This is a genomic window from Amylibacter marinus (assembly GCF_030160015.1).
GTDB classification, from domain to species: Bacteria; Pseudomonadota; Alphaproteobacteria; order Rhodobacterales; family Rhodobacteraceae; genus Amylibacter; species Amylibacter marinus.
Genome location: NZ_BSNN01000004.1, coordinates 113,719 through 169,951, shown reverse-complemented (window position 1 = coordinate 169,951; position 56,233 = coordinate 113,719). Strand labels below are relative to the sequence as shown.

Below are 56,233 nucleotides of genomic sequence, written 5' to 3'. Positions count from 1 at the left end.
TTAGGAGACTACGATGTCCGATATAATTGAAGTAGAACGCCAAGGCGCGGTGGTTTTGCTGCGCTTGAATCGCCCAGAGCAACTAAATGCCTTAAGCCCAGAAACCGGCAGGCGCATCGTCGAAGAATTGACCCCCTTAGATCGCGATCCAGAGATCGGCTGTTTTGTTATTACCGGTAACGAACGCGCCTTTGCCGCTGGTGCGGATATCAAGGTGATGGCCGAAAAGAGCTATATGGATATGGCCGCTGAGGACTTTTTCTCGGAATGGGATGCCTTTGTGAATTTGCGTACCCCCAAGATCGCCGCCGTTAACGGATTTGCGTTGGGCGGCGGGTGTGAATTGGCCATGATGTGTGATTTCATTATCGCAGGCGAAGGCGCTAAGTTTGGCCAACCAGAGATAAAGTTGGGTGTGATCGCAGGCATGGGTGGATCACAGCGCATGACCAAACTAATCGGTCGTGCAAAATCAATGGATATGCATCTAACGGGACGCATGATGGATGCGGCAGAGGCCGAGCGTAGCGGCTTGGTCGCCCGTGTCGTAAGTGATGATAGCGTGGTATCAACGGCCCTAGAGGCTGCGCAAACAATAGCAGGATATTCAAAGCCCGTGGCGGCACTTGCGCGCGACGCGGTAAATCGCGCCGACGAGGTCAGCCTTGGCGAGGGACTATTGTTTGAGCGTCGCGTTTTCCATTCGTTGTTTGCAACAGAAGATCAGAAAGAAGGCATGCAAGCCTTTATTGAAAAACGCAAAGCGAACTTTAAGGGCCGCTAGTTCGAATCATTCCTTGGCTGGATCCCCTAGGGGCCAGCCAAGGACTTATGCTACAAGGGCATTTGCTTATGTGATGGCAAATTATTTGCGACGGCTTTGGGCCTTTTTAATCGCTTCCTGTAGCTCGGCATCGACTTTCACAGGCTTTAGCACATCAGGATTGCTGAGAATCAGAATGTTCACGCCCTTTACTTCAATCTCGCGAATGGAATCGCAGAAACATTGATAGCCACCCCAGCAAATCAGTTGGGTAGGAGGCTCGCAATTTATTTGTGCAGATGCAACGTTGGGGATGATCATACATGTCGAAATAAGTGTTGTTTTTAAAAGGTTCATTTTTTTTCCTAAAATATGCCCATAAATTTATTTTCATAGGCACTCTAATTGAACATTTAGGAGGAGAACATGCCACTTTGTAATCCAGAAAAGGTGAGTGAAATCACCAAGAATCTTTTGAAGATTCCCTAAGGGGATTGCAGAAAAGTGGAAAAGGAGCGGATGTGGGTTTACCAAATGAACACCACTGCCCTAACTAATTGAATTTTGATATTCGCTATAAGGAAAGTGGTGAGCCGGTCGGGGCTCGAACCCGAGACCTACTGATTAAAAGTCAGTTGCTCTACCAACTGAGCTACCGGCCCACACTGTGTGGCGCGGTTTAGGCCTGACAGCGGTTGGGGTCAAGCCTAAATCGGATATTTTTTTACGTTACTGGAATGATTGTTCCCACTGGTCTATATCAGGCCCATGCAACAGAGTTTTACATACCCAAATGGCTTGCCATTTTTAAAAATGCACGGTCTTGGCAATGATTTCGTGATCATTGACGCACGCGCAGAAGAATCGCCCCTAACGCCCGAACTGGCCCGCGCCATCGGCGAGCGTCATTTTGGCGTGGGATATGATCAACTGGTGGTTCTGACCTCCGCAGGGGATGCGGATGCGGCGATGGTATTCTGGAATTCTGATGGCTCACTGTCCAATGCCTGTGGCAATGCCACCCGCTGTATCGCACAGCTGTTGATGGACGAGGCCGGTCAGGAGGAAATCACCCTGCGCTCTGGCAATGGGTTGTTGCAGGCACTGCGGGGGGCTGATGGCCGGATTAGCGTAAATATGGGACACCCACAGTTATCGTGGCAAGATGTGCCACTGGCACAAGACGAGGATTTGATCAGCCTGCCCATTGATGGCTCGCCCGGGGCTGCGGGCATGGGCAATCCACATTGTGTTTTTGTGGTGGATGATTTGGCATCGGTGGATTTAGAGGCGCAGGGCGCGGCCATAGAATCCCACCCCCTGTTCCCAGAGAAAACCAACGTAGAATTTATTCAAGTCTTGGATCGCAGTACCATTCGTCAGCGCACGTTTGAACGTGGTGCAGGTGTTACCTTGGCCTGTGGATCTGGGGCATGTGCCGTTGCGGTGGTTGCACATCGCAAAGGATTAACCGAGCGCAAAGTACGCATAGAGCTAGACGGCGGCGTTCTGGATATCGATTGGCGCGCAGATGGCGTGTGGATGACGGGTGCGACTCAGCTGGTCTTTAGCGGCGTGCTTGCGCCCGAATTCCTAGAGGCATCGCTATGAAACCACCGATTTTTTCGACACAGGGATGCCGATTAAACGCCTATGAGACCGAGGCAATGAAGGACCTGGCGGCACAGGCGGGCCTGAATAACATGATCGTGGTCAATACCTGCGCTGTTACCGCCGAGGCGGTGCGCAAATCTAAACAAGAGATAAGAAAGCTGCACCGCGATAATCCAGAGGCACAGGTGGTGGTGACAGGTTGTGCCGCGCAGATAGAGCCTGAAACCTTTGCACAGATGGACGAGGTTGATCGTGTGGTCGGCAATACCGAGAAGATGCAATTGGATACATGGCAGGGCTTGAACCAAAACGGCATGTTTCTGGGGGATCAAGAAAAGGTTCAGGTGGACGACATTATGTCCGTGCAAGAAACAGCGGGGCATCTGATAGATGGCTTTGGCACACGTAGTCGCGCCTATGTTCAGGTGCAAAACGGGTGTGATCATCGCTGTACCTTTTGTATTATTCCCTATGGCCGTGGTAATTCGCGATCCGTTGCGGCGGGGGTGGTCGTAGATCAGATTAAACGTTTGGTGAATTCTGGGTTTAACGAGGTTGTACTTACGGGCGTCGACATCACCAGCTGGGGTGCAGACCTGCCACGTCAACCAAAGCTGGGCGATTTGGTTCAACGTATTTTAAAGCTGGTGCCAGATCTGCCTAGATTGCGGATCAGCTCTATCGACAGTATCGAGGCCGATCCCGCGTTGATTGATGCGATCGCATCTGAACACCGCCTGATGCCGCATCTTCATCTGTCACTGCAGGCGGGTGATAACATGATCCTAAAGCGTATGAAGCGGCGCCATTCGCGCGAGGATGCCATTAAATTTTGCACCGATATGCGAAAGGCCCGCCCTGATATCGTATATGGCGCAGATATAATTGCGGGATTTCCAACCGAAACTGACGAGATGTTTGAAAATTCCTTGAAGTTGATCGATGATTGTGGATTGACGTGGTTACATGTTTTCCCATTTTCACCACGCACAGGTACACCTGCCGCGCGTATGCCCCAATTGGACCGGGGCGAGATAAAGGCCCGCGCTGCGCGCCTGCGCAGTGCTGGGGCCGATGCGGTTTCGCGTCACCTACAGGGGCAGATTGGGCTCAAGCATCAGGTTTTGATGGAAAATGCGCGCATGGGCCGCACCGAAGGCTTTACCGAGGTGATTTTCGATGTGGATCAACCTAAGGGGGCGATTGTACCGGCACTGATTAAATCACATAGTGAAAAGCAGCTGATCGCATGACACAGACCTTACCTGTTTTATATAGTTTTCGCCGCTGCCCCTATGCTATGCGCGCGCGTATTGCGCTTTCACAGATGGGGCACCGCGTAGCGCTGCGCGAGGTGATTTTTCGCGATAAACCAGCAGAGCTGTTGGAAACATCGCCCAAGGGCACTGTGCCGGTCATGGTTTTACCTGATGGGCAGGTGATCGACGAGAGCTTTGATATCATGTGCTGGGCTTATCGTGATCGGCCCGTAACGGAGGCCGAGCGTACATTGGTACAGCGCTGTGATCTTGAATTCAAACCGTGGCTGGATCGTTATAAATACCCAGACCGGTTCAAAGATACTTCCAGAGACCAAGCCTTGGACAAGGCCTGTATCTTTATCGCAGAACTGGATCAGTTATTAGGCGCAACCCCCTATCTATCTGGCGATCAGCGCGGCTTTGCAGATATTGGCATTGCACCCTTTATCCGCCAGTTTGCACATGTGGATCGCCCGTGGTTTATGGCGCAACCTTTTGGCCGTGTTATTGCGTGGTACCAGGATTTCGTGGAATGGTATGGGTACAATGTAATCATGGACAAATATCCCAAATGGCAGAAGGGTGACGGGGTAACTGAAATGCCGATTGCAGAGGATATCCCCCATGTATCAAGCCCCCAGCTTTCACAAACAGACCAAGGCTAAGAACATTGAACTGGCCCGCAAGCGTGGGTTTGGGGTGTTGGGGGTGAATGGCGGCGGGAACCATCCGCCTTGTCTCGTGCATATTCCATTTGTGCTGAATGAAGCGGGAACGGAGCTGCGCGCCCATCTGATGCGCTCTAATCCAATTGCACGCTTGCTAACCCAGCCCCTACAGGCGGTGATGGCGGTGTCGGGGCCAGATGGCTATATCAGCCCAGATTGGTACGAGATCCCAGATCAAGTGCCCACGTGGAACTATGTCTCGGTGCATCTACTTGGGCTCCTATCGTTGTTGCCCGCCGAGGATCTTCAGCAAGTTATCGATGATACATCGCAGGTAATGGAAGAGCGCCTTGCCCCCAAGCCAGTATGGCATAGCCGCAAGATGCAACCAGATACCCTAGAGCGGATGACGCGGATGATTGTGCCAGTGAAGATGGAGATTACAGAGGTCACCAGCACTTGGAAATTAGGCCAGAACAAAGACGAGGGGGTGCGCCTAAGGGCGGCGCAGGCTGTTAAAACCAGCGGAATTGGTGTAGAATTGGATGAACTAAGCGCATTTATGCAAGATCCGCCAACCTAGGAGGTACCTATGGCATTCCCAATTATCCCGCTGGCGCTGGCGGTTAGCGCCGTATCGTTGGCCAAGAATATCAAGATATCGGCGCGCGACCAGCGTAGCGAGGATTGTCTTGATCGCGTGGCCGAGGGTACCAGTCTGCACCGCGACGCAGCTGGTGATCAGGTTAATCTGGCATCGCGCTGGAGACGAGAGTTGCGCTGGCGCGGCACCAATGCTGGTATTGTCATTGATGCGGCGGCCTTGGGGCGCATCCGCGTCAAGCGGCTTTAGCCCAGCCCCAGTTCTGCGCGCAATTTTTTGGTGAGCTTGGCGACCACCAAGTCGTAGGAATACTGGATGTGGTTTTTCAGCTCCTCATCGGTCAAGCCGCCCTCATCAAATTGCTGTAGCCATTTCATCCCGCGCGACGCTAGGTAGGGGGCGGGGCGGATGCCCGGCAATTCTTGTAAAACCTCAAAGGCGATATCGCTGACCTTGAAGGTAAAGGCGTCTGCGTCGCCATTCCAGCCGCACACCGCGAAGAGTTTGCCCCCCACTTTCCACACATCGGAATTGCCCCATTGCACCACATGTGTGGTCTGGGGCAGAGATTTGCAAAAGCTGTTGAATTCTGCGCGGTTCATCTGGTTTGCCGTAATCCTTCGCTAACCGCCATACCGGCGGTCATGGCCACGTTCAGGGAGCGAGCCGCCCCAAACATTGGCAGTTTTACATGCGCATCACAGGTGTTGTGCACATCCTCGGGCACGCCTGCACTTTCGCGCCCCATCAGTATAGTATCATCTGGGTGGAATTTGAAATCCCATAAAAGATCATCTGCCTTGGTTGTCAGCAAAACCAAGCGTCCCTTGGGGCGATTGATGAGGTATTTTTGCCACGAATTGTGGCGGGTCATATCGGCGATATCAGCATAATCCATGGCGGACCTACGCAGGGCCTTTAGCGACAACGGAAAACCGCAAGGTTCGATAATATCGAGGGGAATTCCGAAACAGGCTGATAGTCGAATCATCGCGCCAAGGTTCGGGGCAATGTCTGGTTGGTATACGGCTAGACGCATTTTTGGCTCTCTATTGCTAACTGCGGCCAAAAGGCCGCTAGACGAAAGGCACCTCTGCGTGTAAACCGCGCGAAGTAGTCAGATTCCGTCTGATTGATTTTGGTACTAAGCCCAACGTAGGGGCAAGGCAAGGGAGACGCATTCGTGTCCGAGAATGGAAACCGTCGCGATTTTTTATATGTCGCAACCGCATCAACAGGTGCTGTCGTAGGTGGCGCTGCCGTTTGGCCGCTGATTAATCAAATGAACCCAAGTGCCGATGTGCAGGCATTGTCCTCGATCGAGGTGGATATTTCGGGTGTCGCACCAGGCACACAGATCACCGTAAAGTGGTTGGGCAAGCCCGTGTTTATTCGCCGTCGTTCTGCTGATGAAATTGCAGCCGCGCGCGATGTAAGCATTGATGAGCTACCCGACACGAGTGACCGTAATGCCAACAAGCCTGACACGGACGCGTTGGATGAAAACCGCACCCTTGACGAAGCTGGCGAATGGCTGGTGATGATGGGTGTATGTACGCACCTTGGCTGTGTTCCCTTGGGAGATGCCGGTGATTTTGGCGGTTGGTTCTGCCCGTGTCACGGATCGCATTATGATACCGCTGGTCGTATTCGCAAAGGCCCCGCACCTGAAAACTTGCCGGTACCTATTGCAAGCTTTATCAACGCAACCACAATTAAACTGGGCTAGGGGGAAAGATCATGGCTGGAATTCCACACGATCACTACGAGCCAAAAACTGGCTTTGGAAAATGGCTACACACACGTCTGCCTGTTGTATCCCTTGTGTATGATACATTGATGATCCCAACACCCAAGAATCTGAATTGGATGTGGATCTGGGGTATCATTTTGACGTTCTGCTTGGTGTTGCAAATCATCACCGGCGTTGTTTTGGCGATGCATTATACGCCGCATGTTGATCTGGCCTTTGCCAGTGTCGAGCACATTATGCGGGATGTAAACGGTGGCTGGGCTATCCGGTATATGCATGCAAATGGGGCGTCTTTGTTCTTTATTGCGGTTTATGCACATATTTTCCGTGGCCTGTACTATGGTTCATACAAAGCACCACGTGAAATCACGTGGATTGTTGGTATGCTGATCTACCTGATGATGATGGCCACTGGTTTCTTGGGTTATGTATTGCCTTGGGGTCAGATGTCCTTCTGGGGTGCTACGGTTATCACGGGCCTATTTGGCGCGATCCCGGGTGTTGGGCCGATTTTGCAAGAATGGTTGCTGGGTGGGCCGGCGGTGGATAATGCCACGCTGAACCGCTTCTTCTCTTTGCACTACTTGTTGCCATTTGTGATTGTTGGCTTGGTTGCTGTGCATATCTGGGCATTCCACTCGACAGGTAACAACAACCCATCTGGTGTTGAGGTTAGACGCAAATCTAAGGCTGAGGCCGAGAAAGATACCGTACCGTTCTGGCCATATTTTGTGATCAAGGATTTGTTCGCGCTGGCTGTTATTATGACTATCTTCATGGCGATTGTTGGATATATGCCAAACTACCTTGGCCACCCTGACAACTATATCCCAGCGAATCCGCTATCGACGCCTGCGCACATTGTGCCTGAATGGTACTACCTACCGTTCTATGCGATCCTGCGTGCGATCACCTTTGATGTGTTGTTCTTGGATGCGAAATTCCTTGGCGTGTTGGCCATGTTTGGTTCGATTGCTGTAATGGCGCTGGCGCCTTGGACAGATACGTCACCTGTGCGTTCTGGCCGTTTCCGCCCAAAATTCAAAATTGCATTCTGGATTTTGGGACTGGATTTCATGGTGTTGATGTGGTGTGGCGCTCGCCCAGCCGAGGGCTTGGTTCCGCTGATTTCTTTGATCGGTGCGATCTACTGGTTCGCATACTTTCTGGTCATCTTGCCAGTATTGGGTTGGACAGAGAAAACCAAACCCGTGCCCGAAACTATCGAAGCTGACTTTGATGCGAAATATGCATCAAAATCTAAGCCAGCGAAATAAGGACTATAGCAATGAAAAAATTCATGAACACAGCCTTTAGTGCTTTGGTTGCTGTATCCGTCGCAACGGGTGCATTCGCGGCCGGTGGCGAGGGTCACATCGAAGATGTGGATTTCTCTTTTGAGACCCCATTTGGCAAATTTGACCAGCACCAGTTGCAACGTGGCCTGATCATCTACAAAGATGTTTGCGCCGCCTGCCATGGTTTGAAATTCGTGGCTTTTCGCACCCTTGGTGATGAAGGTGGGCCGCATCTTACAGCCGATCAGGTAAAGGCATTTGCCGCTGAGCATGATGTTTTCGATCCCGAGATCGATGATTTCCGCACGGCGAAGCCCTCGGATAAATTCCCCACATCAAGCGAGAGCCACATCCCAGATCTATCCTTGATGGCAAAGGCGCGCGCTGGGTTCCATGGCCCATATGGTTTGGGTATCAACCAAATCACCAAGGGTATGGGGGGCGCGGAATATATCGCCTCTATTCTGACCGGTTATACCGGCAAGGAAAAAGAGCAAGCAGGTCAGGTTTTTTATGAAAACACGGCCTTTCCTGGTGGTTGGATTGCCATGGCACCACCATTGGCGGACCAAGAGCTGGAATTTGCAGATGGCCATGATGGCACAGACCCCCATCACCTAGCAGAGGACGTTGCCGCGTTTTTGATGTGGACAGCCGAGCCTAAGATGATGGCGCGCCAAAAGCTGGGCTTTGTGTCTGTGGGGATGCTGTTGCTGCTGTCGGTTTTGCTGTACCTGACCAACAAGTCTCTTTGGAGAAAAGTTAAGTATAAGTGATCCTAAGTCATTTTTGAAATTGGGGGTGCCAGATTGGCGCCCCCTTTTTTGTATCAGTGATAATCTGCACTGTTTTTGGATTTTTTTATGAATTCATTGTGATTTTATAGTATTGGTTTCCTAAATGCTTCTGTGTGCAATGTAATTTCGATTCCAGAGGCAACGTTATTCTTAACCAGCGAGTAATGGTAAGTGAGGGCAATATGAAAAATCGGATTTTGAAAAACTACGTTAATGATACCAAAGGAATGGTTTCATTCGAGGCGATTTGGTTGATGCTGTTCCTGTCGTTCTTTTTTGCACCCACTGCGTATCTATACCGCACATCCGAAACATTTTTGCACGGGGTCTGGGCACAGCGCACCGCCGCGCGCAATAACTCGATTAACAGCTCTTGTTCCAGCAGTTGGTTTAACCCTCTGCCTGTTACAGGTGGGCTAGGAAGCCATGCGATCACAGCCACAGTCTGCGGCAGCCAAGATGGCCAAAACTACTTCTCCAGTCAAAATGATTATTTTTGGAAAAAGATGGATACCGCCGTTCAATCACCATTTTCTGACTTTAACCGGGATATGAAGGACGAAGCCGAGCACAAGACCTTTAAGGGTGATACATCTATCCTGACCACCAAGATGCTTGATCTGGGGGATGGCAATGGGGATATCATTAGTAATTTCCGTATTCCTGGAACATATACCGAATCTAATTTGTTGGTGCCGAACTCCAATTTCTGGACATTTGACAAGGTGCATTGGCGCGAAGGCCATGACAAAATCGTCTGGTCGAAGTTCACCAAGAACCAACGCTTGCTTTTCCCCGAGGTTTACCCATCGGCCGAAGGTACTGGTGGTGCAGGTGACGAACCCAGCGGATCACAGCCAACGTCAAGCCACGCGGGCGACGCTAGCAGTGTGGACGGGTTGAATACCTCTGGGAACTCTACCGAGCAAACAGATGCTGTTAACGCCAGCCAGGATGCGGCGGCAAATGCGGGTGGCGGGGATGCTGCTTCTGCAGCGGCGGATGCGGCCAACCAATCTGCGGCTGATTCGCAAGCGGCGGCAGATGCGGCGGCGGCAGAGGCCGCAGCGAACAACCCCTAATCTAACTCCTTGAATTGTAAAAGCGGCCCTCCTGCGACAGCAGGCTTGGGCCGTTTGTATTTTCAGGGGGGTGTTGCATCTAATTCATAAATAATCCGTCTATATTTTAAAAATTACATATAATTACTTGAAGAATAATTGTTGCGATCAAATGCACGCTAAGGGCGATATTATGGCTTGATTCAATATAGTTAAGATGATGTAAAGTTCCCATTATAAGGGGGACGATCCGATTAAATATTTTATTACGCAGGCGCAGAATTTTGCGCGAGATAACCGAGCAATGGTATCATATGAATCCGTGTGGTTGGTTTTATTCCTTTCATTTTTCTTTGCACCCACGGCCTATCTGTACCGGTATTCTGAATCTCATCTAGAGGCAGTTTGGGCTCAACGAACCAGTGCGCGGAATGAAGCGCTCAGCAATTCTTGCTCAAGCAGTTACTGGTCACCCGTGAACGTCACCGGAAGTGTCGGGGTGAATTCGCTCACACCGATCGTTTGCTCTAGCCAAGATGGCCAAGAAAGCCTTGATGCAGAGGAGCACTTTTGGACAAAAATGGATGCCGTTACGAATCCCGATTTTTCGGATTTCACACGCGATATGAAAGATGAGGCCGAACACAAGCTTTACTCGGGAAAAAGTAATGTCATTACCTTCAAAACACTCGAGTTAGGAGATGGCGGTGGTGGGATAGCAGGCTCTCTAGGCATTACCGCCACGCCTTCTCAGATTATGGTGCCCAATGCCGACTTCTGGACCTTTGATGAGGTTCATTGGAGCGAAGGTCACGATAAAAGGGTTTGTGAGGAGTTCACAGAAGATCAAAGGCTACTGTTTCCCAACGTTTATCCATCAGCTCCGGATTGTACAGACGATTCTCCTGCATCCACTGAGACACCGGTTGAGTCGAGCGCTACTGAGGTAGCTGCCAGCAGTACAGATTGTTCTGCAGGTGTATTTGGTAGCGGAGACACATTCTCTGGTGCGGCAACACAAACAGGATATGGCAGCCAATCTGGGAATCCAAGCACCCCCGATGCCACGAACAGCTCATCAGAATTTGGCGTGGACTGCAATTTTTTCTCTTCTGAATCAGAGGGCACTCAACTTGCTTCATACGAGGGTGAGAACACCGTTGCCTCTCTAGAGGGGGATCTGGGGTCTTGGGAAACCTCTGCCGATGGCTCTGCGATGGTGAATTTAGAAGAAGGCACAGCGACCTTGGAAGTTGGAGCAAATGGCGAAGCGAGCGTATATGAGCTGTCTGGCGAGGTAGAGCATAGTTCTCTTGATGGCGCATTGACTGGCAATGGCACCGGTGAAATCGACATCCTTGAGGTGGAAGCAGAGGTTTCTGCCGCGTTAGAGGCCAATTGGGCTGAAGGTTCGGTAACTGCTGAGGGTAGTGCAGGCATTGGCGCAAATATAATTGAGGCTGAGGGCGCAATTAGCGGTACCCTTGAGGCCGGTGGTTGGTCGATTACTGCAGAGGGCAACGCTTCTGCCGCGGTAGGGGCAAATGCATCTGCATCGGGAGAGTTTTCAATCTCTTCGAGTGGTATTACTATCGGCGGGAATGTAGCTGCTGCGCTGGGTCTGGGCGCGGGTATTGGCGGATCAATCACAATAAGTTGGCCACCTCTGTGGTAATTATGAAAGAGATTAGACGATGAAAATAAAAAAAATAGCTAGAACCGCCGTGTTGAGCGCTTCGATTGCATTAGGTTTCGGTGTACATGGTATACATGCGCAAACTGCTGGGGGTGTTGAAATGGTCCAATTTGCTGATACGCGAACCAATGTACAATTCAATCTACCGGCCGATGCCCAAGTAAGTGAAACGAGCCCAGTCAAACAGGTCGACAATGCCTTTTTGGTAGATGGTAAGCAGATCGCATTAATTCAATGGAAAAGCATGAAGGTGAAAATTACGGATTTCACTATTCCACGCGATATACACCATGTGGATTGGCTATCTGCCTATGCACGCTTTGCGAAGCTAAAGGTCACTGATCTAAAAACGCTCAATGGCAAGGATGGATTACGCTTTGGTTATGCCAAGTTTGCACGCGCCTCTAACCCTGACCAAAAAGTTCCAGCATTGCTCGCATTTGCTGGCGGTAAAGGGTATTTACTTCAAGGGGTTACGCTGAATGCAGAGCCATTGCTTAAAGGTATCGCATCTTCATTCAACGCCAAGGGTGCTGTTTGGGGCCAATATGAGCCAAAGAAATTGGTTCAATTGGATGGGAAATCTATGTATTTTAATGATGCCTTTGTGGCGCGCGATATCGCCAATGGTAAACGTACAGGTAAGTTGATTTCAAATAAGGCTAAGATTGAAGATTCCAGATTTATCTACACCATTAAATCTGGGCTGAATAGCTCGCACCAAGACAACACCCAGTCCTTTATCGATGAATTAGACAGTGCTGGGTTTAAGCGGAAACCCGCATCCAACTCTGAAACTGAGACCTCGTTTCATCTGTTGGCTTCGACTGGGGTGGAGTTTACCGGCACGATTAAATCCTTTGGTTCGTACTCTGTGTCTGCAATATTTCCCGCCCTTAATGAAGACCCATTGGGATGGCTCTCTGGCCGCTATTACTATGTAAACACCCAGCAATCCTTAAGATAGAATTGCGCAGCGTGAAGTTACCTATCGAGCACTTAGCGAAGGTGCTTGATAGGGTGCGAAATGAACAGGTTTCAAAATATTCGCCCATAGTAAAGATTACGTATGGGCGATAAGAACGTGAAATTATTTTCTACCTTCGCAGTGGCTCTGTCATTGGCAATCACAAGCTTTACAGGTGCAGCTATGGCCGAAAACGATCCGTATGACAGTGTGCTGTTCAAGCGTATCGAGAACAGCGAGCTAGGGGTTGAATTCTCTGTTCCAAAAGATGCAGAGGTAAAAACCGTATCTGGCGATGCCTCGGTTAAAAACCCGTTACTGGTGAACGGGAGGCGCCTGTTAAAAATTTCAGATGGCCCCGCTCAGGTTTCAGTTATCGCTTTTGATGTGAATTATGACTTTCATCCAATTGACTGGCTGGATCTATATGCTGAAATTTCGGGGTTGAATTCAGTCTCCGCAAAAATCTCTAAGAACTATGCTGGTGAGCGCCTTGGCGAGATGACCTATCTGCCCATTGACGGTAATTCAACCACGGCCTTGGCCTATGTAGCGATTGCTGGGAATACCGGCTACTTGATTATCGGGAGCACCCTAGAAAGCCAGGATTTGGTGGTAATCGCCGCTGGATCATTGGAACTAGACGCCCCGGGCTGGGGTGGGTTGGATGCCAAAAAAGAGATCACTATTGCTGGTCAAAGCTTCATGGTTCCAGAAACCTTTAGTGTGCATAATTCATCCAAAGACGGTAAAGAAGTTCGTGTGATCACCAATGGCCCAGAGGTTACGGGTAGCTCTATTGTGATGATTGTGAAGACATCCGATGATGCAGACCACGCCGATAACACAATGATATTTAAGAAAAAGCTAAAGAACCTGAAGTTACGTTCAGCCGTTCTTAGCCAAAACGATAGCCAAACAATCTTAAGCGCTGAGTCTGGCTCTGGGCAGCTCTTCACAGGCTATGTCTCGACGTTGGATAGTGGCTTTGTGATAGAATTGTTGGTGCCAAAATTGACATTTGGCCCAGATGCTTGGTTAACGGGACGTTCCTATTACATCGAGGCTATTCGGGCCCTGCGCTAATTAGCGGCCCAAATATTGGGCCAATACAGCGGGTGGATCAGCCATGAGATTCTGGGTGTTCATTGGCGCCATCGCGACCCCATCCGCAACCAGTACCGTTTGATCAGCAATGTAAATCGCATCCTCTGGTTGGTGTGTAACCATTAGCATAGATGCGTTGGTGGCATCGACGATTTCGCCAACCAAATCAAGCATTTCATGTTTAAGGGCAGGGCCAAGGGCGGCGAATGGTTCGTCTAGGCATAACAATGGTTTTTCCCGTAACAAACACCGCGCTAGTGCAATGCGTTGCTGTTGACCACCGGATAACTCTGCGGGGGTTTTGGCCCCCAGTCCGTCTAATCCGACGCGCGAAATTGCCTGTGCCACTGTTTCCCACTCCTGCGCATTGAGCCGCAGGTTGGGGCGAATACCAAGGGCGATATTTTGTTCAGCTGTAAGATGCGGGAACAGGTTGTGATCCTGAAACAATAGCGCGACGGGACGTGCGGCGGGGGCCATTTCTGTAATGTCTGCCCCCCCGAACAAGATCCGCCCGTGATCAATGGATTTGAAGCCTGCAATTGCCGATAGAAGCGTGGATTTCCCGCCACCAGAGGGGCCAAGCAAGGCGACCTTGTGCCCAGGGTCTATGGTGAAATTTGCCTCCAGCGTAAAGCTGCCCTGACTGATTTTGACGTTATCGAATGTTATGCTCAACACGGCCTCCTTGGTCGAAAATCCAAAATAGCGTAATGCTCAGCAGGATTAATAATAGCGCAACGCCAGCGGCGCTGGACAGTTGATAGTTTGACATCAAGCGGTACATCACCAAGGGCAGGGTTTCTAATTCAGGCGGAGCGAACAATGTAATTACGCCAAGATCTCCCATGGATAATGCGGCCGCCAGCCCCGCTGCGAATCCTGTTGGTCTGCGCAGCCGTGGCCAGATGGCCAATCGAAACCGCGCCCATGTTTGCATGCCAAGGCTATCTGCAAGCCGGCCATAATGATCCTCGGCGCGGATCATAGCAGGCAAAACAACGCGAAGACAAAATGGCAGGGCCATGGCCGCATTCACCAAGGCGGTTACAGGCAAGGCGATAGAGAAGGGCGAAATAAAGGGGAAAGTGATGACAAATAAACCAGTGCCAATGACAAAAGGCGACGTGGCAAGGGTGAGGAAACCGATTACCTCCATTATGCGACTGATACGTCGTTTTTTCTGGGCGATCCTGATGATTAGCATCGACATCGCCAGTGCCATCCCCACGGCTATCAACGCCGAAAAAACTGCCACCAGAACCGAATTCACAGCCGCACCCCATACCTGAAAGGGCAAAGAGAAGGCGGGGCCGATGCCACGCAAAAAAATCGTTAGCAACGGCAAAAACAGAAAACCGCAGACTAAGAACAGAACAGAAAAGTCAAAGATTCTATACCGCAGTGCCTTCGAGTCCCAGCGTTCCGGCGCTCTGTCCAACCCTTGAGAAAATTTCATGGGTTGGGAGATGAACATTGCGATTGTGCCGATAAAGGCGCAAATTCCGAACTGTATAAGGGCTAATTGAGATGCTTTTGAGAGATCAAATTCAAAGCGCAGTGCGTTATAAATGGCCAGCTCGATTGTCGTGGCCATGGGGCCACCCCCCAAGGCAAGGGCCACCGCAAAGCTGGAAATACACAGCAGAAATATCAACAAAAATGCCCCAGGAATAACGGCGCGCAGCATCGGACGTTCTAGGCGGGTGGAGATATCGGATGTGGACATGCCCAGTTGGGCGGCAACGCGAAAATGTTCTGCTGGGATAGACATCCACCCCTGTAAAATTAGGCGTGTTGCGAGTGGGATGTTGAAAAAAATATGTGCCAAAACAACTCCGCCAAACCCATAGATGTCAATGCGGTCTTGGCTAATTGCTTCTAGGAAGCTGTTGATATAGCCGGCGCGCCCCCACACTGCTATCAGGCCCAGAACAGCCACGATGGACGGTAGAATAAATGGGGCGCCAAGGAGTGTTAGAATAAAGGACCGCCCCATGAATTTACGTCGTGCTAGGGCGCGCGCGGTGGGGATTGCGACTGCGATGCTAATAATTGCTGATACAAAAGCCTGTGTGATCGAGAATTTTATTGCGGCCCAATCGGCGACTGTAAGGTTTGACGAAACATCGGCGCGCGCCCAAACAGCTAGGGTTGTGCCAAGTGTTAGAAAAAGGAGCAGCACAAATGCGCTGCCCCCGAAAACAAAGTGGATTGGCCTTATTGGCTGAGCGCGGTAAGCCATTCAGCGAGTGCCTCGTCTCGAATTGCGTCGGCCTGTTCTGCAGGAACAATCAGGCTGTTGCTTGGGGTTATCAATTGGTTAAAACCCTTGGGCAAACCAGTGCTGGGGAACACGGCAGGATACATCCAATTTGTGGTCGGGATGATATCTTGGAAGGCATCAGATGTCATGAATTTCAAGAATGCATCGGCCAACTCTGGTTGATCGGATGACTTCAATTTGCCCGCTACCTCGATCTGTAGGTAATGGCCTTCGTCAAATGCGGCCGCCGATTTGCTGGCATCATCTTCGGCGATCAGGTGGTAGGCGGGTGATGTGGTATAGGACAGAACCATATCGGCCTCGCCCTCTAGGAACATGCCATAGGCTTCTGACCAACCCTTAGTAACGGTTAGGATTTTAGGGGCGAGACCTTCCCAGATTTCTGGGGCGCGATTGCCATAGACCGCCTTAACCCACATCAGCAACCCCAGACCAGGTGATGAGGATCTTGGATCTTGGATCACTATTTTGAAATCATCTGGCTTGGCTATTAGATCATCAAAACTAGTTGGTGCATTTTCCAGTTTGGTATTGTCGTAAACAAAGGCAAAGTAGCCCCAATCATAGGGGAGAAATGTGTCGTCTTGCCATGTGATCGGCACATCCAGAACTGCGGGACGCTCAACGAGCGGGGCAAATAGATCCGTACTTTTGGCGCGGGCGGTTAAATTTGTATCTAGGCCAAGAACTAGATCGGCGTCTGTGCGGATCCCCTCTAGTTGAATGCGAGTCAAAAGCGATGCGCCATCGCCGGCCGCTACAAGTTTTAAATCACAGTCGCACTGCGCCTCGAATGCTTTTTCAACAGCGGGCCCAGGGCCCCAATCAGATACAAAACTATCATAAGTATAAACGATAAGTTCAGGTTTATCGTCCGCAATTGCGGTGCTGGCAAAGGTTAGTGAAATGCCTGCAGCAAGAAGTAATTTGGGTGTCATAATATTCTCCAATGGGCTACACGCGTAAGTCGGGTCGGTGCAACCGATACCTTCCCTACGCCGGTTCTATCCGGTTCAGGTTCAACGGGTTCTCAAAAGTCTCAGGCCGTGGCCTCCCCGAGGTATGGTTAACAATAATGTATATATAAAAATGCGCAAGCGATGGCTTTCGTTTGAGGGATGCATAGGATATGCAAGGCCAAGCTAAGGAGATGGTTTATGTCCACAAATTCTTTCGGTCGAATGTTCACGGTAACCACATGGGGCGAAAGCCATGGCCCCGCTTTAGGGGCCACGGTTGATGGTTGCCCGCCAAATGTAACCTTGGATGCAGATCTGATCCAGGTCTGGTTGAATCAGCGCAAACCGGGGCAAAATAAAAATACCACTCAGCGCCGCGAAGCGGATTTGGTCCGGATTATGTCTGGGGTTTTTGAGGGGAAAACCACAGGCATGCCAATTCAACTTATGATTGAAAACACCGATCAACGCTCAAAGGATTATTCAGACATAATGAATAAATTCCGCCCTGGTCATGCGGATATTACCTATTGGCAGAAATACGGCATCCGTGATTATCGTGGCGGCGGGCGATCCTCTGCCCGCGAAACTGCCGCGCGTGTAGCGGCCGGTGGAGTCGCGCGCGAGGCCATTAAACAGATCGCCCCAAATATCGAGATCAGCGGATATATGGTTCAAATGGGTGATCGGAAAATTGATCGCTCTCGATTCGATAGCGAAGCCATCCACCAAAATGATTTTTGGTGCCCAGATTCCGTGGCCGCACAAGAATGGGAAGAGTATCTAACATGGCTACGCAAAGAGGATCACAACAGTGTTGGTGCGATTATCGAAGTGGTTGCACGAAATGTCCCTGCAGGATTAGGCGCTCCTGTCTATGGAAAGATTGATACGGATATTGCCACCGCAATGATGTCGATCAATGCCGTAAAGGGCGTGGAAATTGGTGATGGTATGGCCGCGGCCAGTTTGACAGGGCGACAGAATGCCGATGAGATATCAATGGGGCCAGATGGGCCGGAGTTTTCATCAAATCACGCTGGTGGTATTCTAGGCGGAATTTCCACAGGGCAGGATCTGGTTTGCCGTTTTGCGGTTAAGCCAACTTCATCGATTCTCAGCACACGGAAAACAATCACCAAATCAGGTGAAAACACCGAAATCATCACAGTTGGGCGCCATGACCCCTGTGTGGGTATCCGAGCGGTACCGGTAGGTGAGGCAATGATGGCCTGCGTGATTTTAGATCATTTGTTGCTACACCGCGGACAGGTTGGTGAAAACCAAGGCCCGATTGGTTAGCAAAAGGCTCATAAAAAAGGCCGCCAATGGCGGCCTTGGTATTCAGATATTTATACCGATTAGGTATTGATTACGTCTTTCAACGCTTTTGCAATTGTTACTTTAGCAACGCGATCTGCTGGTTTTTGAATCTGCTCACCTGTTGCAGGGTTGCGAACCATACGCTCTGGGCGTGCGCGGCATTGGAATTTTCCAAGACCTGGTAGAGTTACTGCGCCACCGGCGGCTACCTCTTTGGATACAATACCAGCCAAAGCTTCTAGAGTTTGGTTTGCGGTTGCTTTGTCTGAACCACATGCATCTGCAAGGGCTGAAACAAGTTGAGTTTTTGTCATAGGTTTTTGTGTCATTGCTGCTCTTCCTTTTATGTTGAACTCTAAATCTATTACGGAAATAGGCGTTAATGAGCAGATATTGTAGATAAAACACAGGAAGGCCAAGCAAAAAATGCCGTAAACCCCTTGTTTTTAAGAGGGTTTAGGGGAAAACGAGGTGTAAACAGAAAAATGAGCGGAAAAGCGCGGATTACGGGGTGCATTTTAAGGTTGTCCATCCTTCAGACAGGCCGCCGGAAGAGGATCAGCCAGGCGTTCGCAGATTTCGGCTATTAATTCAGCGCGTATTTTCTGAGATTTCGGTACATCTACCGGTGCCTGAAAGCCATGCGATATTTCCGATAGAATCGGTTTTCTTCTGAACCCTGATTGCTGAAGCGAGCTTTGTATAGCACCAGTGTTGATCGCATCATTCAGGTAGGCATCTTCGGTGGGATTAATGTAGAAATTTGATACGAGCCCGGATGCCGTTTGAGGAATCTGGGTGCCATCTGAATTTACAATCACATCACGCCGGACAGCGCGCAAAACAACCTCGATGTCTGTGTTTTCGGTGCGCAGGTTGTCCAACAGCGCACCAGTGAAAAGGCTATGCCCCCCTGTCCCATCAAAGGCGGCTGCACCAGTTGTGGATGCAAATGAGATTATTGTGCCAATTGGTGGAATTCTGGGCGCCAAGGGATCAAATCGTATGCTGCGATTTGCGGATTCAATTGTAATCGGCTCTCTACAGGCATCGAAGAAGATCATATTGATTTTGCTATTTGTTGATTGGGCCGCTTGAATATCTTTTACACTGGTTAGCGTGTTATCTGACGCTATTTCTGCGGGATTGAAATCAACACCAAACAGAACGTTCTGCCCATTGATCGCTGCGCCGTGGCCAGAAAAATACACCGCGGTGACATCAGATTTCTGGCTGCGCAATTCAAATGCGCGTAGGGCAGTTTTCAATTCTTTTTGATTGACGTTTGTCGCCAGCAAGACCGTGAACCCCAAACTGGCCAAGGTTTCAGAGATAGTTTCCGCATCATACTGCGGGTTCTTTAATTGGGGTAGAGATTGGTATTGGGCGTTGCCAATCACCAACGCAAGGCGTGCCTCTTGGGCCAGCCCCGCAGTGGTAGATACCGCTAAGGTCAGCGTCAGGAAAAGGGCCCTAAGCCAAATCAGAGGGTTAGGTGCATCCATCAGTGGCGTCCTTGGTTAAAAATTCTACACGGCGATTGCGTGCATCACTTGGTGGAATGTCAGGTAGTAACGCATCCTCTCCTGCGGCCGAGATTTGTATACGCTTAGGATCCACTTTGCCCGTCTCGGCAAGGTAGGTTGCCACCATCACCGCACGTTTTTGCGAGAGTTTTTTATTGTATTCGGGTGCACCAGAGCTGTCAGTATGTCCGGTGATTCGCAAACAGGCACTGCCCAGCGCACTGGAGCTGAGCACCGTTGATAATCTGGTTAGATGCTCTTTGTATTCAGGTTCCAGATCAAAGGAATTCAGGGCGAAATGAATGAAATACCCGTTCTCTGATTTGGCGGCCTTATGGTCTACATGGTCTACGCTACCTTTTTGAACCGCTACTTTGGGTTGTTTTGATGGGGGTTTTACAATGATGGTTTCGGTGGTTTGGGCGGTGGCGTTATTTTTCAATTTGCCATTTAACCGAATGACGATTCCCTTAGTTTGCCCCAATGGAACGGTCAGGCACCCCTTCGGGGGGGCAAGATTTAACACCTTGGCGATGGCGCAGTTGCTGGCATCAATGGGCAGCTCGGTTTGGACCTGCGCCATGGATGGCGTGGCACCCAGCACCATAGCCGTAAAAATAATACTTGGGCGATACATGATACATCCTTTGGTTTCGTTGCCCTGTTAGAGTTACCCCAGAGTGTCTAACGATGTGTTTACACTTGCAGGGTGTGAAAAATTTTAGAGAAAAAGGTTTTGGTAGGAATTTTGTGCGACCACAGACAAAAGTCGGAGGTCTACATGAACAAAATGAAACACGCACCGTCCAGAATGGTTTGGCTGGATTGTCTTCGGCTTATGGCGGGCGTTTCGATGGTTGGCTTGCATGCCAGTTCTGACACTGCAGGTCAGCCATTTCCTGAATTTGAGATCGCAGAGCGTGTTGGCCCGGTTCTGTTTCGCGCTGTGATCTATACCGCACGCACAGAGCTGTTTTTGATTATTTCTTTGTTCCTGTTGGTTATGTCGCTTGATAATCGCGAGCGCGGCTATGGCGCAACGATCAAGGAACAGGCGCGCAGATTGTTGGTGCCATTTGCCTTTTGGGTGGTGTTTTTCGCGTTTTACCGGCTCATCAAGGCGGGCCATTTTTCCTATGATGGCGTGATTTGGCATGAGCTTAGCCAGCCCAGTAGCTGGGCCAGCTACTTTTTACTAGGCAATGTACAGTATCACATGCATTTCCTGCCTACACTATTTGGGCTGGTTTTGTTTTTTCCCTTATATCGAGTAGCGGTTGATCGGCCTGCGTTAGGTGCAATTATTTTGGTTTGTTTGTTTTGTAAGCGAGAGGTGGATGTCTGGATTTGGAGCACCCTAAAAGATATGATGGGGTTCGAATATCTGGTGCGCGGGGTTAAGCTGTTCACCTATGCGGGATACGGAATAGTCGCTGCCAGTTTTTATGGCTTTTTAAAATCTAGACCCTCTGAGCAGGCCTTGCGGCAGCTGTTCTGGGCCTCGATTTATCTAGCTTTGCTGCTGTTTACGGTGAAACTGGTTTATTCACATCGCGTTATTTTGCACGGGAACTGGCAATATAATTTTACCCCCGCTTATTGGGCGGATTTTTTGATGCCTGTGGCGCTATTTGGGATATGCATGGCCGCGATGAATGCGAACTGGCCGCCCGTGATTTCGACAATGGCGCCCTATAGTTTTGGTATCTATCTTGTGCATCCCATTTTCCTTGACCTGTTGGAAATAGCACTTTGGCATCAGAAATTAAGCCCCTCTTTATTTGTTGCTCTTAAAACTGGGGGAGCGATCCTTGGTGCTGCGGTGTTTGTCTGGATGTTGGGCAAAACGCGCTCGTTGGCTTGGACCGTTGGACTTGGTCGTTTGCCAGCGTTCAAGCGTCCCGAATTTTTAAACAGAAGTAAACTCTTGAAGGAGTGAGAAATGAACTTTGAAACGACAAACCACGATGGAAAGCTGTTGGTGACATTGCAGGAGTCGCGTTTGGACGCCGCACTTGCGGTGCGATTTAAATCCGCATTGAAAGAATTGGTCGACGATGGAACCGAGCATATGATCTTGGATATGTCTCAGGTCGATTTCATGGATTCGTCTGGCCTAGGTGCAGTGGTTGCACATATGAAATATATGGGGGCCGACAAAACATTTGAAATTTGTGGTCTCACGCCAACCGTAGATAAAGTGTTTAAACTTACGAGAATGGACAGCGTGTTTAGTATCGCGGTGGATGCCGCTAGCGCGCTGGCCAGCGATCAAGATATGGCAGGTTAATCCACGTGAATTTTCGTATTTCCCCACCTGTTTTCCGCTCTGAATTCAAAAGTGAGCAGAGCCGCATTACATCTACCGTTGCCGAGGCCGCTGTTTGGCTTCGGAAAACTGTGCCAGACGAGGATGCAGTCCAAAACTGTGAAATCGTCTTGGCTGAGGCGCTCAACAATGTTGTTGAGCACGCCTACAAGTATCAACCAGACAAGGATATCGCACTTGAGCTTCAGCAAACCGAAGCATCAATAGAAATTTTCATCAAGGATTCGGGTGATCAATTCCCTGGGGTGCCTCAAAAGAAACCATTGGATCCATTGACTTTGGATCTAGAGGATCTGCCTGAAGGTGGTTTCGGATGGATGATGATTCAGGCTCTGACCAAGGATATTTATTACAGTTATACAGATGGGAAAAACAGTCTTCAGTTGTCCATTGCCGTTAATAGTAATGCCGACAGCAATCATTAGAATTGATTCAAATTATCGATAAGTTTCAAGAGAAGTATTTATCTAATTAGAGCATTCTTTACGTTCCGAATGTTAGTAAATTTCTAAAGACTTCACAATCAAGGCACGTAGATAAAAGTGAGAATTCATGACCCAGCACATTGAAAAAATTGCAATCGGAGCCTTTGTTATTTGCTTCTTGGGTGTGGCTGGCGCTGTTCTTGTAACGCTTGGCAGTAAGGTTAGTGAAACAATTTCACACAATTCTGCAGAGCTTCGCCAACAGCAGGAATTGGCGCATGCCGCTGCGCTACGTCGCGCGGAAACCGATGGGATTGCATCTGAGTTCTTGCGGAACAACCCTGAATATTCTTTGGTTTCATCGTCTGACCTGCCAGACGGTACAGAGTTTCAGGCAGATAAAAGTGCTGCATCGCAGGTAAATCTTAAGAATGCGGCAGAACACGAATTACCAAACCTGCTAAAGGGCTCTTTGCCTGCGCAAACGCTAAGCACTCAGACTGGAGCCAAAGCAACGGTAAAGCCGCCACGCATGTGTGACATGCCAGAGGATTACTTCGAAAAACTTGCTGAAAACGAGCCGGATTTTCAACCTGGTTATACGGAAACAAATGGGTTTGTGCGCCGCTACAAAGCGCGACGCGGTATGTTAAATGAGCGTGAAATGCTGGCAGCCAAAGTTGCTTGGGGCTACTTCGAGAAGTTCACTCAAGAAACAACAGGATTGGCTAATTCTGTGGGTAGCTACCCCTCCACAACACTCTGGGATACAGCATCATATGTTAGCGGTTTGGTCGCGGCCTATGAGCTGTGCCTAATTGAGAAACCTGAATTCGACAAACGCTTGATCCAGCTTTTGACTACTATTAAGGGATTGAAGTTGTTCCGGAATGAAATGCCAAACAAGGTGTATCATACGAAAACCGGCGCTCAGGTAGACTATACAAATAAACCAGGTGAAATTGGGTTCTCTGCCCTAGATATTGGCCGATTTATGGTTTGGATGCGCATCTGCCGCAATCGCTATCCTTATTTGGCGAACACAATCGATAATATGTTGCTGAAATGGGATTACACGCACGTTGTCGACGAAGAAGGCATCATGTGGGGAGCCGCGGTCGATAAGGAAACCAAAGAAACAATTTATACCCAAGAGGGACGTTTGGGATATGAAGAGTATGCGGCCAAGGGGTTTGCGCTTTGGGGATTTAAGCCGTATTTTGCACATCGCGCCGAACCATTTCTTACGACGAACATCTTTGACGTGCGGGTTCCATATGATGGGCGCGATCCGCGAGTTTTTCACTCGCAAAATTATGTAGTAACAGAAAGTTATCTCTTAGATGGATTAGAGCTAGATTGGGATATGCCGCATGATGATGTGACCTCAGATCACCTGCATTCGGATGGCTGGCGCGCAGAATTTGCAGATCGAATTTATCAGGTACAACATAACCGTTTTGAGCGCGAAGGGTTCATGACCGCTCGCTCAGAACACAATGTGAAGGGCCCTCCCTATTTCACCTATGACACCATTTTCTCTGACGGGTATCCTTGGAATACCGTAACCCCGCGTGGAGATTATTCTCCTGATCATGCTGCAATCGCTACAAAGGCGGCCTTCGGCCTTTGGTCTCTATGGGAGAGTTACTATACGGATATTCTATATGATGCTGTGATCGAATTGTTCGACCCTGAGCGTGGATTCTACGAAGGGCTATATGAGGGTGGTAACGGACATATTGAGATCCAAACTGCAAACAACAACGGCATTCTTTTGGCGTCTTTGCTTCACAAGGTTCAAGGTAAGATTCTAACCCCTGGGAATGGCGGCTCAGAGGTTTGGTACACTCGGTATCGCGATCGAGATATCCGGATTCGCAAAAATCTACCCGACCCGCCACAAGAAGCAGACTGGTTACCTGCCTATAGACACCCTGCACAATTAGAGGAAACACAATGAAGAACTTAACGAAAGCTTTGATGGTGCTTATCCTTCCGATCGTGGCATTACCCAATACGGTTTCTGGGCAATCGGCGCAGCAGCAGGGGATCAGCAATACCACCCAAATTTTGGATACATCCGTTCTGTTTGCTATCGGCGCTAGAGAGGCAGAGCAGGCTATCCGCGGCTCATTTGGCTGGCCAACATTTCAAGAAGGATTTGTCGATAAAGTATATTTTCGTTTTGATCCGGACGGCTATGCAAGGTTTAGCTCTAGTCCGAGATTAGATGAGGATGTGTTCGAGGTGATTTGTGCTGAAAGTTCGACCGCCTGTTTGGCAAAAAAGGAAAGTATCGAAATAGGTCTTACATCTGCGGGGCAAATTCAAATCCGCCTTCCAGGGATTACCCCAGAGGACAGTTTCTTCCTAACGGATCGTAAGAGTGAATTGCCCGTTCCGCCGACGATCCTTGAGCCTCTGGACGCAAGATTGGAAACTCTGCTTGCCAGCAGTGCAGATTTGATTGTAAAGCGACAGGTCGAAACGGTTCAAACGATTTCTCTTTCTGGGTTTTCAGCGGTCGTTACATATCTACGTTGGGTCGCACAGGGGCAGAACTCGCGGGTTTTCCCACGGGGGTGGCCGGTTCCCGCCCAAGGGTTGCAGCAAACTGCTGGTGGGTTAACACAACCTGATTTGTGGAACAGTCCGAATACCGGTCCGCAACAGGCAGTAACGACATTTTCTCAGCAAACAAATGCTGGACAACAACAGGTAAATGCTCAATTCCAGCAAATTCCCTACGGGCAGAACCCACAGTTTGGTGTACAGGGAGCCGCTTTTCAACAGCCAAGTTTTGCTGCTACATCTAATATTAATGGATTCCAAGTGCAAAACCCCATTCAGGCGCAAGGAGCGTTCGCTCAAAATACAGGATTACCAGTGCCTAGCGCAAGCGGTTTGAACGCATCTGCCATTGACCCCGTTCAAGAGCAGATTTTGGCCCTGCAAACTCAGTTGGCGAATTTGCAAAGCCAAAATAACGCTGCGGATCTAGCGACTGCCCAGTCAGGTGCAATAGCAGAGCAGACCACAGATGACTTTGGGCAAAGCTTTGCTGAGCAGGCGCAGGGGCGCAGCCTACCAATCCCCAGCGGGTTTAGCGCGGCAGATAAGTTGGTTCCGATCCCTGAGAATACAGTATCAAACGCGCAGGCTCTTGGCAGTGGCGGACAGTTTTCGCAAGCAGCGCAACCGATGTCTGCGGTTTCTACGCACGAGGTTTTAGAGATGCAAAAACGTATATACGTTTTAGAAACAGCGTTGCAGGATCTGCGACACGAGTATCAAACTGAGCTGAGCAGTCTGCGTTGGATGATGACGCGAACTGCGCAAAATTCGGGTGGGTTAGCGCCTTCTAAAAATACGCTACCGTCGATGGCGGTGACACCGACGGCGCTTCCGCAACCTGTTGCAGAAGTTGAAATGAGCCCGCTAGAAAAACTCCTGCTGGAAAGGCTTGGTCGCCCTGAGGTAACGCCCTCGGATAATGTGGTGTCAGTGGATAGCAGTCTGCCTAGCGCTAAAACCGACCCGCAAACGGATTTGGTGTCACAACTGCTTCAGGAGCTTCAAGGGGGAACAGCGGATGTGCAACCTATTGCAGAGCCAGTAGCTGTCGAAACGACCGTGAAACCAATACCCGATGAAGAGCCAGAGTTCGTAACCCTGTCGGATTATATCAACGAAGTCTTGAAGTCAGAGAGCCAGAAAAATGCGCAGTAGTCGAACGCGCGCGTCAAAAAGGCGAGTTGAGCAAGGACAGAAACTTGAGAGAGCACAATGAACAATAAATCAGAAGCAGCTCCGTCAATAAGTGGCCTTTTGTCGGTACCAGATTGGCGTCGGTCTTGGGAAAAGTATCTTCAAGAGAATGAACAATTTATGCGCAAAGCAACTGATGCGCCTCCTGTCTGGGTGCGTGCAATCAGCGGAGCTCTGGGCTTCTTTTCCAGCTTATTGGCGCTGGGTATCCCAGGAATAGCTCTTTTGATTGTTGATCGGCTTATCCCGTCTGAATCTGCGGCATCTCTTTGGTCGCTGGCGGCATTGGGTGTTGGGACGGCGGTCTCGGTTTGCTTGATCGATCTGCTTAGAATGCGTGCGTTAGAAACCTATTTGACAAATGTACGTGGATTGGTTCTCTATCAGGACAGTTGCTTTGCCTTGTTCTGGGGCGTGATACTTGCGTTCTTACATCCCTTGATCTCGTTGATTGTTTTTAGCGTTGCGGCGACACTGTATCTGGTTTGGAGATTGCGTAAGCCACATCAGGCCAATACCCATGGCACGATCAAAGGTCAGGATGCGGATCCCATTATCGCAGATGCCGCGGGGCTAGGCCCAGCATACCTGCAACAAGCGGCCGAAGGAAAAATAGCGTCAAAGGAGCAACCTGATTTTCAATCTGTGGCTCAAACGACGTGGTTGAACTTTATCCAATTTTCTTCTGCGATCGCAACGATTGCAGTTGCAGCATGGTTACAGATATCAGGTGCTATCACGCTTGGGACTATGCTGGCTGTGGTATTCCTAAATCAATACATTACAGCGGTATTTGTTCGCTTCTACCAAGTTCAAGCATTGAAACCGGCTAAGCCTGATCTGTCTTTCATGTCCCTTATCGAAAACGGGCAGGCCCTCGATAGCAAATCGAAGACGGACGAAAACGCCATGGCCTTGCTATCGATTGTTGATCTCGAGGACAAAGGCTTTGCACCATTTTCTGCTGATCTATTTCAGGGTCTATGCCTTGCGTTGATTGGGCCCTCTGGATCGGGAAAATCGGAAATTCTACGGGCCATTGCGACTGGGCAATTTAGTGAAGGAAAGATCACCTACAAAGATCGCAATTGGGGGCGCAATCATGGCCGGATGAATTCGCTTAGTTACTCGGCGATTCCACCAATTGCCCTAGAGGGTACAGTCGTAGAAAATGTAACCTGCTTTGACCCAACAGCAACACCCTTGCCCGCGATTGAGTTACTGCGCAAGCTTGATCCGTTTGAAGATGTTTTCAGAGAGAAAGACTTTTTGAACGACAGTATTGATCAAAATTATGCAGCTCAGGGGCAAATTACTTCGCTCGCCCGCGCATTCTGGATGGACAGCGATATCTTGGTGTTAGATCAGCCAGAAACCTATCTCGATAAGGCTTCTCGCTCTGCTCTAATGGCGTTGATTCTACGGGCAAAAACAGAGGGAAAAATTGTTGTTCTGGCTACAGACGATGAGTATCTGATGTCTGTTGCCGACGAACTGGTGAAATTAGAACGTGGTGAGGTAACCGATCGTGGCCCGATGGAAGAGGTTCTGCAACGCCACCATCAACGATGGGTCAGGGTATCGTTTATGCCCACCAAGCGAGAAGCCTTCCGCCTAACTCTTTGGCTCGAAGCTCAGTTCCCGCAAGGAATGGACGAGGAACTTAAGCAGCGCGTCAAACAGACGGCTCAGGATATGTTGTTTTTTACCCCGCGTGACCAAGTGATGGGCAACAACGATGAAATTCTGTTTGATGTGCGCCTAGGGCCTCATGAAGTGTTTATCACGATGCATGATCGTGGTGACGTTTTGGGGGCCGAGCAGATGGATGCAAAAAACAATCCTGATTTCAATCGTGTAATATCTCAGAGTGATGGTTTCGAACAAACCCTGCGCGAGGGGTACCGCCAATGTGCTGTCCGCTTTAGCGAGGATCGATCTACTTCTGATGAAAAACTTCTTGCAGGGGGCTAAATTGAAACGCTCCTCCAAAGAAGTGGTTGAAAAAAGCCAGGTCGCCAAGCCAAAAGCCAGCCCGCAGGTGGCATCGGCAAGGGGGTTCAAAACGATCGCAAAGCGTCATATTTTTGCGGTTTTTATGTTGGGGATCGGTTCTATTGCCGCGCTCGTTTCAATTGCCGCAATGTATCTCTCATTACAAGCGATTCAGGTTACTCATACGCTGCGTGTTCCAGGGGTGTTACAGGCCATTGAACAATCTACCCCAGTTCAGCACAAGCGGGGTGGCATTATTCACGATGTGCTTGTAACCGAAGGCGAAGTTGTCCGCGAAGGACAAATACTTGCTTCCTTGCAGACCAAAGATGTTGCGGAGGAATTACGATCTGCTCGTCAAACAGTGGCGAAACACCTGCTACGAACCCAATGTTTAAGAGCATTGCAAATTGGGCAAGATACTCTTGTTTTGAACCAGTCGCTAAAAACGGTGATGGGGCGGTTGCAACAGGTAAGTGAAATGCAACGTGGTCTTTCGGATTGCCAAAGTTTGCTCGAGAAACGCAAACTGGCCAGAGCATTGGATCAATCGAAACTTAAATCGGCACAAGATGTCGCAGCGCTCTTCTCTCGTCTGACCCAAACAGATGCTTTGATGCGTGAAAAGTTGGGTGCCTTGGAAAATTCTCCAGACCTGCGCGAGGAATTCGAAGAGATGGCAGGGCTAAGAAAGGTGCTAGAGAATTCGATAAAATCCACGCAGGCTAAACAGAACTATGCGAATTTGATCGCTGAGCAGAAGCAATCTGAGATGGATCGTCAGCAGGCGATCATCACAGAGTTAGCTGAGATTTCAGACCAAATGGTTCTTGCCCAAGCGGAACTTACTAGAATGGAGGATATTCTGCGTGACAAGTTTATCTATGCGTCGATATCTGGGCGTGTCCAGCGCATGCGCATCAAAGAATCTGGTCGTAAAGTTGCAGCAGGGGCCTATGTACTAGAGATCGCCCCTTTGACTACCGATTTCGAAGTGACCAGCCGTATAACATTGGCACAGTTTCCCTCTATTGCCGAGGGTCAACCTGTGCAGGTGCAACTCTCCGGAGGCCTTCCTAAGCCCGTCTGGGTGCCCGCAACAGTTGAAAAGGTTTTGAAGGTCTCTGATAATAAGCGGGTGGTAAGTATTCGCTTGAAGCGAGAAGATTTGAACAAGAGAGACTTACTTCTCGGGGATCATTCTCTGAATGGCTTGGGGGAAAGATCGGAAGCGCTGATATCAATCAAATCCGAGAATGCACTGCACACGTTTGGGACAACGCTGAAAAATCTTTGGGCGCATCGCACTGATTCTATCACACTGGAAATCTAATGACTGCTGCCCCTGCTTGCACTGTAGGCTTGGGCGTGTCAAAAACCAGTTATGCATAGTCTAAAAGATTTTTCTCCACTTTCTAGAGCCGAGCAAATGTTGCTTGATGGTGCCCGAATAGGGAGTCGCGTTACCGTTTCAGAGGCGGGAATGCCATCTGATGGCGACGCAGATGTTTCGGTACGTGCCGATTTTATTCGTCATTTGATATCCGGTGGTGATCAGAGCTCCAAGTTACACTCAAAGGGAATACTGTTGCGTGGTGCGCGCATCACTGGAACGCTTGATCTACAGGGGGCAGACTGTCCCGTCGATCTATCTTTCGGCAGATGTTGGTTTGACGAGGCTCCATCGTTTGTAAATGCGCGCATGCGGGGGGTGTTCTTTACGGGGACTCATTTGCCGGGCATGCATGCCGACAACTGCGTGTTTGAGGGCTCGGTATATTTGCGTGCTGATTTCAGATCCAGTGACGAGATTGCGATGCCAAACGCGCAAATTAGCGGTGATCTACAAATTTGTGGTGCGAAAATTGCCAGCGATAGCGGGTTTGGTATATTTGCTACCTCACTAAGGGTGGGCGGATCGGTTTATCTAGGCGACTATCCGTTCGATGATAAAAGCTCGGAACTGACTGTAGATGGCACGATCGAAATGTCATCAATCAGCGTTTCTAGAGATTTCTATTGTTGTAATTGCGCCCTTTCTGCCGCGCCAAGCATAAATACGCAGAAAATGGTGAATGACAGACATCGACAAAATGCCCCAACAGCTATTTCCCTGAGTCGCGGATCGATTGGTGGGGTTTTGTATATACGGGATAACCAAATTTCTCAGGGAATGGTGAATCTATCAAACGCTGTGGCGCGTCGGCTAAATGATGAACCGGTTGGTGAAACCATCAGGTATCCATTGCGCTTGGATGGGTTTGAATACGATGGTCTGTCAACTCAAAGCAGCACAGCACTTGCTGATCGGCTAGAGTGGTTGGAACGCAGGCCGCAACATATCGGCTTTTCTGCCCAGCCCTTCGAGCATTTGGCCAGTATTTTGAACAAGCTAGGGCATCGAAATGATGCCAATGATGTTTTAATGCGCAAAGAGAAATTGCAACGAGCTGAGGATAGGGCGGTGTTGCGCGCCTCGGGACATAGCCGCTGGCGTTTGCCATTGATGGTGCTATCGGATGGTCTGTTGCGGGGGCTGATTGGGTATGGGTACCGCCCAGTAAGGGCAGTGCTGTGGGGTGGGATATTAGTGGCGCTTTTTGCCATGTTTTTTCACAAAGTTTGGATTTCGGGGGATATGGCGCCAAATTCGGCCCCAATACTGATTTCCGCAGATTGGATTTCGGCCACCCAAAGCCATTCTGATAATCCTGCGCTTTACTGGTCACGTATCGGTGGCGCTGGGCAAGATTATGAAACGTTTAACGCCATGGCTTATGCGGCGGATTTGTTGATTCCGATTGTGAATTTCGGGCAAGAAGACGCATGGGCGCCCTCTACCTCTCGCTCTCCTTGGGGGTGGCATGCATGGTGGCTACGCTGGTTTGTTAAAATTTCTGGCTGGGTTGTAACGGCGTTGGGGGCTGCCGCCGTTACGGGCGCTATTCGCAAGCTTTAAAGCAGCCAAACGAGAAAGACGAGCAGGGCAACGAAAGAGACCAATGCAAGCCATGCGCGCTGTAGCACCCCCAGCGCGGTGGAAATATCTGCGGTGACCATTTCTTTACGTCCCTGCGGATTTAGATAGGCATTTTCTAGAACCTGCCCGCCAAAATAGGTGCGCGGCCCCGATAATGCTACATCCAAAATGGCCGCCATGGCGGCCTCTGACCAGCCAGCATTGGGCGACGCATGTAGAGGGGCGTCGGTTACCATGATATCAAAGCTTTCGCGTGATCTGTAAATGACACAAAACAATGCTCCGCATAGCCGCGCGGGAATCCAATTCAACAGGTCATCAAGCTTGGCCGCACCAAAGCCGAATTTTTCATATTGTTCGGTGCGATGCCCGATCATGCTGTCGGCGGTGTTCACGATTTTATAGATGAAGAGGCCCGGTAGTCCCAAAACCAAGAACCAAAAGATGGGTGCCACGACCGCATCGGAAAAATTCTCAGCGGCGCTTTCAACCGCTGCACGTGCGACTCCGCTCTCGTCTAGGTTTTCCGTATCGCGCCCAACAATGCGTGCCACCGCGCGACGGCCGGAAACGATGTCTTGGCTCAGGGCCTCTCCTACGGCGCGCACATGTTTTATTAGTGAATTATGCGCAAGCAATACTGCGGTTAAGATCAGTTCTATAATACCGAAATCTGGTAACACATGGAGGATATACCCAGCAATACCGCCTAAGATGGCCAAGGCGGAAATGGAAAAGATCCCTTTTGCAATCAGAAAGTTCCCGCGGTTCAATCGCTGTTCTAGGATCGAGACAGCCTTGCCAAAAATCACCGCAGGGTGGGGATAGCGGCGCCAGATGGAATCTGGATCACCAATGAAATAATCCAGTATCATAGCAAAAAGGAGGATCTGCAAACTTGTCATGATATATCCAATGCGTTGCTCAGGCGTTGCCAGTCTTGATCTTGGCCAGGAATTCCCAGACGTACCCAAGTCTTACTATAGGGAAAACAACGAGACCATATACGATTTTGCGCTAAATACCTGTTTGTTCTGGTGGCGTCGGGTGTTTGGTACAGGCGGAACAGGTTTGTACCCCCAATCACGGAATTCCCGGCGTCTATCATCATTTGATCCAGCCGCGGCGCATCCTGCGCTAGCCGCTTGCGCGTTTGTTTGGCCCAGACAAGGTCGGATAGGGCACTTGCCCCTACCAATTGCGCTGGCCCTGATACAGCCCATGGCCCAATCATTTCTGACAGCTGTTCGATCATTGCTGGATGGGCCATAGCAAATCCTAGGCGCAGGCCAGCCAATCCCCAAAACTTTCCCAACCCTTTTAGAACAATCACCCCTTCGTGCGCCGCATATGACATCAGTGTATGTTCTGGGCAGGTATCGCAAAAGCTCTCGTCAATGATGAACAGATCATGCGCGTTAACTTCATCAAGGCTGGGAGTGTGCATCACCCCATCGGGATTGTTTGGGTGCACAATGACCCGTGCATTTGCGTTGGGATCACTACGCCACCCCGCATGGCGAAAGGCGGCTGCGTGTTCGTTATAGGTGGGGGCATCAATACGCACAGCGCCCGCAGGCATCACGCGTGGCAGTGCGGCAATTAACTGTGAAACACCTGCGGTGGGTAAGATGCCCACTCCATCAGGAACCTGCCAAAACCGTCTCGCCGCGTCGATGAGCCGGTTCTGAGCATCTGCGTCAGGCAAATCTGTCCAGTAACGGGCCGGAATGTCCGGTATTGGATAGGGCAGGGGATTGATGCCCGTTGATAGATCGATCCAACTGTCTCGATCACCGCCATATGCCGCAATTGCGCCATCGAGACCGCCACCATGATCTCGAACCTTAGACATCAGCTATCGCCCAAATGGGGTAAACGCGCGCGGAAATGCCCCTTTATTTCTTCGGGCCAGTCGCGATAGGGCACTTGGCCTGTTTCACTGGTGTTGTATAGCTGTGCGAATTCAACGATGCCCTGCGCATCGGTCTCGTTTGCCTCAAACTTACCAAGAACATAGTGTAGTTTTTCTGGCGCTTGCAGGGAAATATTACAGGCGAAATCGCACCCCATTAGGCATTTGTGCCGCCGAACCTCTACGCCTTCCATCGCGTCGGCCTGTTGTTCGACCAATTCGGCCAAGACCTCGCCGGATCGTTTTTCATCGGTGGTTTCGTCCCAGTTAGCGGTTCTACAGGTTTCGCATACGGTAATTACACAGCTCATTCTTCGCTCCAAAGTGGTTAGAAACTTCATGCAGAAAATTACCTCAAAGGGCAAATAGTTTTGGAAGCACTTGAAAATTAGTTTTTTATTAACAATCTTTTTTAATAGTATTTTAGGGGAAATGCGACTGGGGGGTGAGAGGATGAACAAAATGCGGGTTCTTATCGTTGAGAACAACCTCCGACGCGGAGAGATCTGGCAAAGGTTTCTGATCCGTCAGGGCGTGAACGCCGATCTTGTGCCACGCCAAGAGGATGCAATTTCCATGCTGGGCGAAACGGCATTTGATGTCTTGGTTATAAATATCACCAGCTCTGATCCCAATATATTGGCCGTCACTGATGTTGCAGCATTCCGAAATCCCAATATCGCCATTATCGCTGTCACCTCTGGCAGCTTTTTTTCTGATGGCTCCATTTTTCAGCTCTTGCCCAATGCGCGCGGATGCGTAAGCGGCGATGTCCCTCTAGAGGATCTGGCCGCGATGGTTCAACATTATGGAGAGAAATCAGGCCTTGGGGCCAGCGCCCAGGGCCCCAGATACTAATTGTTCAAAGCTCGGGAATTGATTGATTAGGATTTCTGAAATGTCGGTTTCTGGAAACTGGGCGGCGGGAAATGGTTGCACCAAGATTTTCCAAGGCCTATAACCCCCAGATGACGAGTCCAATTGGGCCGGAAAGGTGCGTTGTGCAGTGGTCGACCCAATAGGGGACTTTGCCAACATCGTCAGCAGGGCGAATGCCTTTCCATTTGTATTGTATAAGGGGAAGGTCTATGCGTTTTTTCGGAATTTTTCTATGTTTATCAGCCGCACCTAGCTATGCGCATGTGGGGCATTGGGGCGATCTGGCAGGCCACAGCCATTGGGCCGCCGCCGCCGCCTTGGGTGCAGCCGCCGCTGTTGCCGTATGGGCCGGACGTAAGAAATCCAAAAAACCTGACCAAGAATCAGAGCCAGCCACCGAAAGTCAGGAAGCATAGAAATGTCTGAAAAAGTAGGCGTAATGATTTGTGGGCACGGGTCACGTAGCCAGTCTGCGGTAGATGAATTCGCAACATTGGCCGAAAAATTACCCCCCCTGTTGCCTGCGGATTGGATGACCGAATACGGGTATTTAGAATTTGCTAATCCGGTCATTCGCGTCGGGTTGGATAATTTGCGCGAAGCGGGATGTTCAAAAATCATCGCAGTACCGGGGATGTTATTCGCCGCGATGCACGCCAAAAATGATATTCCGACTGTGTTGAATTCATATGCCGCCGAACATGGGATAGACGTTAGCTATGGCCGAGAGTTGGGCGTGGATGCCAAAATGATTTCCGCTGCCGCTGGTCGCGTGCAAGAGGCCGTGGACGCAGCCAATGCCGAGCATGGTGAATTACCGTTGGAAGAGACCGCATTGGTGGTTATTGGACGTGGCGCATCGGATCCGGATGCAAACGCCAATGTCTCTAAAATAGCGCGTATGCTGTGGGAAGGCATGGGGTTCGGCTGGTGCGAGGTCGGCTATTCCGGGGTCACGTTCCCCTTGGTGGAACCCTGTCTCGATCATGTGGCAAAGCTGGGTTATAAGCGCGTTATTGTTTTCCCATATTTTCTGTTTTCGGGCATTCTGATCGATAGGATTTATGGCTTTACGGATAAATGTGCGGACAAATACCCCGACCTAAGCTTTATCAAGGCCGGATATCTAGGCGACCACCCCAAGGTGTTGGAAACATTCGTAGAACGCATTACCGAACAGTTGGGCGAAATCCCACCACCCACATGTGGCACATGTAAATACCGAACACAGATACTGGGCTTTGAATCCGAGGTTGGCGCAGTACAAGAAAGTCATCATCACCATGTCGAAGGCCAAGGCGCATCTGCACCTGGATCTAATGTGGAAGATTGCGCGTTATGTGCAGATTTTTGCACTGGTGAATGCCGCTTGGATATGGATCATCACCACCATGATCACGGCCACCACCATCATCACCACGACCATGACCACGCGCATCACCATCACCATCACGATCATGCCCATCCCGAATACCCCCATGCCAAGCATCCCTTGGGCCCCGAAAGTGCGCGTAAGAAATAATGACCCAGCTCAGATATCAGCGTGACCCAAAGGCGATCTACGCCGCCAGCTTTGCGACCGTACGTGCCGAGGCAAATCTGGATCGATTTTCTGCGGAAATGCAGGCCGTTGCCATTCGCTTGATTCATGCCTGCGGGATGGTCGAGGTCGCAGATCGCATCGCCTACAGCCCAGACGCGGCCATCGTTGGTAGCCGTGCCTTGGCCGGGGGGGCACCGATCTTATGTGATTGCGAAATGGTGGGCGCGGGAATTATTCGTCGCTATCTACCTGCGGACAATGCGGTCATTGTGACATTGAATGATGAAACGGTGCCTGCCCGTGCACAGGCGATTGAAAACACCCGTTCCGCCGCCGCAGTTGAACTATGGGAGCCTCATATCGCAGGGTCGGTTGTGGTGATTGGTAATGCGCCAACAGCACTGTTTCACCTATTGGAACTGATTGACCAAGGCTTCCCAAAGCCTGCGTGTATTCTGGGTTTCCCTGTTGGGTTTGTTGGTGCGGCCGAGAGCAAGGCCGCCCTTGCCGCCAATGCGCGGGGCTGTGAATTTATTGCGCTGCGTGGGCGACGCGGTGGTTCTGCCATTGCCTCTGCTGCGTTAAATGCGCTGGCGGCTGGCCTACCAGAGCTGTCTACATGAGCAGCTGGTTACACATTGTCGGGATCGGCGAAGATGGGTTGGCAGGCCTTACACCAGCCACACGTAGTGTGGTAGAGGCCGCTGAGGTTATTGTCGGTGGTGCACGGCATCAATCCTTGGTGCATATCAATGCACAGCGCCTAGAATGGCCAAGCCCCTTTGATACATTGATTGACGTTTTGAAATCGCACAAGGGCAAGCGCGTGGTGGTTTTGGCTACTGGTGATCCTTTGTGGTATTCGGTGGGCGCACGCATCGGGCGCGAGATTGCTCCATCTGAGATTACCTACCACCCGCAGGTCGGTGCCTTTCAATTGGCGGCGGCGCGCATGGGCTGGTCGATGGCAGATTTAGAAACCCTTACGGTTCATGGTCGTCCTGTCGAACAGATGATTGCCTTTATCCAACCAAGCCAACGTTTGCTGATTTTGACCACGGGTGCTGAAACCCCCGCTCAGATCGCAGGTTTCCTTAGCGCACGCGGATTTGGCAAATCGCGCATGACCGTTTTGGCTTCTATGGGGGGCGAAAACGAGGCGCGCTTCGATGGGCTTGCACAGGATTGGAACCACGTTGTGCCCGCGTTTAACACGCTGGCCGTTGAATGTATTGCTGCGGCAGATGCCGCATTGTTGCCCCGTGTGCCCGGCCTAGCGGATGATTTGTTTCAAGGCGACGGCACGATGACCAAACAAGAGGTGCGCGCGGTTTCGGTTGCCAAGCTGATGCCCATGCGCGGGGCCTTGCTGTGGGATGTGGGGTGTGGATGTGGATCTGTGGCCGTGGAATGGATGCGCGCTGCGCGCTATGCACGCGCTATTGGAATAGAGCCACGGGCAGACAGGCGCACCTATGCGGCCAGCAATGCGCTGGCTTTGGGCGTGCCCAAACTGCAATTGCTGGATGGAACCGTGCCCGAGGCATTGACGGGCCTAGAGGCCCCAGACGCGATATTTATCGGCGGGGGGCTATCGCTGGAAACGTTTGAGCATTGCTGGGATGCGTTGCGCCCCTTGGGGCGTTTGGTGGCCAATGCTGTAACCTTGGAAAGCGAGGAAATTCTGCTGCAACTGTTCCAGAAATATGGCGGCGAACTGGCCCGTATTCAGGTCAGCCGCGCCGAACCACTGGGGGCTGTTACAGGCTGGCGCGCCGCGATGCCTGTTACACAGCTTAGTCTGATAAAACGATGAGTGGTGTTTTATACGGGCTGGGGCTTGGCCCTGGCGACCCAGAACTAATCACCCTAAAGACCGTGCGCCTGATCAAAGAGGCCGATGTTGTGGCATACCCTGCATTGGTCGGTGGCGATAGTTTTGCGCGCAGCATTGCTCAGGAATTTATACCCGAGGATTGTATCGAACTGTCGATTGAGATCCCAATGGCGGTTGCACGTGCACCGGCGCAGGCGGCCTATGATCAGGGCGCAAGCACCATCGCACAGTATCTAAGCGAGGGGTTAAACGTTGTGGTGCTTTGCGAGGGAGATCCTTTTTTCTATGGATCCTTTATGTATTTGTTCGCGCGTCTTAGCGGTGAATTCACCACAGAGGTGATCCCAGGTGTGACCTCTATTTCGGCCTGCGCGGCCGCGGTGGCTGCGCCATTGTCCTCGCGCAACGAGGTTTTGACAATTCTTCCTGCCCCCTTGCCCACAGAAGAACTGGTGGCGCGCATTGGGGTATCAGATTCATTTGCAATAATGAAGGTTGGCCGGCATTTGCCAAAAATCAAGCGGATGCTGGATGAATTAGGCCTGACCCAATATGCGCACTATATCGAACGCGCCAGCCTGCCAAATCAGGTTGTTCTACCCCTAGAGGATGCCCCCGAAAAGGCACCCTATTTCTCTATGATTCTTGTTACCAAAGGAAATGATCCGTGGCTGTAACCCCAGTAGTAATTTGCCTGTCAGAATCAGGCTACAAAACCGCCCGCAAGGTGGCGGATATTCTTGGCGCGCCTCTGCATGGGCGCGCGGGGCGCGTTGCAAATGCGGACGCCGAATTTGATAACGCATTGGATTACGTGCGCACGTTGTTTGCGGCGAAAACCCCCATAATTGGCATCTGTGCCACGGGGATATTGGTGCGCGCAGTTGCGCCCTTGATCGCCGATAAAACCACCGAGCCGCCGGTTCTGTCGATACCCGATGATGGATCTGCGGTTGTGCCTATCTTGGGTGGGCACCGCGGGGCAAACCGTTTGACACGCCAAATCGCCCAAGCCCTGTCCGCGCAGGCGGTTGTGACCACTGCAGGGGATGTGGCCATGGGGGCCGCGTTGGACGAGCCGCCGCTGGGCTATGCGTTGCAAAATCCGTGCGATGCCAAATCGGTAATGGCGGCTTTGCTATCTGGCGACGGGGCACAAATCAGGGGCGAGAATATTTTTGATCTGCCCCATGACCCGAAAGGTAAGGTTAGCTTGGTTGTGGGCGAGCATCCCGCCCAGGGCGGCGAGAACAGCCTTGTGTATCACCCGCAGCACTTTGCGCTAGGCTTGGGATGTGCACGTGGGTGTGGGGCTGACGAGATGTGGGATTTGGTGCAAGAAACCCTGAAAAAAGCGGATATTGCACAGGGCGCAATTGCCTGTGTTGGGTCGCTGACATTAAAGGCAGACGAGCCTGCGATTATCGAGGTGGCGCGCCGCCTTGGCGTGCCGTTTCGTGTGTTTGAACCCGCAGAGTTAGAGGCGCTAACCCCACAATTGGCAAACCCATCTGATGTGGTTTTTGACGAGGTTGGGTGCCATGGCGTGAGCGAGGCATCAGCCATTGCTCTGGCCCAAGGGTCGCTAACTGTCGAGAAGCAAAAAACCACCAATGCCACCTGTGCCTTGGCACGGAGCGCATCGCCGATCATCGAACTTAGGGGGCGTAGTGTTGGGAAATTGTCGATTATCGGTATCGGCCCCGGCCAACACTCATGGAGAACACCCGAAGCATCGGCGCTGGTGGCCGAGGCGGAAGAGCTGGTTGGCTATGGGTTATATATCGATCTGCTTGGCCCCTTGGCCAAGGGTAAAATCCGCAGCGATTTCCCATTGGGCGGCGAAGAGGAACGTTGCCGATATGCGCTGGAGCAGGCGGGCAAGGGTAAAAACGTGGCTCTGATCTGCTCGGGGGATGCAGGGATTTATGCCATGGGGGCCTTGGTGTTTGAATTGATGGATCGCGGCGCGGATGCGCTGGGCGTTTCTGATGCGGCCAAGCGTGTCGAAGTGAAATGCACCCCTGGTGTTTCCGCTCTTCAGGGGGCGGCCGCGCGCGCTGGGGCCCCCTTGGGGCATGATTTCTGTGCGATCTCCTTGTCGGATTTGCTTACGCCGCGCGAAACCATCGTACAGCGCCTACATGCGGCGGCCAAAGGCGACTTCGTCATTGCTTTTTATAATCCAGTCTCAAAGAGGCGGCGCACATTACTGGCCGAGGCGCGGGACATATTGCTAGAACACAGACCTGCAGATACGCCTGTGATGTTGGCCAGCTCATTAGGCCGACCAGAAGAGCACATCCGTTATCGAAAACTATCCGAGCTAGAGGTGGACGAAGTCGATATGTTGACCGTGGTTTTAATCGGGTCTTCGCATTCTCGCTTGGCGCAACTGGGGCGCGGGGAGCGAATGTATACACCGCGCGGATATGCACGTAAAATCGATGGAGACTTGTCATGACCGTTTATTTCATCGGTGCAGGCCCGGGCGATCCGGATTTAATCACCCTAAAGGCCAAGAGTATGATCGAACGTTGTCCTGTGTGTCTTTATGCAGGCTCTTTGGTGCCAGAGGCGGTTGTTGCCTGTGCGCCAAAGGATGCGGTGGTGAAGGACACGGCAGTGATGACATTGGATGACACCCACGCAGACATACTGGCCGCCCATGGGCGCGGCGAAGATGTGGCGCGGGTTCATTCTGGTGATCCCTCTCTTTATGGGGCAATTGCAGAGCAAATTCGCCGCCTGAAGGCCGATAATATCCCCTATGAGATCATTCCCGGTGTGCCCGCCTATGCGGCGATGGCGGCGGCGATGGGCCAAGAATTGACCATCCCCGAGGTCGCGCAATCGATCGTACTGACACGTATGTCGATGCAGTCTACATCGATGCCAGAACACGAAACACTGGATAATTTTGGACGTACCGGAGCAACACTGGCCATTCATTTGGCGGTGCGTAACATGCGCGAGATAGAGCGTCAGCTGGTGCCGCATTACGGTGCGGATTGTCCGGTGGTCGTTGGTTACCGCGTGGGCTGGCCAGATCAAAAAATTATCCGAGGAACCCTAAGCGATATCCGTAAAAAGGTACGGGCAGAGAAGATCACCCGCACTGCCCTTATTATGGTGGGGCCAGCACTTGCGGCCAGCCAAGATTTTGTGGATAGCGCGCTGTATGATCCGAATACGCCGCATGTTTTGCGCCCCGTAAAGGGCATTGATTTGGTAGAGGACCACAATACTTGATGTAATTCTTTTGTTACTTGTTTATGCGAGTATACCGCTAGATAATGAATTAAGAAGTTGATCGAGGGTACAATGGACAGTTTTCTATCCCCAGAGGTGCGGGCCGGTTTGGAAAAGGCGCAAACCAAGGCGCTGCGAAACAGCAGCCGGCTATGTGTTCATGCCAACGAAGAGGTTCTGCGTATTCACGAAACTTGGCAGGGTGGTTTCTCGCTGCCTGTTGATATGGCGCCAGCCTTGCGCGGGCGTGTGGATGTTTTTGATGGGCCAAAGCACCTGTATCAATGTTTGATTGTTTTTGCTGAACAACAGGGCGATTTTATCAAATACGAGTACAAACGCCTGACAAATGTTGTATCGCAGCAACCCGTTGATTTCGTGCTAACAGAAGATGCACCCATCGCATTGCTGGGTTAGTGCAACTATTTGGCGCAGTATCCCGCCTGTTTGGGATAATCTTGCAAAATTAACCTATTTGGCGCGCAACTAGGCAGAAACTTCGATCTTCATCGTGGCATTTTTCGTGCGAACTTTGAATCGAGGACTGCCATGATTAATACACCATATCTATTGTTTCTAGGGGATGCCCCCGATCCGTTGGCAGCAAAGGTTGCGCAGGGCATCAAAGATTGGCGCCCAGAATTGGGCTTGGGGCAATATCGCATGGATGGCTGTAAGGCTGATCTGGGCCTGCCTGATCTATCAATAGCCGAGGCCGTTGCAGCCGGTTGTAAGACATTGGTAATTGGCGTGGCCAACCGCGGCGGTGTTATCAGTGCTGAATGGAAATCTGTGCTCATCGAGGCCTTGGAAGCTGGGTTGGATATCGCCTCGGGGTTGCATAATCTATTGCGCGACGAGGCGGATCTAGTCGCGAAGGCAGAAAAAGAGGGCCGTGCGCTACATGATGTGCGCATTCCCTCCGTTGCCTATCCCATTGCTACGGGAAAACCGCGTAGTGGTAAGCGATGCTTGGCCGTTGGCACCGATTGCTCTGTGGGTAAAATGTATACAGCCCTTGCGATGGAGAAAGAAATGCGCGCTCGTAACGCAAAGGTTACGTTTCGCGCCACCGGCCAAACCGGTATTTTGATCACTGGCGATGGTGTGCCCCTGGATGCAGTGATTGCGGACTTCATGGCCGGCTCTGTTGAATACCTAACACCAGATAATGATGCGGATCATTGGGATTTGATCGAAGGGCAGGGTAGCCTGTATCACGCCTCTTATTCCGGGGTTACTATGGCGTTGATCCATGGGGGGCAGCCTGATGCGCTGATTCTGTGCCATGAGCCCACCCGCGAGCATATGCGAGGATTGCCTGATTATCAGCAGCCCACCCTTGAAGAGCTGCGCGATACAGCATTGGTTTTGGCCCGTGTTGTGAATCCAGGTGTTCAGGTTGTAGGGATTTCTGTGAATACCCAGCACCTTTCTGATGCCGATGCCACAGCCTATTTGGCCAAGGTAGAGGCGGAATTGGGGTTGCCAACTGTTGATCCATTCCGCCATGGTGCCGCACGTCTGGTTGACGCCTTGGAAAACTGCTAACTCGATCACATGAAAATTTCAGTAACACACGACGCCTTTCAGCTGGCGCAGGTTTTTACAATTTCGCGTGGTTCTCGCACAGAGGCAAATGTTCTTACGGTGACCATCGAGCGGGGTGATCATCGGGGGCGGGGCGAATGCGTGCCCTATGCGCGCTACGGTGAAACCATGGCGTCCGTTCAGGCAGAAATCCAGTCCTTGCCGCGCGCGTTTAGCCGCGTAGATTTGGGGGGGCTGTTACCTGCGGGCGCTGCGCGCAATGCCGTTGATTGCGCCCTGTGGGATCTAGAGGCGAAAGAGGCGGGGCAACCCGTATGGCAATTGGCAGGGCTTAGTGAACCAAGTGCTGAAATCACGGCCTACACCCTATCGCTGGATACGCCCGAGGCGATGAATGCACAGGCGGCGAAGAATGCCTTTCGCCCGCTGTTAAAAACCAAGCTGGGCGGTGGTGCACAGGATGTTGAGCGTATTCGCGCGGTGCGTGCGGGGGCACTGGATGCTAAAATTATTGTTGATGCGAATGAGGGCTGGACGCCAGAGCTCTATCAAACCCTAGCGCCGGTATTGGTTGATCTTGGGGTTGCGATGGTGGAACAGCCCTTGCCCGCAGGGGCTGATGAGGCCTTGCGCGAGATCGAACGTGTTCTACCTGTTTGCGCTGATGAGAGCTGTCACGACAGCGACAGTCTGCCTGATCTGGTGGGAAAATATGACATGATTAATATCAAGCTGGACAAGACCGGCGGCCTGACCGAGGCTTTGCGTCTGCGCTCGGCGGCCCGCGCACTTGGGTTTGAGGTTATGGTTGGCTGTATGGTCGGGTCTTCTTTGGCAATGGCGCCTGCGGTGCTAATTGCACAGGGTGCGGCGCTGGTTGATCTTGACGGGCCGCTATTGTTAGGCGAAGACCGTGCCAGCAAATTATTTTATGACGCCAAAGGGGTGCACCCCCCGCGGCCCGACCTCTGGGGATAACAATGACACGCACAGTATACGTAAACGGTGAATACCTGCCCGAAGATCAAGCAAAGGTATCCATATTTGACCGTGGGTTTTTGATGGCCGATGGGGTTTACGAGGTAACCTCGGTGTTAGATGGAAAATTGGTCGATTTTGATGGCCATGCTGTGCGGCTGGCGCGTTCGTTGGCAGAATTGGATATGCCAAGTCCTGTTACCACAGAAGAATTGTTGGAAATCCACCGTCAGCTGGTCTCGAGAAATAATATTGAAGAGGGCTTGGTCTATTTGCAAATCACCCGCGGGGCTCCGGCTGATCGCGATTTCGCATTTCCAGACCCAGAGGAAACGCCGCGCACGATTGTGCTGTTTACCCAAAACAAACCGGGCCTTGCCAACAGCCCCGCAGCGGCAAAAGGTGCGTCGGTGATCTCTATCCCAGACATGCGTTGGGCGCGGCGCGACATCAAGACCGTGCAATTGCTTTATCCTTCGATGGGCAAAATGATGGCCAAGGCCGCAGGTGCAGATGATGCATGGTTGGTCGAGGATGGTGCGGTGACCGAGGGCACATCTAATAATGCCTATATCGTAAAAGACGGGGTGATTATCACGCGTCAGCTATCCAACGATATCCTGCACGGCATTACCCGCGCCGCAGTTCTACGTTTTGCCAATGAAGCACAGATGCAGATTGAAGAGCGGGCATTTACCGTTGAAGAGGCCAAGGCGGCGGACGAAGCCTTTACCACCTCTGCCTCTGCATTTGTGATGCCTGTGGTGTCTATCGACGGTCAGACCCTAGGGGATGGCGCGCCAGGCCCTGTTGCCCTGCGTTTGCGCGAAATCTACCTAGATGAAATGCGCAAAGTTGCAATCTGATCTAATGGCATAGAGCCGCCCCAATTATTTCGGGTGGCTCTTTTCGAATGCGGCCATTTGATCGCTGTTCGCATCAGACTGGTGTTGGGCCTTCCATTGGGAAAATGGCATGCCATAGAAATGCGCGCGACCTTCCTCTTTGGTCATCTCGATACCTTGTTCATTGGCCGCCTCTTGATACCAGCGCGATAGACAGTTTCGGCAAAAACCTGCAAGGTTCATCATGTCGATATTCTGAACATCGGTGCGTTCTTTCAGGTGCGCCTGTAGGCGGCGAAATGCGGCGGCCTCTAGCTCTATCTGTGTTTGGTGATCCATGCGCCACTCCTTAGGTCGGGGATTTCTGGTTAGTATATCTCTGCCGGAAAGCGAAGCGCAAGCGGTGCGATCTACACAAATGCGCTATATTTATAGGCGGTTTTGCAGCGCCGGACGCCAATTTGCGAATATTTTGGGTTTTGTACCGTTTGCGCTATCATAATCGTGTTACATTCGTTAGGTAGTTAAGAATTGAAAATTTGACCTTGGTGATCAAGGTATTAAAAAGACGTGTAGACGCGATAAATTCGCGCAAGGGATACTATCATGAGAAGAATGAGGAACGTAAAGGTTGTGGCCACTTTGGGCCCAGCGTCAGACTCCTATGGCATCATCAAACAGCTGTACGAAGAAGGTGTTGATGTTTTCCGCCTAAATATGAGCCATGGTGCGCATTCGGATATGCGGGATCGTTACCAAATGATCCGCGATATCGAACGTGACCTTGGGCGCCCTATTTGTATTCTGGCCGACCTTCAGGGGCCAAAGTTGCGCTGTGGTGTATTTGCAAACGGTAAAGAAACCATCGTTGAAGGGCAGGATTTTAGATTTGATCTGGATGACACCCCAGGGGATGCGACGCGCGTTCAATTGCCACATAAAGAGATTTTCGAGGCCCTAGAGGTTGGTGCGACTCTTCTTATCAATGATGGTAAGTTGCGTGTCGTGGTTAAAGAGTTTGGACCTGATTACGCGGTATGCGAGGTCAAGGTTGGTGGCGAGATATCCAATAAAAAGGGTGTAAATGTACCTGAGCTGATCTTGCCTTTGGCCGCGCTTACAGAAAAAGATAAAAAAGATCTGGAATTTGTCTGTTCTCTTGGGGTGGACTGGCTGGCGCTTTCATTTGTTCAGCGCCCAGAAGATGTCGAAGAGGCGCGTGCCCTTGCCGATGGCCGCGCGGCCATTATGGTAAAGGTCGAAAAACCTGCATGCGTAAAAGCATTTGATGATGTATTGGCCGTCGCCGATGGCGTGATGGTTGCCCGCGGCGATCTGGGGGTAGAGTTGCCAGTGCAAGATGTGCCGCCTATACAAAAACGTTTGGTTGCTGCTAGCCGCCGCGCAGGTAAGCCTGTGGTCGTGGCGACCCAAATGATGGAGAGCATGATCGAAAGCCCTGTGCCTACCCGCGCCGAGGTTTCCGATGTTGCGACCGCGATTTATGATGGGGCTGATGCGGTTATGCTGTCTGCGGAATCAGCTGCGGGGAAATACCCGATTGAGGCCGTGAAAACCATGCATGCCGTTGCTATTTCCGTAGAGGCAGACGCCACATATCGCACGGGCATAGAGGCGACGCGCAGCACCGCGCGCGACACAGTTGCGGATGCGATCACAGCCGCGGCGCGCGAGATCGCAGAAACAACCGAGGTAAAGGCCATCTGTTGTTTCTCATCCTCTGGTACCACTGCATTGTTGGCCGCGCGCGAACGCCCGAAAGTGCCAATTATCGCCCTAACACCTAAAATCGGCACTGCGCGTCGTTTGGGATTGGTTTGGGGGTTGCATTGCGTTCAAACTGGCGAGGTTGGTCGGTTTAAGCATGCTGTTGTTTCTGCTGCGCGTGCCGCGCGTAGTCATGATTTCGCCACAAATGAAGATAAGATTGTAGTTACGGCCGGAATACCGTTTAATACGGCAGGCTCAACCAATATTATCCGCGTCGCCCCCGTCGACGAGAAGAGCATTTTTGAAGGCGAGGCCGAATAAAGTTAGAGAGGCGCAATTTGTTATACGACGTTACACTTTTAGTTGGTTGCGCTTTTATTGTTTTCGGCGTTTTGCGAATGCTATCTTTGATGGTTGATAAAAACTCGCCTATTTCGGGTTTGGCGGTTGCTGTTATAGGAATCGCCTGCCTTGCTTGGGTTCATGTGGAAACCGAGGGCGAGATAACGTTTGATAAAGTACCCGATGCGCTTTTTCGCGTGATCGGGAAATTGAACTAACCATCTTTATGTGCTTGCCTTTCGGGTCTGATCTGCCTACAAGGCACGCTCGAGTAGCGCGTCCGGCTGTAAGGGTATGCCGAGTCGCGCCTTAACCCACTCAACAAAGGAGATGGAAATGCCCAAGATGAAGACCAAATCAGGTGCTAAAAAGCGCTTTAAGGTAACGGCCTCTGGCAAAATTAAATCGGGTCAGGCGGGCAAACGCCACGGCATGATCAAACGTTCGAACAAGTTCTTGCGCAACGCACGGGGTACAACTGTACTGTCTGCTGCTGATGCGACGATCGTTAAAAAATACATGCCTTACGCACGCTAAGAGGAACTGAGATATGCGCATTACATCAGGTAAAGTGACCCACAAGCGTCACAAGAAAGTCATCAAAGCCGCCAAAGGTTACTACGGCGCGCGGTCAACCAATTTCCGCACAGCAACCCAAGCGGTTGACAAAGCAAACCAATACGCGACACGCGACCGCAAGAATCGCAAGCGTAATTTCCGTGCGTTGTGGATCCAGCGTATCAACGCGGCTGTTCGTTTGAACGATGACGCGTTGACATATAGCAAATTCATCAATGGCCTAACAAAGGCTGGCATCGAAGTAGACCGTAAGGTTTTGGCTGATCTGGCCGTACATGAGCCAGAAGCATTTGGTGCCATCGTTGCACAGGCCAAAAGCGCCCTGTAAAAATTGCTAATCAGAATTTTAAGGCCCCGTGCAGAAATGCGCGGGGCTTTTATATGAAAATGAACATATCTTCGGTAAAATCGGCTGATGTCATTTGTAGAGAAATATCGCGCACGACCAATCCCTCGGATCCAAGCTTTATTACGATTTTGCCTGGTTTCTTATCTGTGTACTCCAAATCGGCAAAGGTGATGCCAAATCCCGACAGATCGATCAGATCTTTTTCTGGGTCAAATTGTTTTATGACGTCGCGAACATTATCAGAATGCATAACAAAAACATCGCTCTGATCCGAGCCCAGCAATAGTGTCGCCCCTGGGGCATCTAGCTGGATATTCGGGGCGGGATCTCCGGCGCCTGGTGCAAAAATAAAATCATCCTCATCTACCATGGCAAGGCTGACTAGCCCGCCACCAGGGGGGGGATCAAATTCAATACGTGTACGTTCACCGCGGATGGTGATCATAAACTCGCTGCCTCCGACAAATTTCACCTGCACCTCAGACCAGTTCACATTGAAATCGGTTAGGTCGACCTTGTCTATTCCATCCTCGAATCCATAGACGCTGTCTGTTTTACCATCGCGGGAAACAGAAAATGTATCCGCTGCGACGCCGCCATATAGCTTATCACGCCGATTGCTATCTTCTAGAACACCCCCAGCGGCGGTGGCCGTATACTCTACCATAACAGAATCCTTTCGCCATTTAAGAAACAGCGGATTGGTGAATCTTCGGTTAACGGCGCCACTTGCATTCAGCGTGGCATGTGATAGGCCAAGATCAAGTAAAGGAACATGATTATGGACAGCTTAGACGCACTTAAATCCAAATACCTCACCGCCGTAATAGGTGCCAATGACGAGACCGCGCTGGAGGAGCTGCGCGTTGCAGCCGTGGGTAAAAAAGGTGAGGTTTCATTGAAAATGCGAGAGCTGGGAAAAATGACCCCGGAAGAGCGCAAAACCGCTGGCCCTGCATTGAACGCGCTGAAGGATGAGATTAACTCAGCACTAGCCGCCAAGAAGGCGGCCCTAGCCGATGCCGCCCTAAACGAGCGCCTGCAATCCGAATGGATAGATGTATCCCTTGCGGGCCGCCCGAAACGTGTGGGATCTATCCACCCGATTAGCCAAGTGATCGACGAGATCGTCGCGATCTATGCATCGCTTGGGTTTTCTGTGGCCGAGGGCACGCAGATCGAAACCGATTACTACAACTTTGATGCGCTGAATATTCCGGCCGAACATCCTGCGCGCCAAGAGCATGATACATTCTATATGCACCGCGAAGAGGGAGACGAACGCGCTCCGCATGTATTGCGCACACAAACATCTGCGGCGCAAATCCACTATATGGAAAAGCATGGCGCACCGTGTCGCATTATTTGCCCCGGTCGTGTGTACCGCGCCGATTATGACCAGACGCATACACCAATGTTCCACCAATACGAGGGACTGTGCCTAGACAAGGGCATTTCAATGGCGAACCTGAAATGGACGCTAGAGGAATTTTGCCGCAGCTTTTTTAACAACCCTAATATCGAGTTGCGTTTTCGCGCCTCGCATTTTCCGTTTACGGAACCCAGTGCCGAGGTCGACATTCGCTGTACTTGGGATAATGGCCAGCTAAAAATCGGCGAAGGCGACGACTGGATGGAAATTTTGGGCTCTGGCATGGTGCACCCCAAGGTGCTGGCCGCGGGCGGTGTTGATCCTGATGAGTACCAAGGCTTTGCCTTTGGCATGGGGATCGATCGTTTGGCGATGCTTAAATACGGCATCCCTGATTTGCGGGCGTTCTTTGATAGCGATCTGCGTTGGTTGCGCCATTATGGGTTTTCTGCGCTGAATATGCCGAATTTGCAGGGGGGAGTGTAACAATGAAATTCACACTATCTTGGCTGAAACGCCACTTAGAAACTGATGCACCTCTTGAAGACATCCTGTATGCGCTAACGGATATGGGGCTAGAGGTCGAAGAGGTGGTAAACCCGCTGGATACGCTGGCGGCTTTTACTATTGGTTATGTGAAGCACGCAGAAAAACACCCCGATGCGGACAAGTTGCGCGTCTGCAAGGTGGATACCGACGAGGGTGAGTTGCAGATCATTTGTGGCGCACCGAATGCCCGCGAGGGCATCCATGTGGTTGTGGCCAAGCCTGGCGTTTATGTGCCCGGATTGGATATCACCATCGGTGTTGGCAAAATTCGCGGTGTTGAATCCTACGGTATGATGGCCTCGGAAAAAGAGATGGAACTGTCGGACGAGCACGATGGTATTATTGAGCTGTCTGGCGCGCCAAAGGTTGGGTCGAAATTCGTGGATTATCTGGCAGAGCATCGCCCAGATGCAATTGATCCGATGATCGAAATCGCCATTACCCCGAATCGCCCAGATGCATTGGGTGTGCGTGGCATTGCCCGTGATTTGGCCGCACGTGGGCTGGGTGTGATGAAGCCTTGTGAAATTGAACCGGTAACTGGCACGTTTAAATCCGATATCGATGTCGTCATTGATGCGGATACCCGCGATGGATGTCCGGTATTCACTGGGCGTTTGGTCAAGGGCGTGAAAAACGGGCCAAGCCCCGCATGGCTACAAACGTGGCTAAAGGCAATTGGCCTGCGCCCGATTTCATTCTTGGTCGATGTGACCAACTTCTTTGCCTATGATCAAAACCGCCCGCTTCACGTTTTTGATGCGGATAAATTGGTGGGTAGTCTACGGGTGCACCGCGCCAAGGGGGGCGAAAAGCTGACCGCCCTTGATGACGGCGAGTATACATTAGATGCTGGCATGATTGCTATTTCTGATGACCGAGGTGCTCAAAGTATCGCGGGCATTATGGGTGGCTTGGACACCGGCTGTTCTGATGAAACGGTAAATGTCTTTGTCGAAAGCGCCTTCTGGGATCGCATTGACATCGCCATTGCTGGGCGCAAACTAAAGATCAATTCCGATGCGCGCTATCGCTTCGAGCGCGGCATCGATCCAGAATTTACGCCCAAAGGCTTGGATCATGCCGTTCGGATGATTTTGGATCACGCAGGCGGTGAGGCATCTGAAATGGTGGTAACGGGCAACGTACCCAACACAACCCGCAGCTACAAATTAGATACAGACCGTGTGAAATCATTGGTGGGTATGGAGATATCTGCTGAAAATCAAGTGAAATACCTGACTGATCTAGGGTTTAAAATCGATGGCGATCAGGCATTCCCACCCAGCTGGCGCCCCGATGTTCAGGGATCGGCTGATCTGGTAGAAGAGGTGGCGCGCATAGCATCGCTGGCCAATCTACAGGGCGTGCCCCTGCCAAAGTTAAGCGATGGTATCCCCACACCGATCCTATCACCAATGCAGAAACGCGAATCCACTGCGCGCCGTGCGATGGCGGCGCTGGGGTATAATGAATGTGTGACATACTCGTTCATCGATTCCGCATCGGCCGAGTTATTCGGCGGTGGCAGTGATGCGGTACGCATCAGCAACCCAATTTCATCAGATATGAGCCATATGCGCCCCAGTCTATTCGCAGGTCTTTTGAAAGCTGCGGCCCGTAACCAAGCGCGCGGCATTATGGACATGGCGCTGTTCGAGGTTGGCACTGTCTTCCATGGCGGAGAGCCCAAGGATGGCGAATTGTTGGCCGCAGGTTTGTTAATCGGGCACACCAATGCGCGCGATCCGCACGGCGCCCGCCGTATGGTGGATACATTTGATGCCAAGGCAGATGCCGAAGCGGTCTTGTCGGCCATTGGGGCACCAGAAAAGCTGATGGTCACACGTCCAGCCAAGGAATGGTGGCATCCTGGCCGTTCGGGCAAGCTGTGCTTGGGGCCTAAAAATGTGCTCTGTGCCTTCGGCGAGTTGCACCCCAAGGTGATTGAGGCAATGGGGGTAAAGGGGCCGGTCGTCGGATTCGCAATCCATTTGGAAAATCCACCCCTACCGCGGGCCAAATCCGCCACACGCCCAGCATTAAAGACCAGCGACCTACAGGCCGTTGATCGCGATTTCGCATTTGTTGTGGATAGCGATGTAGAGGCATTGACCCTGTTGAATGCCGCAAAAGGCGCGGATAAGGGCCTGATTGTCGAGGCCTCTGTTTTTGATGTCTTCGAGGGGGCCAAAGCCGTTGCCCAAATGGGCGAAGGTAAAAAATCAATTGCCGTAACCATCAAGATCCAACCCAAGGACAAAACCCTAAAGGACAAAGACATCGAAGCGATCGCAGACAAGGTGGTCGATAAGGTGACGAAGGCCACAGGCGGAGTTCTACGCGGGTGAAAACAGTGTTGTTCGATATCGACGGAACATTGGCCGATATCGAGCACCGCCGCCACTTTGTAGAGGGTGATCGCCAGAATTGGTTTAGGTTTTTCGAGGCAATGGGCGATGATGTAGTGAACAAGCCCATCGTGGATCTGTATCAGTTGCTATGGGTGCATCCGGATTACGAATGTATCATTCTATCCGGACGCCCCGATCGCTATCGGCAGATGACTGAGCAGTGGTTTGCGTGGAATGAAATTGAGTTTGACCGCCTTTTGATGCGCGCAGATAAGGATCAGCGGCGCGACGATTTGGTTAAATTGGATTTCCTGAACCTATTGCGTAAAGAGGGTAAAGAGATTCTATTTGTCGTGGATGATCGCCAACAGGTGGTGGATATGTGGCGGGCTAATGGAATAACCTGTCTGCAATGTGATTACGGCGACTTTTAGGAGAAAGTTATGACACTGAATGTTTACCTAGCTGGTGAAATACATAGCAATTGGCGAGAAGAAATCATGCAAGGTTGTGCGGATATTGATGTGCAGTTTAGCGCCCCTGTGACGGATCATGATTCATCGGATGATTGCGGTGTGGCGATCATGGGCGCCGAGGCGGATAAGTTTTGGCATGATAACAAAGGCGCAAAACTGAATGCAATCCGCACGCGCAAGGCGATTGGAGATGCAGATATTGTGGTTGTGCGATTTGGCCAAAAATACAAACAGTGGAATGCGGCATTTGATGCAGGTCAGGCCTATGCATTGGGAAAATCGGTGATTGTCATGCACCAAGCAGAGCATCAACATGCGCTAAAAGAGGTCGATGCCGCAGCGCTTGCCGTGGTGGAAACATCCCAACAGGTTGCGCAAATTCTACGCTATGTCCAAGATGGTTCCCTGCCTACATAGGCCGCTGATATAAGGGGCCAAATGCCTTATAATGTAGCGCTTCTAGGATCATCGCATTGGTGTTTAGAGTGTAAATCTCGTTCTTGCCCATATTTTCCTCGAATAGGCCCGCCATCCAGCCATCCTCGGTTTGTAACTCGCTAACGGCATCTATCAGCTCATTGGTATAGGGGTGGCGGGTAACGGCCCACCAACCAAAGGATGCCTTGGTGGAGATCCCGCGTTTATTTGATACGTCCTTGCGGCTAGCGGTGACAGATCTAAATGGCTCGAAATCCACCAGTATCGCGTTATAGGCGAAATAAGGTGGGCCTTTTATGTGATCCTCGGACAGCGAGGTCAGCTGACCGGTTCTTTTATATCTGTCATGTTGGGCTTGGAACACGGCCCATGCAACCTCGAAACTCTCAGGTCGCCAGCCGTATTCCAGAACCTCTAGCAAGAATGGTTCGGAAGTGGTGACGGCCGAGACCCCATGGGTCTTTTTGGTGCGTTTATCGGCAGGTAAGCGAATGTCGTAATATTGTTGCCATCGTAAAATAGGGTCGTATTTATAGGCCTCGTCCACGGCCAATCCAAGGATTTTACCAGTAACAGCGGCATATTGCTCGTACCCAATACGCCCTTCTTGCACGCGGATTTTGTGGGTTTTGTGCAGGATCGCGACCCCCGAAAAACGCCCATTATGGGCCGTTTTGGATAAATCCCAACGGTCTACAACCAAAGACATCAGCGGGAACAATTCTGGGAAGTGTTCAGATGCGACCAACAGGCCAGACATCATCCGCATGATGTCCAGCGCTGAATAGCCAATGCCCTTTGGTTTGGGCTTGTTGGCGTAGTCCGTCATGGCCAGGGTCTCGATGTTATAGGCCTTGTTGGGCAATACGCCCTCATAAAGCGGCAGATTCGCAAGGCTACCGATAGCCTTGGTCAGGCGATCTGCGGCCTGCTCTCGGCTGATCAGCCCCAGTTTATACGCGGAAACCAACGCTAGCAGATACCCGCCCTCGTCCCATAGGGTCATGGATTTAAAGTTGCGCACCGAGGGCACAAGGCCACTATCGGGGTGGGTGTTTTGTTCAAAATAGGCCCAAGCGGTTTGCGCATAGGCGCGCTCGCTTGGGGTTAGGGGCGCGCGGGGTAGGTTGCGCGGGTCTGGGATGTTGCGTGGTACCTTTATGGTGGGGCCGGTGCTTAACAATGCTGGATCAAGTGTTGTCCATTCCGGATCGGCATTATCTGATTGCGCAGATTTAGGCATCTGCTGGCCAAGGCCCACAATCCCACTGGCCATGCCCGCTTGGGTTAATGCCAAGGTTAAAACAAAAACTACACTGAAACCTAGGCGCATAATGTTGGCAATCCGCTATTCGAATAAGGAAATTTCTGAATGTGGAATACCCGATGAATGCCGGTATTTCGTTAACTATGCACGGGTTGCGTTGCATTTTAACGGTTTTCCTTCGTTAAATTCTCTGCGTGTAAAAAATCCTCGAACTTGTCTAAATTAACCAGCTCAAATTGGCCAAAGCTCTCCATCCATAACATGGTGTCGCGCATGGCGTCGGTTTGTAATTTGCACCATTTTACGCGGCCGCGTTTCTCTTGCTCGATCAGGCCTGCGCGGGTTAAAATATGCAGATGTTTAGAAATCGCGGCCAGTGACATTTCGAATGGGTGGGCCACATCTGTGACCGCCATGTCGTCTTCTAGCAACATCGCTAATATCTCGCGGCGTGTCGAATCAGACAGTGCAGCAAAAATAAGGTCTAGATTTTGGTCCATAAGGTTGGATAGCGTTATCCCTATAGTGTGGTCAAGTATTGCGCCGCGCGCAAAACGAAGGAGTGTTGGATGGATATTGAGAAACTGATTGACCAGTTGCCCAAAACCGAGCTGCATTTGCATATCGAAGGTACGCTAGAGCCGAAGATGATGTTGGATTTGGCCAAGCGGAACAAGGTTACCCTGCCGTATGAAACGGTGGATCAGGTCGCGGCGGCCTATCAATTTAACAATCTTCAGGATTTTTTGGATGTTTACTATCAGGGCATGTCGGTTCTGATCGAAGAGCGCGATTTTTATGATCTTACTTGGGCTTATTTGGAAAAGGTGCATGGTGACGCGGTACGTCATGTTGAGATATTCTTTGACCCTCAGGCGCATATGGAGCGCGGCGTTTCATTTGAAACTGTGCTGGGGGGGATTACCTCTGCTCTTGCCGAGGCGCATCGCCAACTGGAAATATCATCGAAACTGATCATGTGCTTTCTGCGGCATCTGCCCGAAGAGGCTGGCTACGAGGCGCTGGAATGCGCCTGTAAACACAAAGAGCATATCTATGCTGTTGGGCTAGATTCATCGGAGGCAGGCCGCCCGCCTGAATTGTTTTCGCGCCTGTTTGCAAGCGCACGTGACCACGGGTTTAAAACTGTGGCCCATGCTGGCGAAGAGGGCCCCGCCGCCTATATAAAAACCGCATTGGATGACTTGCGGGTATCGCGGGTGGATCACGGCAACCGCGCCTTTGAAGACCCTGCGCTGATTGCCCGCCTTGCCCAACAGCAGACCCCGATGACCATGTGCCCGCTGTCTAATCTGCGCCTAAAGGGCATATCCGATCTAACCAAGCATCCGATAAAGAGAGCCTTGGATGCGGGTTTGTTGGCCACGGTTAATTCTGATGATCCCAGCTACTTTGGCGGCTATATTAACGACAACTACCGCGCCGTGGCCAAGGCCGTGGGTCTTACGGCTGCTGATATCATAAAGCTTTCTAAAAATTCGGTGATCGCATCATTTCTACCAGATGGGCAGAAACAGAATCTGCTGGATGCGATCGATACACAGGTTTCTACACTTGCGAAATAAAGAGGGAAGCGGCACAGTTCAGCCATGAGTAAAACACACAGCTATCAGATTAAACTTGAATGGGTTGGCAACCGCGGTACGGGCACCAAAACCTACCGTGGATATGGCCGCGATCATATTATCAGCGCAGAAGGCAAGCCCGATATCTTGGGATCGGCAGATCCGGCATTCTTGGGCACGCCCAGCAGATGGAATCCCGAAGAGGCCCTGCTGGCCTCGGTCGCGGCTTGTCACAAACTGTGGTATTTGCACTTGTGCTTTGATGCGGGGGTGAATGTTTTGTCGTATGTGGATAACCCCACCGCAGAAATGCGCGAAAACCCCGATGGCAGTGGCGAGTTCACCCATGTCATGTTGCGCCCAGAGGTTCAGATCGATGCAGGTTCAGATGTCGAAATGGCCACCAAACTACACGGCGGCGTAGGGGATCTGTGTTTTATCGCACGGTCTGTTAAATTCCCAATTCACCACAGCCCTGTCGTTACACAGCGCCTAAACTAAGGACATCACATGAGTTTAAAGGTTATTGAGGGCCTGTCGCATATCGGCGAGGAGAATGCCTTTGCTGTTTTGGCGCGGGCAAATGCCTTAGCCGCAGAGGGGCGCGATGTGATTAATTTGGGTATCGGCCAGCCCGATTTTCCAACCCCCGAACATATTGTCGAGGCGGCCGTGCGTGCATTACGAGACGGCGCCCATGGCTATACCGACGCGCGCGGCATTCCCGAGCTGCGCGCCGGCGTGGCCAGCGATGTTCAGCGCCGGTTGGGTCAAGAAATCAGCCCTGATAATGTTTTGATCGTACCTGGGGGCAAGGTTACCATGTATCTGGCGATCATGATGTTTGGGAAGCCGGGCGCTGAAATTCTGTACCCCGACCCAGGGTTTCCGATCTATCGGTCAATGATTGAATTCACAGGGGCGACGCCCGTGCCAATCCCGATCAAAGAGGAAAATGGTTTTGCCTTTTCTGCGGATGAAACGCTGGAGTTGATTAACGATAGAACTAGCCTGATCATCCTGAACTCTCCGGCCAATCCATGCGGTGGAATTACGCCAGAGTCCGAGATCGATACCTTGGTTGCGGGGCTAGATGCCCACCCAGATGTCGCTGTGTTGTCGGATGAAATCTATGGCCAGATGACCTATGACGGCGCGCCACATGTATCGCTGTTATCATATCCCGAAATTCGGGATAGGCTGAT

62 protein-coding genes, 1 tRNA gene and 1 riboswitch (2 of these 64 running past the window's edge) are annotated in these 56,233 nt (G+C 51.1%); of the genes, 46 read left to right on the top strand and 17 right to left on the bottom strand.

What is annotated here, in order from left to right; all coding sequences use genetic code 11:
* Both QQL62_RS08065 and QQL62_RS08060 read left to right on the top strand, forming a co-directional pair.
* Positions 1-4 carry the 3' end of an enoyl-CoA hydratase/isomerase family protein gene (locus QQL62_RS08065; protein ID WP_284377592.1) on the top strand. 1,040 nt of this gene lie to the left of the window's left edge, so 4 of the gene's 1,044 nt are visible here — the last part of the coding sequence; the start codon falls outside the window, past its left edge; its stop codon occupies positions 2-4.
* A gap of 9 nt (positions 5-13) precedes the next feature.
* Positions 14-784, top strand: coding sequence for an enoyl-CoA hydratase-related protein (locus tag QQL62_RS08060; protein ID WP_284377591.1), 771 nt, complete (start codon positions 14-16; stop codon positions 782-784).
* Positions 785-865: 81 nt separating this feature from the next.
* Here QQL62_RS08060 and QQL62_RS08055 read toward each other — a convergent pair whose 3' ends face one another.
* The gene (locus QQL62_RS08055; RefSeq protein ID WP_284377588.1) at positions 866-1,120 is read right to left on the bottom strand and encodes a hypothetical protein; all 255 of its coding nucleotides are present in this window, start codon (positions 1,118-1,120) and stop codon (positions 866-868) included.
* Positions 1,121-1,349: 229 nt separating this feature from the next.
* Positions 1,350-1,425: transfer RNA gene (locus QQL62_RS08050), tRNA-Lys, on the bottom strand.
* Between the two features lie 106 nt (positions 1,426-1,531).
* Between QQL62_RS08050 and dapF the strand changes: the two genes are divergently transcribed.
* From dapF to QQL62_RS08025, 5 genes are read left to right on the top strand one after another with little or no spacing between them, the layout of a single operon-like run.
* A complete protein-coding gene (dapF, locus tag QQL62_RS08045) occupies positions 1,532-2,374 on the top strand; it encodes a diaminopimelate epimerase (protein ID WP_284377586.1) in 843 nt (280 codons plus the stop codon).
* Positions 2,371-3,630, top strand: a complete 1,260-nt coding sequence (gene mtaB, locus QQL62_RS08040) for a tRNA (N(6)-L-threonylcarbamoyladenosine(37)-C(2))-methylthiotransferase MtaB (protein ID WP_284377584.1) — start codon at positions 2,371-2,373, stop codon at positions 3,628-3,630. Before dapF ends, mtaB begins: the two co-directional genes overlap by 4 nt.
* Complete coding sequence (locus QQL62_RS08035) at positions 3,627-4,304, top strand: glutathione S-transferase (protein WP_284377582.1); 678 nt, start codon at positions 3,627-3,629, stop codon at positions 4,302-4,304. Before mtaB ends, QQL62_RS08035 begins: the two co-directional genes overlap by 4 nt.
* On the top strand, positions 4,264-4,890 hold the full coding sequence (locus QQL62_RS08030) for an FMN-binding negative transcriptional regulator (RefSeq protein ID WP_284377580.1): 627 nt from the start codon (positions 4,264-4,266) through the stop codon (positions 4,888-4,890). The genes QQL62_RS08035 and QQL62_RS08030 overlap by 41 nt, the downstream gene beginning before the upstream one ends.
* Positions 4,891-4,899: 9 nt before the next feature.
* Positions 4,900-5,160 (top strand): hypothetical protein, encoded by a 261-nt coding sequence (locus tag QQL62_RS08025; protein ID WP_284377576.1) that lies wholly within the window; start codon positions 4,900-4,902, stop codon positions 5,158-5,160.
* Here QQL62_RS08025 and QQL62_RS08020 read toward each other — a convergent pair.
* A complete protein-coding gene (locus tag QQL62_RS08020; RefSeq protein WP_284377574.1) occupies positions 5,157-5,513 on the bottom strand; it encodes an MmcQ/YjbR family DNA-binding protein in 357 nt (118 codons plus the stop codon). The genes QQL62_RS08025 and QQL62_RS08020 overlap by 4 nt on opposite strands.
* A complete protein-coding gene (locus QQL62_RS08015) occupies positions 5,510-5,950 on the bottom strand; it encodes a tRNA (cytidine(34)-2'-O)-methyltransferase (RefSeq protein ID WP_284377572.1) in 441 nt (146 codons plus the stop codon). The genes QQL62_RS08020 and QQL62_RS08015 overlap by 4 nt, the downstream gene beginning before the upstream one ends.
* A 144-nt stretch (positions 5,951-6,094) precedes the next feature.
* Here QQL62_RS08015 and petA point away from each other — a divergent pair, with 144 nt between their 5' ends.
* From petA to QQL62_RS07980, 7 genes are all read left to right on the top strand, one after another.
* Positions 6,095-6,640: a ubiquinol-cytochrome c reductase iron-sulfur subunit gene (gene petA / locus QQL62_RS08010; RefSeq protein WP_284377569.1), complete on the top strand. Its 546-nt coding sequence runs from the start codon at positions 6,095-6,097 to the stop codon at positions 6,638-6,640.
* 11 nt (positions 6,641-6,651) lie between these two features.
* Entirely contained in the window at positions 6,652-7,941 is a 1,290-nt protein-coding gene (locus QQL62_RS08005; RefSeq protein ID WP_284377567.1) for a cytochrome b, read from the top strand.
* Positions 7,942-7,952: 11 nt separating this feature from the next.
* Complete coding sequence (locus QQL62_RS08000; RefSeq protein WP_284377565.1) at positions 7,953-8,738, top strand: cytochrome c1; 786 nt, start codon at positions 7,953-7,955, stop codon at positions 8,736-8,738.
* Between the two features lie 203 nt (positions 8,739-8,941).
* Positions 8,942-9,841: a hypothetical protein gene (locus tag QQL62_RS07995; RefSeq protein WP_284377563.1), complete on the top strand. Its 900-nt coding sequence runs from the start codon at positions 8,942-8,944 to the stop codon at positions 9,839-9,841.
* A 478-nt stretch (positions 9,842-10,319) separates the two neighbouring features.
* The gene (locus QQL62_RS07990; protein WP_284377561.1) at positions 10,320-11,495 is read left to right on the top strand and encodes a hypothetical protein; all 1,176 of its coding nucleotides are present in this window, start codon (positions 10,320-10,322) and stop codon (positions 11,493-11,495) included.
* Between the two features lie 121 nt (positions 11,496-11,616).
* Positions 11,617-12,483, top strand: coding sequence for a hypothetical protein (locus QQL62_RS07985; RefSeq protein WP_284377559.1), 867 nt, complete (start codon positions 11,617-11,619; stop codon positions 12,481-12,483).
* Positions 12,484-12,585: 102 nt separating this feature from the next.
* Positions 12,586-13,569 (top strand): hypothetical protein, encoded by a 984-nt coding sequence (locus QQL62_RS07980; protein ID WP_284377556.1) that lies wholly within the window; start codon positions 12,586-12,588, stop codon positions 13,567-13,569.
* On the opposite strand, the gene QQL62_RS07975 is transcribed toward QQL62_RS07980, so the two are convergent.
* Genes QQL62_RS07975 through thiB form a run of 3 tightly spaced genes read right to left on the bottom strand, consistent with a single transcriptional unit; the run spans position 13,570 to position 16,815 of the window.
* Positions 13,570-14,271 carry a thiamine ABC transporter ATP-binding protein gene (locus QQL62_RS07975; RefSeq protein WP_431355752.1) on the bottom strand — a complete coding sequence of 234 codons (702 nt, stop codon included), beginning with the start codon at positions 14,269-14,271 and terminating at the stop codon, positions 13,570-13,572.
* The gene (locus QQL62_RS07970) at positions 14,249-15,835 is read right to left on the bottom strand and encodes a thiamine/thiamine pyrophosphate ABC transporter permease ThiP (RefSeq protein WP_284377553.1); all 1,587 of its coding nucleotides are present in this window, start codon (positions 15,833-15,835) and stop codon (positions 14,249-14,251) included. Before QQL62_RS07970 ends, QQL62_RS07975 begins: the two co-directional genes overlap by 23 nt.
* A complete protein-coding gene (thiB, locus tag QQL62_RS07965; protein WP_284377549.1) occupies positions 15,811-16,815 on the bottom strand; it encodes a thiamine ABC transporter substrate binding subunit in 1,005 nt (334 codons plus the stop codon). The genes QQL62_RS07970 and thiB overlap by 25 nt, the downstream gene beginning before the upstream one ends.
* Positions 16,816-16,850: 35 nt before the next feature.
* A riboswitch (TPP riboswitch) is annotated at positions 16,851-16,945 on the bottom strand.
* 89 nt (positions 16,946-17,034) lie between these two features.
* Between thiB and aroC the strand changes: the two genes are divergently transcribed.
* Positions 17,035-18,138: a chorismate synthase gene (aroC, locus tag QQL62_RS07960; protein ID WP_284377547.1), complete on the top strand. Its 1,104-nt coding sequence runs from the start codon at positions 17,035-17,037 to the stop codon at positions 18,136-18,138.
* Positions 18,139-18,197: 59 nt separating this feature from the next.
* On the opposite strand, the gene QQL62_RS07955 is transcribed toward aroC, so the two are convergent.
* The 3 genes from QQL62_RS07955 to QQL62_RS07945 form a co-directional block, all read right to left on the bottom strand.
* Positions 18,198-18,488 (bottom strand): HU family DNA-binding protein, encoded by a 291-nt coding sequence (locus QQL62_RS07955; RefSeq protein WP_284378701.1) that lies wholly within the window; start codon positions 18,486-18,488, stop codon positions 18,198-18,200.
* A gap of 189 nt (positions 18,489-18,677) precedes the next feature.
* Positions 18,678-19,664 carry a caspase family protein gene (locus QQL62_RS07950; RefSeq protein ID WP_284377546.1) on the bottom strand — a complete coding sequence of 329 codons (987 nt, stop codon included), beginning with the start codon at positions 19,662-19,664 and terminating at the stop codon, positions 18,678-18,680.
* Complete coding sequence (locus QQL62_RS07945) at positions 19,651-20,322, bottom strand: OmpA family protein (protein ID WP_284377544.1); 672 nt, start codon at positions 20,320-20,322, stop codon at positions 19,651-19,653. The genes QQL62_RS07950 and QQL62_RS07945 overlap by 14 nt, the downstream gene beginning before the upstream one ends.
* Before the next feature lie 144 nt (positions 20,323-20,466).
* Here QQL62_RS07945 and QQL62_RS07940 point away from each other — a divergent pair, with 144 nt between their 5' ends.
* The 8 genes from QQL62_RS07940 to QQL62_RS07905 all read left to right on the top strand — a co-directional run bounded on the left by QQL62_RS07940 (position 20,467) and on the right by QQL62_RS07905 (position 31,164).
* Complete coding sequence (locus QQL62_RS07940) at positions 20,467-21,624, top strand: acyltransferase family protein (RefSeq protein WP_284377542.1); 1,158 nt, start codon at positions 20,467-20,469, stop codon at positions 21,622-21,624.
* Between the two features lie 3 nt (positions 21,625-21,627).
* A complete protein-coding gene (locus tag QQL62_RS07935; protein ID WP_284377540.1) occupies positions 21,628-21,975 on the top strand; it encodes an STAS domain-containing protein in 348 nt (115 codons plus the stop codon).
* Positions 21,976-21,980: 5 nt separating this feature from the next.
* Positions 21,981-22,439, top strand: coding sequence for an ATP-binding protein (locus QQL62_RS07930; RefSeq protein ID WP_284377539.1), 459 nt, complete (start codon positions 21,981-21,983; stop codon positions 22,437-22,439).
* A gap of 127 nt (positions 22,440-22,566) precedes the next feature.
* Positions 22,567-24,402 (top strand): DUF3131 domain-containing protein, encoded by a 1,836-nt coding sequence (locus QQL62_RS07925; protein ID WP_284377537.1) that lies wholly within the window; start codon positions 22,567-22,569, stop codon positions 24,400-24,402.
* Entirely contained in the window at positions 24,399-26,171 is a 1,773-nt protein-coding gene (locus QQL62_RS07920) for a hypothetical protein (protein ID WP_284377533.1), read from the top strand. Before QQL62_RS07925 ends, QQL62_RS07920 begins: the two co-directional genes overlap by 4 nt.
* A gap of 159 nt (positions 26,172-26,330) precedes the next feature.
* Entirely contained in the window at positions 26,331-28,184 is a 1,854-nt protein-coding gene (locus QQL62_RS07915; RefSeq protein ID WP_284377531.1) for an ATP-binding cassette domain-containing protein, read from the top strand.
* Between the two features lies 1 nt (position 28,185).
* A complete protein-coding gene (locus QQL62_RS07910) occupies positions 28,186-29,538 on the top strand; it encodes an HlyD family secretion protein (RefSeq protein WP_284377529.1) in 1,353 nt (450 codons plus the stop codon).
* Positions 29,539-29,688: 150 nt separating this feature from the next.
* Positions 29,689-31,164: a pentapeptide repeat-containing protein gene (locus QQL62_RS07905; RefSeq protein WP_284377527.1), complete on the top strand. Its 1,476-nt coding sequence runs from the start codon at positions 29,689-29,691 to the stop codon at positions 31,162-31,164.
* Here QQL62_RS07905 and cbiB read toward each other — a convergent pair.
* From cbiB to QQL62_RS07890, 3 genes are read right to left on the bottom strand one after another with little or no spacing between them, the layout of a single operon-like run.
* On the bottom strand, positions 31,161-32,090 hold the full coding sequence (gene cbiB, locus QQL62_RS07900) for an adenosylcobinamide-phosphate synthase CbiB (RefSeq protein ID WP_284377525.1): 930 nt from the start codon (positions 32,088-32,090) through the stop codon (positions 31,161-31,163). The two genes, QQL62_RS07905 and cbiB, sit on opposite strands and share 4 nt — an antisense overlap.
* Positions 32,087-33,040, bottom strand: a complete 954-nt coding sequence (locus tag QQL62_RS07895; RefSeq protein WP_284377522.1) for a threonine-phosphate decarboxylase — start codon at positions 33,038-33,040, stop codon at positions 32,087-32,089. Before QQL62_RS07895 ends, cbiB begins: the two co-directional genes overlap by 4 nt.
* Complete coding sequence (locus QQL62_RS07890; RefSeq protein ID WP_284377520.1) at positions 33,040-33,411, bottom strand: DUF1636 family protein; 372 nt, start codon at positions 33,409-33,411, stop codon at positions 33,040-33,042. The genes QQL62_RS07895 and QQL62_RS07890 overlap by 1 nt, the downstream gene beginning before the upstream one ends.
* A gap of 151 nt (positions 33,412-33,562) precedes the next feature.
* Between QQL62_RS07890 and QQL62_RS07885 the strand changes: the two genes are divergently transcribed.
* From QQL62_RS07885 to QQL62_RS07830, 12 genes are all read left to right on the top strand, one after another.
* On the top strand, positions 33,563-33,958 hold the full coding sequence (locus QQL62_RS07885; protein ID WP_284377518.1) for a response regulator transcription factor: 396 nt from the start codon (positions 33,563-33,565) through the stop codon (positions 33,956-33,958).
* Positions 33,959-34,188: 230 nt separating this feature from the next.
* A complete protein-coding gene (locus tag QQL62_RS07880) occupies positions 34,189-34,395 on the top strand; it encodes a DUF6732 family protein (protein WP_284377515.1) in 207 nt (68 codons plus the stop codon).
* A gap of 2 nt (positions 34,396-34,397) precedes the next feature.
* Positions 34,398-35,501, top strand: coding sequence for a sirohydrochlorin chelatase (locus QQL62_RS07875; RefSeq protein WP_284377514.1), 1,104 nt, complete (start codon positions 34,398-34,400; stop codon positions 35,499-35,501).
* Positions 35,501-36,145, top strand: coding sequence for a precorrin-8X methylmutase (locus QQL62_RS07870; protein ID WP_284377512.1), 645 nt, complete (start codon positions 35,501-35,503; stop codon positions 36,143-36,145). Before QQL62_RS07875 ends, QQL62_RS07870 begins: the two co-directional genes overlap by 1 nt.
* Entirely contained in the window at positions 36,142-37,338 is a 1,197-nt protein-coding gene (gene cbiE, locus QQL62_RS07865) for a precorrin-6y C5,15-methyltransferase (decarboxylating) subunit CbiE (RefSeq protein ID WP_284377510.1), read from the top strand. The genes QQL62_RS07870 and cbiE overlap by 4 nt, the downstream gene beginning before the upstream one ends.
* Entirely contained in the window at positions 37,335-38,036 is a 702-nt protein-coding gene (gene cobI / locus QQL62_RS07860) for a precorrin-2 C(20)-methyltransferase (protein ID WP_284377507.1), read from the top strand. Before cbiE ends, cobI begins: the two co-directional genes overlap by 4 nt.
* On the top strand, positions 38,027-39,823 hold the full coding sequence (gene cobJ, locus QQL62_RS07855; protein ID WP_284377505.1) for a precorrin-3B C(17)-methyltransferase: 1,797 nt from the start codon (positions 38,027-38,029) through the stop codon (positions 39,821-39,823). Before cobI ends, cobJ begins: the two co-directional genes overlap by 10 nt.
* Positions 39,820-40,611, top strand: a complete 792-nt coding sequence (cobM, locus tag QQL62_RS07850; protein WP_284377502.1) for a precorrin-4 C(11)-methyltransferase — start codon at positions 39,820-39,822, stop codon at positions 40,609-40,611. Before cobJ ends, cobM begins: the two co-directional genes overlap by 4 nt.
* 72 nt (positions 40,612-40,683) lie before the next feature.
* Positions 40,684-41,028, top strand: a complete 345-nt coding sequence (locus QQL62_RS07845; RefSeq protein WP_284377500.1) for a hypothetical protein — start codon at positions 40,684-40,686, stop codon at positions 41,026-41,028.
* Positions 41,029-41,160: 132 nt separating this feature from the next.
* Positions 41,161-42,162, top strand: a complete 1,002-nt coding sequence (gene dgcN, locus QQL62_RS07840) for an N-acetyltransferase DgcN (protein ID WP_284377498.1) — start codon at positions 41,161-41,163, stop codon at positions 42,160-42,162.
* 9 nt (positions 42,163-42,171) lie between these two features.
* On the top strand, positions 42,172-43,140 hold the full coding sequence (gene dgcA / locus QQL62_RS07835; protein ID WP_284377497.1) for an N-acetyl-D-Glu racemase DgcA: 969 nt from the start codon (positions 42,172-42,174) through the stop codon (positions 43,138-43,140).
* A gap of 2 nt (positions 43,141-43,142) precedes the next feature.
* Positions 43,143-44,006, top strand: coding sequence for a D-amino-acid transaminase (locus QQL62_RS07830; protein ID WP_284377495.1), 864 nt, complete (start codon positions 43,143-43,145; stop codon positions 44,004-44,006).
* Between the two features lie 24 nt (positions 44,007-44,030).
* Here QQL62_RS07830 and QQL62_RS07825 read toward each other — a convergent pair whose 3' ends face one another.
* On the bottom strand, positions 44,031-44,324 hold the full coding sequence (locus QQL62_RS07825) for a DUF1244 domain-containing protein (protein WP_284377493.1): 294 nt from the start codon (positions 44,322-44,324) through the stop codon (positions 44,031-44,033).
* Positions 44,325-44,591: 267 nt separating this feature from the next.
* Here QQL62_RS07825 and pyk point away from each other — a divergent pair, with 267 nt between their 5' ends.
* The 4 genes from pyk (at position 44,592) to rplT (ending at position 46,965) form a co-directional block, all read left to right on the top strand.
* Positions 44,592-46,037 (top strand): pyruvate kinase, encoded by a 1,446-nt coding sequence (gene pyk, locus QQL62_RS07820; protein ID WP_284377491.1) that lies wholly within the window; start codon positions 44,592-44,594, stop codon positions 46,035-46,037.
* 89 nt (positions 46,038-46,126) lie between these two features.
* Complete coding sequence (locus tag QQL62_RS07815) at positions 46,127-46,276, top strand: hypothetical protein (protein WP_284377489.1); 150 nt, start codon at positions 46,127-46,129, stop codon at positions 46,274-46,276.
* Between the two features lie 118 nt (positions 46,277-46,394).
* Complete coding sequence (gene rpmI / locus QQL62_RS07810) at positions 46,395-46,595, top strand: 50S ribosomal protein L35 (RefSeq protein ID WP_284377487.1); 201 nt, start codon at positions 46,395-46,397, stop codon at positions 46,593-46,595.
* A 13-nt stretch (positions 46,596-46,608) separates the two neighbouring features.
* On the top strand, positions 46,609-46,965 hold the full coding sequence (gene rplT, locus QQL62_RS07805; protein ID WP_284377485.1) for a 50S ribosomal protein L20: 357 nt from the start codon (positions 46,609-46,611) through the stop codon (positions 46,963-46,965).
* A gap of 49 nt (positions 46,966-47,014) precedes the next feature.
* Here rplT and QQL62_RS07800 read toward each other — a convergent pair whose 3' ends face one another.
* Positions 47,015-47,653 carry a calcium-binding protein gene (locus QQL62_RS07800; RefSeq protein ID WP_284377482.1) on the bottom strand — a complete coding sequence of 213 codons (639 nt, stop codon included), beginning with the start codon at positions 47,651-47,653 and terminating at the stop codon, positions 47,015-47,017.
* 114 nt (positions 47,654-47,767) lie between these two features.
* Between QQL62_RS07800 and pheS the strand changes: the two genes are divergently transcribed.
* Genes pheS through QQL62_RS07780 form a run of 4 tightly spaced genes read left to right on the top strand, consistent with a single transcriptional unit; the run spans position 47,768 to position 52,154 of the window.
* Positions 47,768-48,844, top strand: a complete 1,077-nt coding sequence (gene pheS / locus QQL62_RS07795) for a phenylalanine--tRNA ligase subunit alpha (RefSeq protein WP_284377479.1) — start codon at positions 47,768-47,770, stop codon at positions 48,842-48,844.
* A gap of 2 nt (positions 48,845-48,846) precedes the next feature.
* A complete protein-coding gene (gene pheT / locus QQL62_RS07790; protein ID WP_284377477.1) occupies positions 48,847-51,258 on the top strand; it encodes a phenylalanine--tRNA ligase subunit beta in 2,412 nt (803 codons plus the stop codon).
* Complete coding sequence (locus tag QQL62_RS07785; RefSeq protein WP_284377475.1) at positions 51,255-51,695, top strand: phosphatase domain-containing protein; 441 nt, start codon at positions 51,255-51,257, stop codon at positions 51,693-51,695. Before pheT ends, QQL62_RS07785 begins: the two co-directional genes overlap by 4 nt.
* Before the next feature lie 9 nt (positions 51,696-51,704).
* Complete coding sequence (locus QQL62_RS07780; RefSeq protein ID WP_284377473.1) at positions 51,705-52,154, top strand: YtoQ family protein; 450 nt, start codon at positions 51,705-51,707, stop codon at positions 52,152-52,154.
* On the opposite strand, the gene QQL62_RS07775 is transcribed toward QQL62_RS07780, so the two are convergent.
* A complete protein-coding gene (locus QQL62_RS07775; protein WP_284377470.1) occupies positions 52,147-53,508 on the bottom strand; it encodes a DUF3131 domain-containing protein in 1,362 nt (453 codons plus the stop codon). The genes QQL62_RS07780 and QQL62_RS07775 overlap by 8 nt on opposite strands.
* A gap of 98 nt (positions 53,509-53,606) precedes the next feature.
* Complete coding sequence (locus QQL62_RS07770; protein ID WP_284377467.1) at positions 53,607-53,942, bottom strand: ArsR/SmtB family transcription factor; 336 nt, start codon at positions 53,940-53,942, stop codon at positions 53,607-53,609.
* Between the two features lie 69 nt (positions 53,943-54,011).
* Between QQL62_RS07770 and QQL62_RS07765 the strand changes: the two genes are divergently transcribed.
* The 3 genes in view from QQL62_RS07765 to QQL62_RS07755 are tightly spaced (at most 24 nt apart) and all read left to right on the top strand, a layout consistent with a single transcriptional unit that may run on beyond the window.
* On the top strand, positions 54,012-55,028 hold the full coding sequence (locus QQL62_RS07765) for an adenosine deaminase (RefSeq protein ID WP_284377465.1): 1,017 nt from the start codon (positions 54,012-54,014) through the stop codon (positions 55,026-55,028).
* Positions 55,029-55,052: 24 nt separating this feature from the next.
* Entirely contained in the window at positions 55,053-55,529 is a 477-nt protein-coding gene (locus tag QQL62_RS07760; RefSeq protein WP_284377462.1) for an OsmC family protein, read from the top strand.
* Between the two features lie 9 nt (positions 55,530-55,538).
* Positions 55,539-56,233, top strand: the 5' portion of a protein-coding gene (locus QQL62_RS07755) for a pyridoxal phosphate-dependent aminotransferase (protein ID WP_284377457.1). Its footprint extends 478 nt past the window's final position; only the first 695 of its 1,173 coding nucleotides appear in the window; it begins with the start codon at positions 55,539-55,541; its stop codon lies off the right edge, out of view.

Bases quoted from the DNA above. Each gene is read 5' to 3' on its own strand.
- QQL62_RS08060 (WP_284377591.1), top strand. From the start codon at position 14: ATGTCCGATATAATTGAAGTAGAACGCCAAGGCGCGGTGGTTTTGCTG.
- QQL62_RS08055 (WP_284377588.1), bottom strand. From the start codon at position 1,120: ATGAACCTTTTAAAAACAACACTTATTTCGACATGTATGATCATCCCC.
- dapF (WP_284377586.1), top strand. From the start codon at position 1,532: ATGCAACAGAGTTTTACATACCCAAATGGCTTGCCATTTTTAAAAATG.
- mtaB (WP_284377584.1), top strand. From the start codon at position 2,371: ATGAAACCACCGATTTTTTCGACACAGGGATGCCGATTAAACGCCTAT.
- QQL62_RS08035 (WP_284377582.1), top strand. From the start codon at position 3,627: ATGACACAGACCTTACCTGTTTTATATAGTTTTCGCCGCTGCCCCTAT.
- QQL62_RS08030 (WP_284377580.1), top strand. From the start codon at position 4,264: ATGTATCAAGCCCCCAGCTTTCACAAACAGACCAAGGCTAAGAACATT.
- QQL62_RS08025 (WP_284377576.1), top strand. From the start codon at position 4,900: ATGGCATTCCCAATTATCCCGCTGGCGCTGGCGGTTAGCGCCGTATCG.
- QQL62_RS08020 (WP_284377574.1), bottom strand. From the start codon at position 5,513: ATGAACCGCGCAGAATTCAACAGCTTTTGCAAATCTCTGCCCCAGACC.
- QQL62_RS08015 (WP_284377572.1), bottom strand. From the start codon at position 5,950: ATGCGTCTAGCCGTATACCAACCAGACATTGCCCCGAACCTTGGCGCG.
- QQL62_RS08005 (WP_284377567.1), top strand. From the start codon at position 6,652: ATGGCTGGAATTCCACACGATCACTACGAGCCAAAAACTGGCTTTGGA.
- QQL62_RS08000 (WP_284377565.1), top strand. From the start codon at position 7,953: ATGAAAAAATTCATGAACACAGCCTTTAGTGCTTTGGTTGCTGTATCC.
- QQL62_RS07995 (WP_284377563.1), top strand. From the start codon at position 8,942: ATGAAAAATCGGATTTTGAAAAACTACGTTAATGATACCAAAGGAATG.
- QQL62_RS07985 (WP_284377559.1), top strand. From the start codon at position 11,617: ATGGTCCAATTTGCTGATACGCGAACCAATGTACAATTCAATCTACCG.
- QQL62_RS07980 (WP_284377556.1), top strand. From the start codon at position 12,586: ATGGGCGATAAGAACGTGAAATTATTTTCTACCTTCGCAGTGGCTCTG.
- QQL62_RS07970 (WP_284377553.1), bottom strand. From the start codon at position 15,835: ATGGCTTACCGCGCTCAGCCAATAAGGCCAATCCACTTTGTTTTCGGG.
- thiB (WP_284377549.1), bottom strand. From the start codon at position 16,815: ATGACACCCAAATTACTTCTTGCTGCAGGCATTTCACTAACCTTTGCC.
- aroC (WP_284377547.1), top strand. From the start codon at position 17,035: ATGTCCACAAATTCTTTCGGTCGAATGTTCACGGTAACCACATGGGGC.
- QQL62_RS07955 (WP_284378701.1), bottom strand. From the start codon at position 18,488: ATGACACAAAAACCTATGACAAAAACTCAACTTGTTTCAGCCCTTGCA.
- QQL62_RS07950 (WP_284377546.1), bottom strand. From the start codon at position 19,664: ATGGATGCACCTAACCCTCTGATTTGGCTTAGGGCCCTTTTCCTGACG.
- QQL62_RS07945 (WP_284377544.1), bottom strand. From the start codon at position 20,322: ATGTATCGCCCAAGTATTATTTTTACGGCTATGGTGCTGGGTGCCACG.
- QQL62_RS07940 (WP_284377542.1), top strand. From the start codon at position 20,467: ATGAACAAAATGAAACACGCACCGTCCAGAATGGTTTGGCTGGATTGT.
- QQL62_RS07935 (WP_284377540.1), top strand. From the start codon at position 21,628: ATGAACTTTGAAACGACAAACCACGATGGAAAGCTGTTGGTGACATTG.
- QQL62_RS07925 (WP_284377537.1), top strand. From the start codon at position 22,567: ATGACCCAGCACATTGAAAAAATTGCAATCGGAGCCTTTGTTATTTGC.
- QQL62_RS07920 (WP_284377533.1), top strand. From the start codon at position 24,399: ATGAAGAACTTAACGAAAGCTTTGATGGTGCTTATCCTTCCGATCGTG.
- QQL62_RS07915 (WP_284377531.1), top strand. From the start codon at position 26,331: ATGCGCAAAGCAACTGATGCGCCTCCTGTCTGGGTGCGTGCAATCAGC.
- QQL62_RS07905 (WP_284377527.1), top strand. From the start codon at position 29,689: ATGCCATCTGATGGCGACGCAGATGTTTCGGTACGTGCCGATTTTATT.
- cbiB (WP_284377525.1), bottom strand. From the start codon at position 32,090: ATGACAAGTTTGCAGATCCTCCTTTTTGCTATGATACTGGATTATTTC.
- QQL62_RS07895 (WP_284377522.1), bottom strand. From the start codon at position 33,040: ATGTCTAAGGTTCGAGATCATGGTGGCGGTCTCGATGGCGCAATTGCG.
- QQL62_RS07890 (WP_284377520.1), bottom strand. From the start codon at position 33,411: ATGAGCTGTGTAATTACCGTATGCGAAACCTGTAGAACCGCTAACTGG.
- QQL62_RS07885 (WP_284377518.1), top strand. From the start codon at position 33,563: ATGCGGGTTCTTATCGTTGAGAACAACCTCCGACGCGGAGAGATCTGG.
- QQL62_RS07880 (WP_284377515.1), top strand. From the start codon at position 34,189: ATGCGTTTTTTCGGAATTTTTCTATGTTTATCAGCCGCACCTAGCTAT.
- QQL62_RS07875 (WP_284377514.1), top strand. From the start codon at position 34,398: ATGTCTGAAAAAGTAGGCGTAATGATTTGTGGGCACGGGTCACGTAGC.
- QQL62_RS07870 (WP_284377512.1), top strand. From the start codon at position 35,501: ATGACCCAGCTCAGATATCAGCGTGACCCAAAGGCGATCTACGCCGCC.
- cbiE (WP_284377510.1), top strand. From the start codon at position 36,142: ATGAGCAGCTGGTTACACATTGTCGGGATCGGCGAAGATGGGTTGGCA.
- cobI (WP_284377507.1), top strand. From the start codon at position 37,335: ATGAGTGGTGTTTTATACGGGCTGGGGCTTGGCCCTGGCGACCCAGAA.
- cobM (WP_284377502.1), top strand. From the start codon at position 39,820: ATGACCGTTTATTTCATCGGTGCAGGCCCGGGCGATCCGGATTTAATC.
- QQL62_RS07845 (WP_284377500.1), top strand. From the start codon at position 40,684: ATGGACAGTTTTCTATCCCCAGAGGTGCGGGCCGGTTTGGAAAAGGCG.
- dgcN (WP_284377498.1), top strand. From the start codon at position 41,161: ATGATTAATACACCATATCTATTGTTTCTAGGGGATGCCCCCGATCCG.
- dgcA (WP_284377497.1), top strand. From the start codon at position 42,172: ATGAAAATTTCAGTAACACACGACGCCTTTCAGCTGGCGCAGGTTTTT.
- QQL62_RS07830 (WP_284377495.1), top strand. From the start codon at position 43,143: ATGACACGCACAGTATACGTAAACGGTGAATACCTGCCCGAAGATCAA.
- QQL62_RS07825 (WP_284377493.1), bottom strand. From the start codon at position 44,324: ATGGATCACCAAACACAGATAGAGCTAGAGGCCGCCGCATTTCGCCGC.
- pyk (WP_284377491.1), top strand. From the start codon at position 44,592: ATGAGAAGAATGAGGAACGTAAAGGTTGTGGCCACTTTGGGCCCAGCG.
- QQL62_RS07815 (WP_284377489.1), top strand. From the start codon at position 46,127: ATGGTTGATAAAAACTCGCCTATTTCGGGTTTGGCGGTTGCTGTTATA.
- rpmI (WP_284377487.1), top strand. From the start codon at position 46,395: ATGCCCAAGATGAAGACCAAATCAGGTGCTAAAAAGCGCTTTAAGGTA.
- rplT (WP_284377485.1), top strand. From the start codon at position 46,609: ATGCGCATTACATCAGGTAAAGTGACCCACAAGCGTCACAAGAAAGTC.
- QQL62_RS07800 (WP_284377482.1), bottom strand. From the start codon at position 47,653: ATGGTAGAGTATACGGCCACCGCCGCTGGGGGTGTTCTAGAAGATAGC.
- pheS (WP_284377479.1), top strand. From the start codon at position 47,768: ATGGACAGCTTAGACGCACTTAAATCCAAATACCTCACCGCCGTAATA.
- pheT (WP_284377477.1), top strand. From the start codon at position 48,847: ATGAAATTCACACTATCTTGGCTGAAACGCCACTTAGAAACTGATGCA.
- QQL62_RS07780 (WP_284377473.1), top strand. From the start codon at position 51,705: ATGACACTGAATGTTTACCTAGCTGGTGAAATACATAGCAATTGGCGA.
- QQL62_RS07775 (WP_284377470.1), bottom strand. From the start codon at position 53,508: ATGCGCCTAGGTTTCAGTGTAGTTTTTGTTTTAACCTTGGCATTAACC.
- QQL62_RS07770 (WP_284377467.1), bottom strand. From the start codon at position 53,942: ATGGACCAAAATCTAGACCTTATTTTTGCTGCACTGTCTGATTCGACA.
- QQL62_RS07765 (WP_284377465.1), top strand. From the start codon at position 54,012: ATGGATATTGAGAAACTGATTGACCAGTTGCCCAAAACCGAGCTGCAT.
- QQL62_RS07760 (WP_284377462.1), top strand. From the start codon at position 55,053: ATGAGTAAAACACACAGCTATCAGATTAAACTTGAATGGGTTGGCAAC.